This window comes from Pseudomonas sp. TJI-51 (assembly GCF_000190455.2).
GTDB lineage: Bacteria > Pseudomonadota > Gammaproteobacteria > Pseudomonadales > Pseudomonadaceae > Aquipseudomonas > Aquipseudomonas juntendi.
Window position 1 is genome coordinate 1 of sequence record NZ_AEWE02000030.1, and the last position, 57,671, is coordinate 57,671.

The 57,671-nt window shown below is 63.3% G+C and carries 46 protein-coding genes and 3 pseudogenes (1 of these 49 running past the window's edge); 32 read left to right on the forward strand and 17 right to left on the reverse strand.

Annotated features, from left to right (window positions below; all coding sequences use genetic code 11):
• The 4 genes from G1E_RS06730 to G1E_RS06745 form a co-directional block, all read right to left on the reverse strand.
• Window positions 1–2,966, reverse strand: a 2,966-nt coding sequence (locus G1E_RS06730) for a DUF6531 domain-containing protein (RefSeq protein WP_047149722.1), incomplete at its 3' end; no start/stop codon positions are given.
• A 4-nt stretch (window positions 2,967–2,970) separates the two neighbouring features.
• Window positions 2,971–3,438, reverse strand: coding sequence for a DcrB-related protein (locus tag G1E_RS06735; protein ID WP_009686752.1), 468 nt, complete (start codon window positions 3,436–3,438; stop codon window positions 2,971–2,973).
• A gap of 40 nt (window positions 3,439–3,478) precedes the next feature.
• Window positions 3,479–4,069, reverse strand: a complete 591-nt coding sequence (locus G1E_RS06740; RefSeq protein ID WP_009686751.1) for a hypothetical protein — start codon at window positions 4,067–4,069, stop codon at window positions 3,479–3,481.
• An 8-nt stretch (window positions 4,070–4,077) separates the two neighbouring features.
• A complete protein-coding gene (locus G1E_RS06745; protein ID WP_009686750.1) occupies window positions 4,078–5,928 on the reverse strand; it encodes a type VI secretion system tip protein VgrG in 1,851 nt (616 codons plus the stop codon).
• A 268-nt stretch (window positions 5,929–6,196) separates the two neighbouring features.
• Here G1E_RS06745 and G1E_RS06750 point away from each other — a divergent pair, with 268 nt between their 5' ends.
• The 4 genes and pseudogenes from G1E_RS06750 to G1E_RS30150 all read left to right on the forward strand — a co-directional run.
• A complete protein-coding gene (locus G1E_RS06750; RefSeq protein ID WP_009686749.1) occupies window positions 6,197–7,222 on the forward strand; it encodes a hypothetical protein in 1,026 nt (341 codons plus the stop codon).
• 50 nt (window positions 7,223–7,272) lie between these two features.
• The gene (locus G1E_RS06755) at window positions 7,273–7,782 is read left to right on the forward strand and encodes a hypothetical protein (protein ID WP_009686748.1); all 510 of its coding nucleotides are present in this window, start codon (window positions 7,273–7,275) and stop codon (window positions 7,780–7,782) included.
• Between the two features lie 130 nt (window positions 7,783–7,912).
• Window positions 7,913–8,224 carry a hypothetical protein gene (locus G1E_RS06760; protein WP_009686747.1) on the forward strand — a complete coding sequence of 104 codons (312 nt, stop codon included), beginning with the start codon at window positions 7,913–7,915 and terminating at the stop codon, window positions 8,222–8,224.
• A gap of 19 nt (window positions 8,225–8,243) precedes the next feature.
• Window positions 8,244–8,345, forward strand: a pseudogene (locus G1E_RS30150) (hypothetical protein); the annotation flags it as partial.
• A 28-nt stretch (window positions 8,346–8,373) separates the two neighbouring features.
• On the opposite strand, the pseudogene G1E_RS06765 reads toward G1E_RS30150, so the two are convergent.
• Window positions 8,374–9,257 (reverse strand): annotated as a pseudogene (locus G1E_RS06765) (ADP-ribosylglycohydrolase family protein); the annotation flags it as partial.
• Window positions 9,258–9,347: 90 nt separating this feature from the next.
• On the opposite strand from G1E_RS06765, the gene G1E_RS06770 reads away from it, so the two are divergent.
• From G1E_RS06770 to G1E_RS06880, 23 genes and pseudogenes are all read left to right on the forward strand, one after another.
• Window positions 9,348–9,917 carry a hypothetical protein gene (locus G1E_RS06770; RefSeq protein WP_009686745.1) on the forward strand — a complete coding sequence of 190 codons (570 nt, stop codon included), beginning with the start codon at window positions 9,348–9,350 and terminating at the stop codon, window positions 9,915–9,917.
• Between the two features lie 438 nt (window positions 9,918–10,355).
• Window positions 10,356–11,105, forward strand: a complete 750-nt coding sequence (locus G1E_RS06775) for a hypothetical protein (protein WP_033691266.1) — start codon at window positions 10,356–10,358, stop codon at window positions 11,103–11,105.
• Window positions 11,106–11,169: 64 nt separating this feature from the next.
• On the forward strand, window positions 11,170–11,709 hold the full coding sequence (gene tssB / locus G1E_RS06780; RefSeq protein ID WP_012272397.1) for a type VI secretion system contractile sheath small subunit: 540 nt from the start codon (window positions 11,170–11,172) through the stop codon (window positions 11,707–11,709).
• A 14-nt stretch (window positions 11,710–11,723) separates the two neighbouring features.
• Complete coding sequence (gene tssC, locus G1E_RS06785; RefSeq protein ID WP_009686743.1) at window positions 11,724–13,226, forward strand: type VI secretion system contractile sheath large subunit; 1,503 nt, start codon at window positions 11,724–11,726, stop codon at window positions 13,224–13,226.
• A 26-nt stretch (window positions 13,227–13,252) separates the two neighbouring features.
• On the forward strand, window positions 13,253–13,735 hold the full coding sequence (tssE, locus tag G1E_RS06790; RefSeq protein WP_009686742.1) for a type VI secretion system baseplate subunit TssE: 483 nt from the start codon (window positions 13,253–13,255) through the stop codon (window positions 13,733–13,735).
• Complete coding sequence (tssF, locus tag G1E_RS06795) at window positions 13,735–15,555, forward strand: type VI secretion system baseplate subunit TssF (RefSeq protein WP_009686741.1); 1,821 nt, start codon at window positions 13,735–13,737, stop codon at window positions 15,553–15,555. Before tssE ends, tssF begins: the two co-directional genes overlap by 1 nt.
• Window positions 15,519–16,589, forward strand: a complete 1,071-nt coding sequence (gene tssG, locus G1E_RS06800) for a type VI secretion system baseplate subunit TssG (RefSeq protein ID WP_009686740.1) — start codon at window positions 15,519–15,521, stop codon at window positions 16,587–16,589. Before tssF ends, tssG begins: the two co-directional genes overlap by 37 nt.
• Window positions 16,586–19,183, forward strand: coding sequence for a type VI secretion system ATPase TssH (gene tssH / locus G1E_RS06805; RefSeq protein ID WP_009686739.1), 2,598 nt, complete (start codon window positions 16,586–16,588; stop codon window positions 19,181–19,183). The genes tssG and tssH overlap by 4 nt, the downstream gene beginning before the upstream one ends.
• Window positions 19,184–19,208: 25 nt before the next feature.
• Entirely contained in the window at window positions 19,209–19,931 is a 723-nt protein-coding gene (tssJ, locus tag G1E_RS06810; protein ID WP_033691262.1) for a type VI secretion system lipoprotein TssJ, read from the forward strand.
• Entirely contained in the window at window positions 19,928–21,271 is a 1,344-nt protein-coding gene (tssK, locus tag G1E_RS06815; RefSeq protein WP_009686737.1) for a type VI secretion system baseplate subunit TssK, read from the forward strand. Before tssJ ends, tssK begins: the two co-directional genes overlap by 4 nt.
• The gene (gene icmH / locus G1E_RS06820) at window positions 21,268–21,984 is read left to right on the forward strand and encodes a type IVB secretion system protein IcmH/DotU (protein ID WP_009686736.1); all 717 of its coding nucleotides are present in this window, start codon (window positions 21,268–21,270) and stop codon (window positions 21,982–21,984) included. The genes tssK and icmH overlap by 4 nt, the downstream gene beginning before the upstream one ends.
• A gap of 30 nt (window positions 21,985–22,014) precedes the next feature.
• A pseudogene (locus G1E_RS06825) lies at window positions 22,015–25,823 on the forward strand (type VI secretion protein IcmF/TssM N-terminal domain-containing protein).
• Window positions 25,820–26,728, forward strand: coding sequence for a type VI secretion system-associated protein TagF (gene tagF, locus G1E_RS06830; RefSeq protein ID WP_009686733.1), 909 nt, complete (start codon window positions 25,820–25,822; stop codon window positions 26,726–26,728). The pseudogene G1E_RS06825 and the gene tagF overlap by 4 nt, the downstream one beginning before the upstream one ends.
• Window positions 26,725–29,217 carry a type VI secretion system membrane subunit TssM gene (tssM, locus tag G1E_RS06835; RefSeq protein WP_009686732.1) on the forward strand — a complete coding sequence of 831 codons (2,493 nt, stop codon included), beginning with the start codon at window positions 26,725–26,727 and terminating at the stop codon, window positions 29,215–29,217. The genes tagF and tssM overlap by 4 nt, the downstream gene beginning before the upstream one ends.
• 143 nt (window positions 29,218–29,360) lie before the next feature.
• Complete coding sequence (locus tag G1E_RS06840) at window positions 29,361–29,879, forward strand: type VI secretion system tube protein Hcp (protein WP_009686731.1); 519 nt, start codon at window positions 29,361–29,363, stop codon at window positions 29,877–29,879.
• A 94-nt stretch (window positions 29,880–29,973) separates the two neighbouring features.
• A complete protein-coding gene (gene tssA / locus G1E_RS06845; RefSeq protein WP_009686730.1) occupies window positions 29,974–31,071 on the forward strand; it encodes a type VI secretion system protein TssA in 1,098 nt (365 codons plus the stop codon).
• Between the two features lie 57 nt (window positions 31,072–31,128).
• Complete coding sequence (locus G1E_RS06850) at window positions 31,129–33,645, forward strand: excinuclease ABC subunit UvrA (protein WP_009686729.1); 2,517 nt, start codon at window positions 31,129–31,131, stop codon at window positions 33,643–33,645.
• A 100-nt stretch (window positions 33,646–33,745) separates the two neighbouring features.
• The gene (locus G1E_RS06855) at window positions 33,746–34,255 is read left to right on the forward strand and encodes a sigma-70 family RNA polymerase sigma factor (RefSeq protein WP_009686728.1); all 510 of its coding nucleotides are present in this window, start codon (window positions 33,746–33,748) and stop codon (window positions 34,253–34,255) included.
• Window positions 34,252–35,217 carry a FecR domain-containing protein gene (locus G1E_RS06860; protein ID WP_009686727.1) on the forward strand — a complete coding sequence of 322 codons (966 nt, stop codon included), beginning with the start codon at window positions 34,252–34,254 and terminating at the stop codon, window positions 35,215–35,217. The genes G1E_RS06855 and G1E_RS06860 overlap by 4 nt, the downstream gene beginning before the upstream one ends.
• A 112-nt stretch (window positions 35,218–35,329) precedes the next feature.
• Window positions 35,330–37,732: a TonB-dependent receptor gene (locus tag G1E_RS06865; protein WP_009686726.1), complete on the forward strand. Its 2,403-nt coding sequence runs from the start codon at window positions 35,330–35,332 to the stop codon at window positions 37,730–37,732.
• A 213-nt stretch (window positions 37,733–37,945) separates the two neighbouring features.
• Complete coding sequence (locus G1E_RS06870; RefSeq protein ID WP_009686725.1) at window positions 37,946–39,595, forward strand: MFS transporter; 1,650 nt, start codon at window positions 37,946–37,948, stop codon at window positions 39,593–39,595.
• On the forward strand, window positions 39,592–40,725 hold the full coding sequence (locus G1E_RS06875) for an HlyD family secretion protein (RefSeq protein WP_009686724.1): 1,134 nt from the start codon (window positions 39,592–39,594) through the stop codon (window positions 40,723–40,725). Before G1E_RS06870 ends, G1E_RS06875 begins: the two co-directional genes overlap by 4 nt.
• 326 nt (window positions 40,726–41,051) lie before the next feature.
• Window positions 41,052–42,347 carry an MFS transporter gene (locus G1E_RS06880; protein ID WP_009686723.1) on the forward strand — a complete coding sequence of 432 codons (1,296 nt, stop codon included), beginning with the start codon at window positions 41,052–41,054 and terminating at the stop codon, window positions 42,345–42,347.
• Between the two features lie 29 nt (window positions 42,348–42,376).
• Here the strand turns inward: G1E_RS06880 and madM are convergent, their stop codons facing one another.
• The 9 genes from madM to mdcA all read right to left on the reverse strand — a co-directional run bounded on the left by madM (window position 42,377) and on the right by mdcA (window position 49,719).
• The gene (madM, locus tag G1E_RS06885; RefSeq protein ID WP_009686722.1) at window positions 42,377–43,141 is read right to left on the reverse strand and encodes a malonate transporter subunit MadM; all 765 of its coding nucleotides are present in this window, start codon (window positions 43,139–43,141) and stop codon (window positions 42,377–42,379) included.
• A gap of 2 nt (window positions 43,142–43,143) precedes the next feature.
• Window positions 43,144–43,566: a malonate transporter subunit MadL gene (gene madL / locus G1E_RS06890; RefSeq protein WP_009686721.1), complete on the reverse strand. Its 423-nt coding sequence runs from the start codon at window positions 43,564–43,566 to the stop codon at window positions 43,144–43,146.
• Window positions 43,567–43,689: 123 nt separating this feature from the next.
• A complete protein-coding gene (gene mdcH, locus G1E_RS06895; RefSeq protein ID WP_009686720.1) occupies window positions 43,690–44,610 on the reverse strand; it encodes a malonate decarboxylase subunit epsilon in 921 nt (306 codons plus the stop codon).
• The gene (locus G1E_RS06900; protein WP_033691252.1) at window positions 44,607–45,221 is read right to left on the reverse strand and encodes a malonate decarboxylase holo-ACP synthase; all 615 of its coding nucleotides are present in this window, start codon (window positions 45,219–45,221) and stop codon (window positions 44,607–44,609) included. The genes mdcH and G1E_RS06900 overlap by 4 nt, the downstream gene beginning before the upstream one ends.
• A gap of 1 nt (window position 45,222) precedes the next feature.
• Window positions 45,223–46,014 (reverse strand): biotin-independent malonate decarboxylase subunit gamma, encoded by a 792-nt coding sequence (gene mdcE, locus G1E_RS06905; RefSeq protein WP_009686718.1) that lies wholly within the window; start codon window positions 46,012–46,014, stop codon window positions 45,223–45,225.
• Window positions 46,011–46,859: a biotin-independent malonate decarboxylase subunit beta gene (locus G1E_RS06910; RefSeq protein ID WP_009686717.1), complete on the reverse strand. Its 849-nt coding sequence runs from the start codon at window positions 46,857–46,859 to the stop codon at window positions 46,011–46,013. The genes mdcE and G1E_RS06910 overlap by 4 nt, the downstream gene beginning before the upstream one ends.
• Window positions 46,852–47,151, reverse strand: coding sequence for a malonate decarboxylase subunit delta (locus G1E_RS06915; RefSeq protein WP_009686716.1), 300 nt, complete (start codon window positions 47,149–47,151; stop codon window positions 46,852–46,854). The genes G1E_RS06910 and G1E_RS06915 overlap by 8 nt, the downstream gene beginning before the upstream one ends.
• A 1-nt stretch (window position 47,152) precedes the next feature.
• On the reverse strand, window positions 47,153–48,058 hold the full coding sequence (locus G1E_RS06920; protein ID WP_009686715.1) for a triphosphoribosyl-dephospho-CoA synthase: 906 nt from the start codon (window positions 48,056–48,058) through the stop codon (window positions 47,153–47,155).
• Window positions 48,058–49,719, reverse strand: a complete 1,662-nt coding sequence (mdcA, locus tag G1E_RS06925) for a malonate decarboxylase subunit alpha (RefSeq protein WP_009686714.1) — start codon at window positions 49,717–49,719, stop codon at window positions 48,058–48,060. The genes G1E_RS06920 and mdcA overlap by 1 nt, the downstream gene beginning before the upstream one ends.
• A gap of 329 nt (window positions 49,720–50,048) precedes the next feature.
• Between mdcA and G1E_RS06930 the strand changes: the two genes are divergently transcribed.
• Together G1E_RS06930 and G1E_RS06935 are read left to right on the forward strand one after the other, a co-directional pair.
• Window positions 50,049–51,119 carry an enoyl-CoA hydratase/isomerase family protein gene (locus G1E_RS06930; protein ID WP_047149723.1) on the forward strand — a complete coding sequence of 357 codons (1,071 nt, stop codon included), beginning with the start codon at window positions 50,049–50,051 and terminating at the stop codon, window positions 51,117–51,119.
• Between the two features lie 16 nt (window positions 51,120–51,135).
• Entirely contained in the window at window positions 51,136–52,287 is a 1,152-nt protein-coding gene (locus tag G1E_RS06935) for an acyl-CoA dehydrogenase family protein (protein ID WP_009686711.1), read from the forward strand.
• Between the two features lie 39 nt (window positions 52,288–52,326).
• On the opposite strand, the gene G1E_RS06940 is transcribed toward G1E_RS06935, so the two are convergent.
• Complete coding sequence (locus G1E_RS06940; protein ID WP_009686710.1) at window positions 52,327–53,259, reverse strand: LysR family transcriptional regulator; 933 nt, start codon at window positions 53,257–53,259, stop codon at window positions 52,327–52,329.
• Between the two features lie 124 nt (window positions 53,260–53,383).
• Between G1E_RS06940 and G1E_RS06945 the strand changes: the two genes are divergently transcribed.
• Window positions 53,384–53,644, forward strand: coding sequence for a DUF2790 domain-containing protein (locus tag G1E_RS06945; RefSeq protein ID WP_009686708.1), 261 nt, complete (start codon window positions 53,384–53,386; stop codon window positions 53,642–53,644).
• Between the two features lies 1 nt (window position 53,645).
• Here G1E_RS06945 and G1E_RS06950 read toward each other — a convergent pair whose 3' ends face one another.
• Window positions 53,646–54,338, reverse strand: a complete 693-nt coding sequence (locus G1E_RS06950) for a tRNA (adenine(22)-N(1))-methyltransferase TrmK (RefSeq protein ID WP_009686707.1) — start codon at window positions 54,336–54,338, stop codon at window positions 53,646–53,648.
• 136 nt (window positions 54,339–54,474) lie between these two features.
• Between G1E_RS06950 and G1E_RS06955 the strand changes: the two genes are divergently transcribed.
• Together G1E_RS06955 and G1E_RS06960 are read left to right on the forward strand one after the other, a co-directional pair.
• Window positions 54,475–54,855, forward strand: a complete 381-nt coding sequence (locus G1E_RS06955; protein WP_009686706.1) for a RidA family protein — start codon at window positions 54,475–54,477, stop codon at window positions 54,853–54,855.
• 123 nt (window positions 54,856–54,978) lie between these two features.
• Window positions 54,979–56,979 carry a U32 family peptidase gene (locus G1E_RS06960; RefSeq protein ID WP_009686705.1) on the forward strand — a complete coding sequence of 667 codons (2,001 nt, stop codon included), beginning with the start codon at window positions 54,979–54,981 and terminating at the stop codon, window positions 56,977–56,979.
• A gap of 47 nt (window positions 56,980–57,026) precedes the next feature.
• On the opposite strand, the gene G1E_RS06965 is transcribed toward G1E_RS06960, so the two are convergent.
• Window positions 57,027–57,671: the 3' end of a sigma-54 dependent transcriptional regulator gene (locus G1E_RS06965; protein WP_009686704.1), read on the reverse strand. 681 nt of this gene lie beyond the right edge of the window; 645 of the gene's 1,326 nt are visible here — the last part of the coding sequence; its start codon lies beyond the right edge, outside the window; it ends in the stop codon at window positions 57,027–57,029.

Here is a 57,671-nt window from a genome sequence, read left to right on the forward strand (position 1 = left end):
TCGTACTGGTAACGGCGGTGAATCGGGTTGTAGGCATGCACGACCAGCAACGAGGTGTTAATGCCGGTGTTATGCACTTGCGAGAGCTTGTCCGCTGGCAAGGTCGACGCAAACTGCCAGGCCTTGCGCCCCATGGCGTCATAACCGAAGCAACTGGTGAGCTTGCCCTGGGTGCGGTACACCTCGCGGTGCAAATCATCGCGCTCCATGTCGCTGATCACCTGGCCATCCAGGTTCAGTTGGTGCAGGTGCCCACTGCCGTAATACAGATGATTGAGCTTGCGGCCATCCGGCAGGGTCAGCGTGGTCAGGTTGCTAAGTGGGTCGTATTCATAGTCCAGTGCCCCACTTGGGGTCAGTTCCTGGGTCAGTCGCCCCAGCAGGTCGTAGATGTAACCTAGCTTTTCATCGGTGATGCCCAGCTGCTTACCCGCGCTTGTTGGGTGGCGCTGAATGCTCAGTAACCGGTCAGCCTCGTCATACTCGAAATCTTGCCGTGCATCGCGATTGACCTTGGCCATCAAGCGGCCAATGGCGTCACGCTCGAACAGCGTATGGCGCTCCGGACGTTCGCCGCTTTCGCCATAGCCAATTTCGTCCAGGCGCACCAGATGACCACCGGCGTCGTAACTGAAGCGCCGGGTCAGGTTGTCCACCCGCACCTCTTCGCTCAGGCGGTCCGACGCGTCATAGGCAAAGCGGTAGGCCGCGCCGTTCTCGTTGACCAGTGCGGTCAGGCGCAGGGCCTTGTCATACTCGTAGCGGATCCACTCGCCCTTGGCATCCTGGCGACTGCTGGGCAGGCCGCGCGAGGTGCGTTGCAGGTAGGTTGTCTGGCCTTTTCCATCGGTGTGCTTCAGCACCTGGCCAAGAGTATTGTAGGTAAAGGTTTCCGCAGTGCCGTCCGGATGATTGATACGAAGCACTTCACCATCGGGCTTGCGTTCCAGCGTAGTGGTCTGGTTCAACGCATCGGTAACGGCAACCAGGTGCTGGCGTTCGTCGTAGCGGTAGTAGGTGCTTTTGCCCGAACAGTCCTCGAAGCGCTCGACCTGCGCGTAGGCATTCCACCACAGATACTTGGACTTGAAGTTGGCATCGATGATCGTGTGCGGCAGGCCGTCATCGCTGTTGAGATACCGGGTCTTGTTACCCAGCGGGTCAATCTCGGCAACCAGGTTGCCTTTTTCGTCGTAACGCGCCTGCCAGACGCTGCCGTCGGGGAAGCGGGTTTCGGTGATGAGTGGCGTGGTGCGGTAGTGCTTGTAGCTGATCTTGCGACCCAGCGGGTCGGTTTCCTCGATCAGCCGGGAGAATTCGTCGTACTTCAGGGCGAGGCGATTGCCATCAGGCAGCTTGATGCCGACCAGATTGCCGGAGGTGTCGAAGTCCATGCCATAGCATTCACCGCCGAAGTCACGGCTGCCGATGACGCGATTATCCTCGTTGTAACGGATTTCCAGTTCACGGCCCAGCACATCGGTCGCCCAGCTGGTCCGCTGGGCGAAGTCGTATCGGAAGTGATAATGCTCGCCGTCGCTGGTCCAGTGCTCGACGACGCGCGGTTTGCCGTCGTGCGTCTCCCAGCGGTATTCGCAGATCAGGCCCAGAGCGTTACTGTGCCGCGTCATGAGTTTTTCAGCGTAGCCGAACTGGCGTACCGAATCGCCGTTGCGATTGATCACTTCGGTAAGCTGGCCATTGTCGTCGTAACGGTAACGCACCAGCGTTTCAACGGCGCTATCACCGACCACGCGCTTCACATCGGTCAGGCGGCCCAGTGGGTTGTCGTAGTGCAGGTGGACACGCACCGCCCCTGGTGCGGTGATATCCGTCAGGCGGCCATCGGCACTGTAGGTGAAATGCAGATAATGCCCGAGCGCATTTTCCAGGCGCTGCAAAGGCGCGCGCGAATTATCATTTGGCACCTCGCCAAAATAGAAAAATACGTTATCGAGCGTTTGCAGAAGATAGTGCCCGCCCTGGGAGCGCACGAGATGAATACGCTCATGGGGGTTATAGATGCTCTCGCCTGGCTCCAGATCAATGAACGGAACACTGCGACCTTGGTTGTCGGTCAGATAGACGAACCCGCCGCCACGACGCAGGCTTTGTTCCCAGGGCAAAATCCAGCCCTGCCCCAGGGCACTTTCCACGGTGAGGTCACTGGCATAGAAACGAGACCATTCAATAGGCATCAAGCCTGGCAACACGAAGTCCGTTTCATTGGCCAGAAGCTTGCGGCCGTTGGTCATGTCGACCGGGTTGCCTGTGAAGCCACCGATAGCCCGCTCCACCGCAGGGCCGATGATGAAGCGCCCTGCGAGGTAGCTCGCTGCAATGGTCAAGCCTGTCTGCAGCGCACAGGGGCCGGCTGCCTTGAGGCCCGCTTGCAGGCCCAGGCGGTAAACCGCAACGACGTTTCTGCCCATGGATGCGACGATCATCAAAACGTCCACCGTAACGCGCAACCATTCGGGCACTTCTTCGTCAACAGGCAGGTAGCGTGTAGTGCCACCACCTATGAACACATTGTTAGACCCGCCGGCAATCTTCGCCCCGCAGGTGAGCGCGTCACCCTTGCGCGCAGCAGCTACACCATTGATGAACACATTGGACGAGCCTTCCGCTACCAGCACGGTCGCCGGATGCTTGTCACACTTGGCGATACTCTGCTCGGCATGGGCAGCGTTGCGTTTGTTGATGAATACATTGGGAGAGCAACCGTCGAACTCGATCTGCCCCGCTGGCGATTTGAATGATGACCCTATCTTTTCGCCGATCATCGGTACGGCGCTTGCTCCCAGACCAACGATCATGGCCAGCAGGAACCCACCCAATCCACCGGTGCAGATAAAGAAAGCGCCTGCAGCGGCAATTGCCAACCCAATCACCGCCCCAGCAAGAAAACCAGCCAGGGCACCGGTGTGTTCAATCTCGTCACCCCAACGCGCAGCTTCGAACATGAGGTCAGTCCTGAGCGGCGTTATCGGAGGTTTCTGCGGTGCTATGGCGCGGTTCGAAGCTCATCAACAACTGCAACCAACTTTCGTCCTGCTTGCTGCTAAAGTCGGCCTGGCTGGTGGTGGAAAACACCAGAATACGCCCTGGGGCAACCTCGAAAGCAGCCTGACGCTGATACAACGGCCGGCCATCATTCAAGTAATACGCATCGATCTGAACACCTGCGAGCGGCTTACTGGCAGAGAGTTGCGCCGGCTTTTTGCCCAACAGGGTGTAGCCGCGAAGCTTGGCCGCAATCAACTTAACCTGACGATCGATGTACGCTTTCATATCCTCTGCTGGAAGCAGATTGTCGCGCGAAAGTGTGATATTCAGAGGTGCGGGAATGCTGTTCCCCAGTACGAACATGTTGACCGTACGATCTTGGAAACCTTCCGGCAACGTGATAGAACCTTCCTGCAGTTGATAGTCCATTGATTGTAAATTCCATGAAATCGTGATGTGAGTTTGAGTATTACTCGGCTGTCATGCCGGCAAGCATCGCGTCGAATGCGATCAGCCAGTCAGCCAGTTGTGATTTACTCGGGTCGATCACAGTAGAGGCACTGAACCACTCGCGCCCGTTACCGTCCGCTGAAACGATGATCGTGCAAACGGAGCGACCGTGACGGCGCTCTTGGCCAACATTGAACTGGTAGTCAAGGCTGATGGCAGGGTGGCCGGCCAATGCCGTTGAGACCTGGCGCACCAAATCAATCTCTGAATGGCTTTTACGCAGCTCGTTGGTAAACAACTCCACCGCCTTATTGAGTTCAAGCCCTTCAGGTGCACGCCGGCGACGGGCGTCAAATTGCACATGACAACCCGCGAACTCCAGCGTGGTATTGATATCGCGAAAAGCGAAACCCTGTGGCATGAGCAAATTCAAACCTGCAATGCACAAGGCATTGTTCTCTGCATCCATGACCAGCGCGGGTGGCTGCCGCAGGACCTCGACCGCAGCTTCCGCTGCGATGCGCACCTCCTCTGCGTCCTGCCGAGCGAGCGCCTCGGCAGCTTCACTCCTCTGTGAGAGCCTGTCGTAGATATTGCCCTTGATAATCACACTTCGCCCTACTCGTTGATATCGACACGATCACCTTTGACAAAGGTGTTCTTGCCGAGAATGTCGATGCTGTCTGCTTCGATGGTTATTTTGTCTGGCTTGATCGTGATCTTGCTGGTGCCGACCTCGAGCAGGATGCTTTCCATGGCGCTTACCTGAATGAGGTTGTTGTCCACCTTCAGCGTGTAACTACCGTTCGTGACGTTCACCACCGTGTCTTGCTTGATTACCTCATGGTGCGTTCCACCTACCTTGATCACTCGGTTGTTGCCTACCTCATGGCGCTCATCCAGCTCGATCTCGGTATCCATGTTGCGCTCGGCATGCATGATGATCTGCTCGGCGCCGGCCTTGTCCTCGAAGCGGAAGAAGTTGGCGGTACCGCCGTCACCCTTCATCGACCGGGTCAGGAACCCACTCTGGGTCTTATTCGCCGGCAGCGCCCAAGGCGGGGTGTTGGTGCTGTTGTACAGGCTGCCCATGATCAGCGGGCGGTCCGGGTTGCCGTCGAGGAACACCACCACCACTTCGTCGCCGACGCGTGGGATCTGGATGCTGCCGAAGCCGCCGCTGGCGCCGGATTGGGTGACGCGTACCCAGCAGGAGCTCTGATCATTGAACTCACCGTTACGATCCCAGTGGAACTGCAACTTCACCCGCCCCAGTTCATCGGTGTAGATCTCTTCGCCGTGTGGACCGACAACAATGGCAGTCTGGGGGCCGCTGATGCCCGCCCTTGGGGTGCGCAATGCAGGGCGGAACGGGATTTTACGGCGGATGCAGCTGAAGCTGTTGCGGTAGCCCGCTTCGCCATCGTTGGCGTAGTTGTTCTGCCCCCAATGGGTGACGGAAAGCAGCAGAAACTGGCGATCGTCCGGGGCGTCGTTGTCGTGATCGTAATGCTGGCTCAGCTCGAAGTAACGGCCAGGTTCCATGGCACGGCAATTACTCTCGCCATGGAAGGTCTTGCCGTCGACCTCCATCGCCTCCAGCCGACGACGTGCCTTGCGCATGCCTTCATCGGCGTCGGCATAGCCGTAGAGGCCTTCATATTCGAAGACCTCGTACTGGCCAACCTCACCCTGCTGGTTGACGGAGTTCAGTTGCACCAGATGCGGGTTACCGGGTTGCTTGTAGTCGAAGGACTTGAGGGTCAGGCGGGTTGGCTGCATCCGTCGCGCCGACGACCACGCCGTGATCGAGTCGGCGGTTTCGGTGACCGAAGCACTGTGGTAGCGGATCAGCGGCTGGCGCTCCAGCTGCGGCAGCATGCTGCTGTCATCGCTGATGATCATGCGATGGCCTTCCTGGGAGTGCTCGAAGGTGAAGAACAGCCCTTCCTGCTCGAGCAGGCGCAGCACGAAATTCAGGTCCGATTCCTGATACTGCGTGCAGTAGCTGATTGGCTTGAGCGGCTGGCTCAGGCGGAACTCATGCTCGGCCAGGGACAGGTAGTAATCGAAAACTTCCTTGACGATCTGCTCAGTGGTCTTGTCCTGGAAGATGCGTGAGTCGCGGCGACGGCTGAGAATCCAGATCCAAGGCACCAGTTCAGCGGTGTAGTTGGCAATACCGCCATCCGCACCGGTGTGCACGAAGTCCGACACGTGCGCGCTGATGTACCTTGTGGTGCCGTTGGCCAAGGCAATCCCCAACGTGACTTTCTTGCCGATGAGTTTCTTCAGTTCGATGCGAGCGTCTTGCGAAATGAGGTGTGCCTGGAAGCTGAACAACTCCGAAATCGCCTCGCGGCCGCTGAAGCTGAGGAGTTGCAGTTCTTGCTCGGGAGGCAGTGGAGAATCGAAGGTGAACAGGCGCTGATGCTGGGTGAGCATCGACTCGAGGGCATCCGTAATCATATCAATGCATCCTGCATCAAGCTGGAAATCTCACAATGAAAACGCGCTTGGCCGGGAGCTGTCAAATGATGGCAATAAGCCAGGCTGCCTCACCACGAGGACAAAAGCCGCGTGCAACAGGTGGATCATGGGCCTGTATATCAGTGGACACTTTCTTGATTAATCACATCGGAATATGTCCTCCGGTTTGATCTGCTGGAGGTCTGGAGTGTAGGCTCCCTACGCCTAGCCATGAGGCAGTAGATCGCGAATATCAGGGAGAATCGCCATGAGCGTGAGCGAAAGCCAACTCAGCCAGCTCGACCGGGAGATGGACCAGAATCACCGGGAAATGGTGATCATGTCCATTGAGGATTTTCATGCACAGGCCCAGTTTGCTCAGCAGGCACATGGCGCCACGCAATCGCCGCAAGTCTGTACGCGCACACAGGGCGATATGCTGACCGGCACCTGGCACGGCGTGAAATCCACCTACAACGGCCTGCCTCACACCTTCGTCAATACCACCTGGGGTGTGCCCGCGGCCATGGCCGCCTGGGACGCGAAAAACACCGCCAGTTTCATTCGCGACATGAACGGGTTGGGCACAAAAGTACGCTACACAGTGCGCAATGGTAAGCAGTACGTCGTTCTCACCGGCTACCCTGGCCTGCGCAAGACACTCAACGCGCCACGCTATGGCATCCAGAATGCCAAGCTCGTCAGCATGGGCATCGGCAAGTATGGAGTGCGCGGTTCGTCCATCAAAGGATTCAAGCTTTCGTGCTACGTGGCGGTGGCCATTGAAGTCGCAGAATGGATATTTGCCGACGAGCACGTCATGAGTGACCTGTTTGGCGGCGTTGGCGTGGAACTGATCAAGGCCGGTATCGCCTCGGCACTCGGATACGCCGCGGCCCTGGCTGCTGGCGCCCTGTTCACTGCAGCCGCCGCACCAGTCATTGCCGGGGCGCTCGTGGTATTTGCCGTAGGTCTTGGATTGAACGCACTCGACAATCACTTCGGCATCAAGAATGCCGTTAAGGCGGGTTTACGCTATGCCGTGGATCATATCGAGGCCATTCACAAGACAATCACCGAGATCAAGCCGGACGACCTGCGTCGCTACGCTGAGGAAACCGTCGCCAACATCGCAGGCAGGATTGCCGACGAGCTTTACGATGAGGCCAAGTCGTGGGTCATCCGTAAGCTGCGCCCCGACGGGATAGACTTGCCTGCATGGCCAGACGCCCCCAGGCTGCCATCGATGCCCTCATTGCCATCGCTCCCAACGTTCAACCTGCCTAAGTTCTGAGAATGAATACACGCTCCTCACAAATTTCACCCGGGCTTTCCCCCCTCAAGATGAGGCTGCTGGCCGTCGCCATGTTCATCGCATTGCTCCTGGTAGGGGCCGTCTCGCTTTATGCCTATACCAACTACCTGTTCCCGCTGTACGGCAGGCTGCTTCGTGGCGCTCCAGTCGTGGAAACACCGTACCTCGCGTTCGGCCTGCTCATGGCTCCACCGGCACTCGCCATCCTGCTCATTGGCAGCGCGATCTGCGCCTGGACCGGCAAGAAGTTCGACCCACCCCCTGCATCCCGGCTGCACCGCTTCCAGGCGTTGATGTTCGGGATATCGATTAAAACACTGATCTATGTAGTACCTGCGGTGATGGTTCTGACTACGGGGGCTTTGCTGGCCAGGGGTTACACGCCCTGCTCGAAGCTGCTGATATCGGGTTCTGCCTGGCAGTTGTTCTGGGTCAATGATGACCGGGTGTGCTTCAAGCCGGATCACTACATCAACGACAACTGGCCATGCAAGGTTATCGACGGCAAGGACGTTTGCGTCCAGGTCGACGGGCGGTAAGTTGCCTACCTTGGCCAGGCTCAAAGTGAGTACGGCGGGAAACCGAAAAGGTAACAGTTGATAAGCCGCAGCGACCTGGAGACGGGGCGTACAGTGGCGCCCCTCCGGTCTACACACACTCAGGCATTAAATGGACAAAGACACACTGAAAATTACAGCCAGAGCGCTTCGCGAAAAGCTTGAGATTCTCAAGGACCAGAATCCTGACGCCATGACCATGCTCAACCTACTTCGCGACCTTCTGCTGAAATCTGAGAACGGTGACATCCACACACCTTTAGAGGCGCGAGACATCCCTTGTTATCGCTACCTACCTGAAACAAACCTACGAGACGATCATGAGCTTAGCGAGGCTTTTGCCAAATTCTATATGGCGTTAATCAAGGGACAAGAATGGAGTTCATTTAAAAAATTTAAAGCCAGAAGTAACACGCACGAATAGAACCTGACATTGCACCCTTATGGTTTTCATCACGAGGGCGGCGTGCAAGGGATGTGATGCAGATGGCAATCGATTTTACCTTGCAGCGAAGGCGTTCGAGGAAAATGACCCCGAACTGGCTAAAGCGCTGAAGGACGCCTACTACGTCGCTATTCAGGCCTATCGTAGATACGCTCATCGAGCTCATCGCGCGGCGGCGCCAGCTCGAACAGCCGGCTCGCCAACCTACGAATATGCTGCGACCAAGCCACCTTGGCCACCCACTCCGACGGCATGCCCGATACCCCGTAGAGCGCCCCGCAATCTGCCCTGCCGCTGCAGCGACACTATCGGCATCATCGGCAAGGTTGGCAGCCAGCAGTATCGCATCCCTGAAATTGTTGGTATTCCAGACAGCCCAAAGCGCGGCTTCCAAGGTATCGACCACATATCCCGACGAGCGAATGTGTTCGCGAGATTTGTGCGTGTACTCCCCCGCATTGATGATCGTGGGTCTCGGCTGCAGCGGCCGCACCCTGGGTGTCAACGCCTCGACCTTGTCTGCGCCGTTGAGCGCCAGGTGCAACTGGCCAGCGAACAGCTTGCAGCAATCCTGAACTTCGACGGCGCCATGGGTCACGCCGCTTTGGGTGACGCTCTCCCACCAGCTTGCCGAGAGCGAATGACGCCTGTAAATAGCCGTAGGCGCGAGGCGTATCAACGAACCATTGCCTGCGGTCGAGGCCTCGATATTGCCCATCCAGCCAAGCCCTTGGGCCTCCCACCCTTCCAGGGCTCGGCGGGTGACATTGCCGATGTCGAAGCAGCGGTCATTGACGCTGTTTTCGCCGTGCCGCTACCAACGCACCAATGCATCAGCGAAGGTTGCGAAATCGAACTTGCCTTGGCTGGCGTAGGCGTCCGCCAGGCACAGGGCCATACTGGTATCGTCGGTTCACTCACCAGGCGCCAGGCGGAAAGGACCACCGCCGACCATATCGCTGACATGCCCTTGATCACGCCGCTGGAACTCCAAGGTCGTGCCTACCGCATCACATGCACGCTACTGGCAACGACATGCCCAGGCAGGTAGCCATGCCCAAGTGATGGCCGCTAACAACCCACCTCGGAGGTGCTTCTCAGCATGAAATTCAATGACACCTACACAAGCCGCGAGCACCGCTTTGCACTCGGGATAGAATTGGCTTCGCAGCAGTGCTACCTGTCCATCCCAGTCAGCAATACCTTGGTCGATTACGAAGAGTATTACCGCATCGACAAGGCCCGATACGAGGCCTGGCTACAGGAACCTTCGGCAGCGCTGCCCATGGTTGTTCGATGCCGCCGCCGCGAACTGGACCACGCCCTGATGATGCAACCCGGCGCCCAGCGTGGCACGGCTGACCCGTGCATTCGCAACCTGACGGAGATCTCGGCGGTGTTGGCACGAGCAGCAACCTTGCTGCTGCGCGATGGCGGCTACGCAAGCTGGGCCAATACCCTTCTGGGCTACCGTTCACGGCTGCGCAGCGATACCCAGCAGGTGCGCCTGAGCTTGTTCGCGATGCCTCGCGGCATGGGCACGCTCAGCGATGCCGTACTGTATGAAAACGGCGTGCTGTTGGTCGAGGCCACCGATGAATTACATGCATTGCTAGGGTGCTTGTGGGAGTGGGGAATCCAAGGTCGCATCGCCGGCGCAAAGTCGCTGTAGCAACCCATACGGACCCACTTCGACGCGGCATATTCCGTCGCATTGCCATCACGAAAACACGCTGCGATGAAAGACAGGCATGAACGGCGTTGCACTGAAAAATGCGACGCAGATCACTTTTTGAAAAAATATTTTCACGCCCATTTTTACCGCGATCTTTGCACCTACTACCCCTAATTTTGCGGGTCAAAGCCCCATTCCATGTGCTCGAAACCTGCGCGCAATGTCATGACGCCATCATTGCACCACATCACAAAACGGGGAAAAAATCGCCACCCTTGCGGGAACTTCTTTCCCAGCGAGGTGCCCTACTCGGCATTACTGGCAACACGATATTCATGTGCCAGCACTCGAATTTGCCGCAGCTGAGAGGCGCGATATTCAGGTCCACGCCATTGGCGTTTCAGGACGATTTGCAGGCACATGGACGATGCACCGATGACACAGACATTCGATGTCGAAGCACTGATCAAGCTGCGTAGCCAGACGCGGGCGATCTCCGATGCGCTGAAAGCGCAGGCGGCCGATTACCTGGCCACCGTGGCGCCGCTGATCCGTCCGCAAAGCCTCTTTGGCGAATACCTGCAGGGCGCCCAGCGCAGCAGCGGGCGCGAAACCCAAGGGCATTTCCAGGCGCTTATCGAACTCTACGAGCGCATTGGTGCCGCTGCCCCGTTCCAGCTGGTCAGCGAGCTGGAAGTGCCACTGAACCTGCTCAGCACCACCCCCGAACTGTTCCCGCTGGAATACGACAAGGTCCTCGAACAGAGCGGCCAGGTCATCCGCATCACCAGCCCCACGCGCTGGGTGGTGGGCTTCCACGCCTTCGATCTGGCGCAGTTTCGCAACGTCATCAAAGACCCCAACCGCAGCAGCGCCGAGCTGTACCGCTTCGTGGTGCACTACCTGGTGCTGTTCTATTGCCTCAGCAAGTCCCCGGGCCTGGGCCGGCTGTTCGAAGGCCTGCGCTACGGGCTGAGCTTCGAGCGCCTCAAGGGTTTTGGCGACTTGCCTTTCTGCGTCATCAGCGCGCCGGTGCGTTCGGAACTTCCGGACGATTCGGTCATCCGTAGCAGCACGCAGATTGCCGGCAACACCAGCTTCGAAGAGCTGGTGGGCCGCGACAACATTCTGGAAATGAACGACGAGATCCGTCAGCGCCTGCTGCGGACGATCGAAGGACTGTAACGCGCAGGGCCCGGATACGGGCGGCGCAATGATTCGCAGCGAACTGCTTGCACTGGAGAATACGATGGCGAAGAAGGAAAGCACCCAGCACAAACTCGACCGCGTCCGCGCGCCCCGGGTCCATATCACCTACGACGTGGACATCGGCGATGCCATCGAGAAAAAGGAGCTGCCCTTCGTCGTCGGCGTACTGGGCGACTTCTCCGGCAACCCGCTGGAGCCATTGCCCAAGCTCAAGGACCGCAAGTTCGTGTTCATCGACCGCGACAACTTCAACGGCGTGCTCAAGGGCATCAAGCCACGCCTGACCTACCGCGTCGACAACACCCTGGCCAAGAACGGCACCCAGCTGGGCGTCGAGCTGAACTTCAACAGCCTCGAAGACTTCGAGCCGCAAAACGTGGTGAAGCAGGTTGAACCGCTGCGCAAGCTGCTGGAAGTGCGCAATAAGCTGGCAGACCTGCGCAACAAGATGGGCGGCAACGACAAGCTCGAAGAGCTGCTGATGGACGTGCTGCAAAACACCGAGAAGCTCAAGACATTGGGTAAGGAATTCGGCCGTGAGGCTGAAGTGAAAGACCCATCCAGCAGCGACCGCGCCTGAGCAGGAGCCCGAACATGACTGACAAGCAAACCGCACCGCAACAGGCCGGCGACCTGGTCGAGGTAGAAAGCTTCGCCCCACAGGCCTCGCTGCTCGACAGCATCATCTCGCAAAGCCGCGTGGCCCGCTCCGACACCGAGCGCAATCGCACCCGCGACCTGATCGGCGAACTGGTGAACCAGGTGCTCGAGGGTGAGATGACCCCGAGCAAGGACCTGATCGCCGTGCTCGACTCACGTATCGCCGAGATCGATTCGATGCTCTCCGAGCAGATGAACGAGATCATGCACGCCAGCGAATTCCAGCAGTTGGAAGCCTCCTGGCGCGGTCTGAAGTACCAGGTCGACCAGACCGAGACCAGCACCACGCTGAAAATCCACCTGCTCAATGCCTCGAAGAAGGACCTGGTGCGCGACCTGAAGGCCGCCAGCGAATTCGACCAGAGCGCACTGTTCAAGAAAGTCTACGAAGAAGAGTACGGCACCTTCGGTGGCGCGCCTTTCGGCATGTTGATCGGTGACTACGAGTTCAACCGCAACCCCGAAGACATGTACCTGCTGGAGGAGATCTCGCACGTGGCCGCGGCGGCCCATGCACCGTTCATTTCGGCTGCCTCCCCCGAGCTGTTCGGCTGGGACTCGTTCACCGAAATGTCCGGCCCGCGTGACCTGGCGAAGATCTTCGACACCGTCGAGTATGCCAAGTGGAAGTCATTCCGCGCCTCGGAAGATTCCCGCTACGTCGGCCTCACCCTGCCGCATGTGCTCGGTCGCCTGCCGTATGGCCCCGATACCACCCCGGTGGAAGAATTCAACTTCGTCGAAAGCGTCGACGGCCGCGACCACAACAAGTACCTGTGGATGAACGCTGCGTACGCCCTGGGCACCCGCGTTACCGATGCCTTCGCCCGCTACGGCTGGTGCGTGGCCATCCGCGGCGTGGAAGGGGGCGGGCTGGTCGAAGGCCTGCCGACTCATACCTTCAAGACCGACGATGGCGAAATTGCCCTCAAGTGCCCGACCGAAATCGCCATTACCGACCGCCGCGAAAAAGAGCTGTCGGACCTCGGCTTCATCCCGCTGGTGCATTGCAAGGGCACCGACTACGCGGCGTTCTTCGGCACCCAGTCGGCGCAGAAGCAGAAGCAGTACAACACCGACATCGCCAACGCCAACGCACGCCTGTCGGCACAGCTGCAGTACATCTTCGCCACGTCGCGCATCGCCCATTACATGAAGGCGATCATGCGCGACAAAATCGGCAGCTTCGCCTCGCGCATGGACGTGGAGCGCTTCCTCAACCAGTGGCTGGCCAGCTACGTGCTGCTCGACGATACCGCCAGCCAGGAAGCCAAGGCCAAGTTCCCGCTGCGCGAAGCCCGCGCCGAGGTTTTCGAAGTGCCCGGCAAGCCAGGTGTGTACAAAGCCGTGACCTACCTGCGCCCGCACTACCAGCTGGACGAACTGACCGCCTCGCTGCGCCTGGTGGCCGAGTTGCCGCAGGGCGCCCGCGGCTGATCAGCCGCTGTGTACAGGGATGACACATGAGTAACCAAGCCCGGCTGCTGCCCTCGCTGCTCGACCGCCTGCTGGACGACCGCCCTCACCAGTCGGCCGAGCCGGCCGCGCAGCGTACCTGCTCACTGGCCGAATACAAGGCCAGCATCGTGCGCGACCTTGAAGTGCTGGTTAACACGCGCCAGTCGCTGGTCGCCGAAGAGCTCGAGGGTTTCAGTCAGCTTGAGGGCTCCATCCTTGAATACGGCATGCCTGACTTCATAAGCCGCAGCGTACTCGACCCGCACGATCGCCGCCTGATCCAGCAGCAGCTGGAGCGGGCGATCAGCACCGGCGACCGGCGCTTTCGCCGGGTGCGGGTTCAGCTGTTGGCCCAGCAGAACGGCCACCGCATGTTGACCTTCCGGGTAGACGCTGTATTGCGTCTGCAGGATATCAGCCGCCAGGTGTCATTCGACGCCGTGCTGCAGGTCAACACCCAGGAATACAAAGTACAGAACCTCAACTGATGCTCGACGAACTGCTGCCCTACTACGAAAAGGAACTGTCGCACCTGCGCTTCCTCGGCCAGGAGTTTGCCGCGCAGTACCCGAAAATTGCTTCGCGGCTACTCATCGAGGGCGACAACTGCGAAGACCCGCATACCGAGCGCCTGATCGAGGCGTTTTCGTTCCTTTCCGCGCGGGTGCATAAAAAACTCGATGACGAGTTTCCGGAAATCGTCGAGTCCTTCCTTGAGGTGCTGTACCCGCACTACCTGCGCCCAACCCCGTCGATGTCGATCGCCGAGCTGAGCCTGGGCAAGCACGAGAAGGTGACCGAAGCCTACCGCGTGGCGCGCCATACCGAGATGCATGCCAACGCCGTTGAGGGCGTGGTGTGTAAATTCCGCACTTGCTACCCGGTTGAGTTATGGCCGATTGCCGTGCAGAAGGCCACGTTCGCCGAAATGGAGCGCTCCGCTTTCAACGGCCACAGCGCCGACCTGGTCGCCCGCCTGAGCATCGATCTGGCCGCCACCGGCGACGCCCTGTTCGGGCAAATGCAAATCGACCGCCTGCGCTTCTTCCTCGACGGTGAAGCAACGCTGATGCTGCATTTGTACGAGCTGCTGTTCAACAACCTCGCCAAAGCGACCCTGAGCTTCCACGACCAAGGCCGCAGGCGCGAAATCGTGCTGCCAGCAGGTGCCCTGAGCGCTGTAGGTTATGGGCGTGACGAAGGCCTGGTGGACTATTCCGAACGCTCGTTCCTGGGCTACCGGCTGTTGCACGAGTATTTCACCTTCCCAGACAAGTTCATGTTCTTCGACCTCGGCGGGTTCGCTCGCCCCCTGAATGGTCAGGCCGTGGAACAGGTACAGGTCAATTTCTATTTCAGCGACTACGACCTGGGCGACCGCCTGGCGCGGCTGAGCCAGAACATCGGGCGCAACAACTTCAAGCTCAACTGCACGCCAATCATCAACTTGTTCCGGCAACAGGCCGAGCCGATCAAGCTTACCCATACGCGGCACGAGTACCCGGTCACCCCCGACACCCGCCTGCACAATGCCGCAGAAGTGGTGTCGATCGATCGGGTACGGCGCGTGCGCAAACTGGGTGGCATCGACCAGGTCGCCACCTGCCAGGCATTCTTCGAGCCGCGTGGCGAGCAAGACCCGCACACCAGCTTCTGGATCGCCCGCCGGCGCAACCAAGGCGATGCCACAGCCATGAGCATCCGCGTGGTCGACCGCGACCTGGAGCTGATAGACGCCAGCAGCGATACCCTCAGCATCAGCCTTACCTGCAGCAACCGCGATGTGCCGCTGATGCTGCCTTTCGGTGGTGAACGCGGTGATTTCAACATCCCGGCCAACTCGGTGATCAAGGACATCCGCTGCCTGCGCAAGCCCACCGCCACCATGCGTGTGCCACTGGGCAAAGGCCTTATCTGGCGGCTTATTGCGCACCTGTCGCTCAACCACCTGTCGCTGGTAAGCCAGGGCCGCGAAGTACTGCTCGAGTTGCTGTCGCTCTACAACTACCGCAACGTCTCGGCCATTCGTAAACAAATCAACGGCATCAAGGCTATCGCCAGCGAACCGGTGGTTGCGCGTATCGGCCACCCGCGGCCGAACTTCGTGCGCGGTGTGGGTATCACCCTGACGCTGGACGAAAGCCAGTTCACCGGCAGCGGTGTGTTCCTGTTCGGCATGGTGCTGGACCATTTCTTCGGCCAGTACTGTTCGATGAACAGCTTCACCCAACTGACGCTGCGTACCCAACAACGAGAAAAGAGAGTCGTCCAATGGCCAGCACGCACTGGCGATCAGCCCCTGGTCTGATCGATCAGGCCCGAGCCGAGCCGCACCGATTCGAATTTTTTCAATTGGTGCGCCTGCTTCGCCTGCACTACAGCCGCACCGGGCGCATGGACCTGGCAACGCGCCCGCACGAAGACCCGCTGCGTTTTCGCACCCAGCTGTCCCTGGCGTTCCCGGCGAGCGAAGTCAGCGACTTGCATTTCGAACGCGAGGGCAAGGTTTCGCCTGCCGGCCGGCCGTTGTCGGAGGTCCAGGTGACCTTCATGGGCCTGGTAGGGCCGTCTGGTGTGCTGCCACGCCCGTACACCGAGCTGCTGCTGGAGCGGCACGTACAGTATCGCGACGATGCTGCGCATGCGTTCCTCGACATGTTTTCGCACCGCATGACCACGCTGTTCTACGAAGCCTGGCAAAAATACAAGTTTCATATCGAACACGAGCGCAACGGCACATCGCGCTTCGACGGCTACCTGCTCAACATGGTGGGGTTCGGGCCCATGGCCCAGCGGCTCAAGTTCGAGCAGCAGCCCACGGCGCTGCGCCGCGAGCTGTTCAGCTACTTTGCCGGCCTGCTCAGCCAGAAGCCACGCAACGCCCTGAACCTGGAGCGCATGCTCGGCTTCTACTTCGCGCTGCCGATCAAAGTCCGCCAGTTCGCCGGGCGCTGGCTGCGCCTGCAGCCGGAACAATGTACCCAGCTGGGGCGGCGCAATGCCCAGCTGGGCCACAGTGCCGTGGCCGGTAACCGGGTCTGGGACTACCAGTCGTGCATCCGCATCGAGCTCGGCCCGCTTGGCCTGGCCGATTACCAACGGTTCCAGCCCGGCACCGCGTGCTACCGCAAGCTGGTCGAGCTGGTGCGCTTCTACCTGGGTGCCGAGCTGGATTTCGAAATTGCCCCGCGGCTCAAGCCCGAGGCTGTACCACCCGCCCAGCTCGGTCGCACAGGCAACCTTGCCCTGGGCTGGCTGGGCTGGCTCAAACGCCCTGGCCGTGACGCGGAGCCATCGCGTTGCGCCGTCTTCCACATTCCTTACGATGGGGTCGCCTTGTGAACCTGAAGTCTTTGTTCGCCAAGCTCAACGAAACCAGCCGCACGGCGACAGAAAGCGCTGCAGCCCTGTGCCTCTCGGAGCAACACTACGACGTGGAAGTCGAGCACCTGCTGTTGCAGCTGCTCGATGCCGGCGACACTGACCTGGCGCCAATCCTGCGCCACTACGATGTGGTCGCCGAGCGCCTGCAGGCGCAACTGGTAACGGCCCTGGGCACATTCAAGAAAGGCAACACCCGCACCCCGGCGCTGTCGCCACATATCACCCGCATGATCGAACAGGCCTGGCTGCTGGCATCGATCGAGTACGGCGTCGCGCAAGTACGCAGTGCCCATCTGCTGCAAGCCCTGCTGGACGATGCCGAACTGCATCGCGTAGTGGTCGCCTCGGCCCCTGAGCTGGAGAAGATCAACCCAGACGACCTTCGCCTGAACCTTGCCGCCCTGGTCGAGGGCAGCGCCGAATCGCGCCACGCCAGCGCCTTGGCTGGCCCAGCGGCACCGGCCCCTGCCACGGGCAAGGCTGGCGGCAAGACCCCGGCGCTGGACCAATACACGGTCAACCTTACCCAAAGTGCCCGCGAAGGCCGCATCGACCCCGTGCTTGGGCGCGAATTCGAGGTGCGGCAGATGGTCGACATTCTCACGCGCCGCCGGCAGAACAATCCGATCCTCACCGGTGAGGCCGGGGTGGGCAAAACAGCCGTAGTCGAAGGTCTGGCCCTGCGCATTGCCCAAGGCGACGTGCCGGCCGTGCTCAAGGATGTGGCACTGCATACCCTCGACCTGGGGTTGCTGCAGGCGGGCGCCGGGGTCAAAGGTGAGTTCGAGAACCGCCTCAAGGCAGTGATCGAAGAGGTCAAGCGCAGCCTGCACCCGATCATCCTGTTCATCGATGAAGCCCACACCCTGATCGGCTCCGGTGGCCAGGCGGGGCAAAATGACGCCGCCAACCTGCTCAAGCCTGCGCTGGCACGTGGCGAGCTGCGCACCATCGCCGCCACCACCTGGGCCGAGTACAAGAAGTACTTCGAAAAGGACGCAGCCCTCGCCCGCCGCTTCCAGGTGGTCAAGGTCGAAGAGCCGGATGAAGACAAAGCCATCCACATGCTGCGCGGCCTGCTAGGCAAAATGCGCGAACACCACAAGGTGGCGGTCATGGACGAAGCGCTGGTGCAGGCAGTGCGCCTGTCCAACCGCTACATCACCGGCCGCCAGCTACCCGACAAAGCTGTCAGCGTGCTCGACACCGCCTGCGCACGCATCGCCCTGGCGCAAACCTCGCAGCCTGGCGCACTGGAAGACTGCCGTCGGCAGATCGACAACCTGCAAGCTGAAATCAGCGTGCTGGGCGACGAAGCCGGCAAAGGCCACGATCATGCCCGCCGCCTCGGCGAACTGCAGGCTGCCTTGCAAGCCGCGCAGTTGCAGGAGCAGCAACTGAACACCCAGTGGCAACAGGAACTGGCACTGGTCGAACAGCTCAAGGCGCTGAGCGCCGCCAGTGAAGCCGACCCCGCGCAGCTCAATGCCCTGCGCAGCGAACTGGCCCGGGTGCAAGGCGACCAGCCACTGGTGCATGCCTTGGTCGACAGCGGCGCCATCGCCCAGGTCATCAGCGGCTGGACCGGTATTCCGCTAGGCAAGATGCTCCGCGACGAGATCGATACCGTTCAGCGCTTGCCTGAACTGCTGAGCCAGCGCGTACTGGGCCAGGACCATGCCCTGCACGAAATCGGCAAACGCATCAAGATTTCCCGTGCGCGCATGGAAGACCCGAACAAACCGATCGGCGTATTCCTGCTGCTTGGCCCCAGCGGCGTCGGCAAGACCGAAACCGCCCTGGCCCTTGCCGACACCCTGTATGGCGGTGAACGCAACCTGATCACCATCAACATGTCCGAGTACCAGGAAGCGCATACGGTATCGAGCCTCAAAGGCTCACCACCGGGCTATGTCGGCTACGGCGAAGGCGGCGTGCTGACAGAGGCGGTGCGCCGCAAACCGTACAGCGTGGTACTGCTGGACGAGGTGGAAAAGGCTCACCCCGATGTACTTGAACTGTTCTTCCAGGTGTTCGACAAAGGGGTGCTGGACGACGGTGAAGGCCGCGAGATCAATTTCCGCAACACGGTGATCATCCTCACCTCCAACACCGGCACCGAGCACATCATGCACACCTGCCTGAATGCCGAGCAGCAGCCCACCCCCGCAGCCATCATCGAAGGCCTGCGCGGTGAGCTGAACCAGGTATTCAAGCCAGCTTTCCTTGGCCGCCTGAGCATCGTGCCGTTCTACCCGGTGCAGGACCAGGTGCTGGAGCGCATCGTCGCGCTCAAGCTCGAGCGCATCGCCAAGCGCTTCGCGCGCAACCACCAGGCCGAACTGAGCTACGAACCGCCGTTGGTGAAGGCCATCGCCGCACGCTGCACCGAAGTCGATAGCGGTGCGCGCAACATCGACAACATTCTGTCCCAGACCCTGATGCCAGAGCTCGCTCAGCGCGTGCTAGAGCGCATGGCCCAGGGCACGCCCATCGAGCGCCTGGTCATCGAGCTGGGCAGCGATGGCGATTTCGCCTATCGCCTGGCCTGACCCGCACCCGGAGGTTTTTGCCGTCATGTACCACAAGCACACTGCCCTCAAACGCTTGACTGCCCTTGCCCTGCTGTTGGCAATGGCCGGCTGCGGGGTTACCGACCGCATCGGCAAGCGCATGGAAGACAGCTGGGCGGCCGACATGCTGGCCGACAGCGAAAAAGTCATTCTGACCTCTGATGGCGGCAACCAGCTCAACCCGGATGCCGACGGCAAACCGCTGTCGGTGGTGATGCGCGTGTACCAGCTGACCGACCTCGAGCGCTTCGCCGCCAGCGATGCCGAAACCCTGTGGGCTACCCCGCAGAAAGCCCTGGGCAACACCCTGGTGGAGGCACGCGAGATCACCCTGCTACCGGGCATTGGCCAGATCGACCAATGGCCGCTGGCCAAGAGCGCCCGGTATGTCGGCGTGGCAGCGTTTTTCCGCGACGAGCAGGATGCCCGCTGGAAAGTCGCCTTCGACGCCGACTCGCTGCGCAAGGACGGGATCTGGTTCTCATCGGACGGCCTGCGCGTGCTGGTGGACAAGACCGAGATCCATGCCATGCGCGGTGTGGACGTATTGAACAAGCCGCCGACCGCCGAGCAGCAGGCCGCCGCCGAGCGCGCCAGGCAAGCCGCGCCTGGCCTCACCGACAAGGTGCAGGACGCCGCGCTCGACAAGGCCAGCGATATGGCTGGCAAATCAGCACAAAACGCCGTCGACAATTCCTTCAACTCTTTCGTGGATAGCGTCAAATGAGCAAGCAGAGCCGGGTGATGTGGTCGGAAGGCATGTTCCTGCTGCCCCAGCACTTTCAGTATCAGGACGAGTTTCACCAACATCAGTTGGCCGAAGCGACCCTGCGCAGCACCCCCTTCCATTGGGGTGTACAGGCGCTGCAAGTGGACGAGGACGCCCTGAGCAACGGTTCGCTGCAACTCAAGCGCCTTAAGCTGGTATTCCCCGATGGCAGCCTGTACGACGCGCCGCAGCACGACCCACTGCCGGCCGCGCGTGACCTCAAAGACCTGCTCAAGGCCAACGACCTCAAGGTGTACGCTGCCCTGAAGCTGCCTGAGCCGTTCGGCCTCAATTACGTCGAAGACGGCCAGGAACACAAGGCAGCGCGGCGCTATCGTAAACAGTTCGACACCCTGCCCGACCTCAACGAAGGCGAACTGGAGAACGAGATCACCAGCCTGCGCCTGAACGTCGTGCTGCTGGTCGACGGCGATAGCCTCGATGGCTATAGCTACTGCCCACTGGCCAAGCTGACCCGCAACAGCATGGGCGGTTTCAATCTGGACCCGCATTTCGTCCACCCTACCCTGCACCTGGGTTGCCACGAAACCCTGGCCGGCATTGGCAAGCGCCTGCTCGGCGCCTTGCAGGCCAAAAGCAAGGCACTGTCTGGCCGGCGCCGCGAACGCGCCGACCAGATCGCCGAGTTCGGCTCCAGCGATGTCACCTTGTTCTGGCTGCTGAACACCGTCAACCGGGCGCACCCGCAACTGGCCCACCTGCTGGCCCACCCACGCCTGCACCCAGAGCGCCTGTACCTGTTCCTTGCCGACCTTGCCGGTGGCCTGCTGACCTTCACCCTCGACACTCAACTGGCCGACATCCCCGAGTACGACCACCACGACCCCGCCGCATCGCTGGTCAAGTTGGACGAGATGATCAGGGTGATGCTGGACAACGTCGTGCCCAACCAGTGCATCGTCATCAACCTCACCCAGACCAAACCGTCGTATTGGCAAGGGCAGTTGCACGACCCGCGCCTGGTCGAGGCCGACTTCTACGTGTCGGTCCATGCCGACATGCCCGGTGCCAGCTTGCTGGAACTGGTGCCGCGGGCCTTCAAGATCGGCTCGCCCGAAGACATCGAGGTGGTGGTCAACAGTGCCATGCCCGGCGTTACCCTCAACCACGCCGCGCGGCTCCCCAACGCGATCCCGGTGCGCCTGGACAACCAGTACTTCGCCATCGAGCCGCATGGCCAGGTGTATGAGCGAATGATGAACGCCCAGACCATCTGCTTCTACGCGCCCAGCGCCTTTACCAACCTCAAGCTTGAACTGATGGCGGTGCTCAAATGACCGAAGCCGTACTGCAACAGGGCGCTACCATGCCCACCCCTGCCAAACCGTCGCTCAAGGACCTGGTGCAAGACTTCATCAGCATGGCGCTGATCGTGCGCCGTGGCCGCCAGGTCACTTCGGTGCAGGCCTTCGAAGGAAGTGTCGAACGCTTCTTCGCCAACCTTGAACGTGACGCCCGTGCCGCCAACTACAGCGCCGAACAGGTCAAGGACACCCAGTACGCGCTTTGCGCCTTCCTGGATGAAAGCGTGTTGCGCGCTGGCGACAACGCGTTGCGCCAGCACTTCGAGCTGCAACCCTTGCAGTTCCGCTATTTCGGCGTGCACCTGGCGGGTGAAGGCTTTTTCGAAAAGGTCGAGGCTCTGCGGGGCGATGTCAAACAGAACCTCGATGTGCTCGAGGTTTATCACCTGTGCCTGGCGCTTGGCTTCGAGGGCAAGTTCAGCCTTGGCCAGAAAGACCAGCTGCGTTACCTGGCCAACACCCTCGGCCAGGACATCGCCCGCTACCGCAAGGCACCCAAGGCCTTGTCACCGGACTGGGCACTGCCGGACCAGGTGTCGCAGATGCTGCGCCACGAAGTGCCGCTGTGGGTGTACCTGGCGCTGATCGCGCTGGTTTGCGTCGCCGTGTACCTGACCCTTGACTGGTTGCTGGACAAGGACGTCGCCGCCCTCTCCGAACAAATCCGCCAGCTGTTCAGTGCCTGAGTGCACCTCAGGTAGCCGAGTCAGGAAGACATGAAAACATTACTGCGCCTCTTGAATAGTTTCTGGGTTCTGCTGCTACTGCTGTGGCTGGGGAGCCTGTTGGTCTGTTGGCTGGTGTCGCCGCTGCTGCCGTGGCTGCAGCAGCACCTGCCCGAAGCCCTGGCCATCATCAGCGCCTGCTTCCTGCTGGCCGTCGTGCTGCGCCAGTACCAGCGTATTCGTGCCGAGCACAACCTGGAGAACCTGCTGCAGATCGAAGTCGACCGCTCGTGGAATGCCACCGGCGAGTTCCGTGACCAGCAGGTACTGCGCGAGCGCCTCAAGCATGCCATCAGCATGCTGCGCACCGACCGCTCCGCCGGCGGCGGTGGCAAATCGGCGCTGTCCGACCTGCCCTGGTACCTGGTGGTCGGCATGTCGGCGGCAGGCAAGACTTCGCTGCTGACCCACTCCGGCCTGTCAGCCAGTATCGCCACCGCCAACGACAGCGAAAGTGGCACCCAGCACTGCGACTGGTATTTCAGCCCCGACGCGGTGATGATCGACACCGCCGGCCGTTACCTGCGTGACGACCAGTCGGCAAGCGAGTTTTCGGCTTTCCTGCGCATGCTGCGCAAGCAGCGCGGCAAGGCAGCGATCAATGGCCTGGTGCTCGTGGTCAGCCTGCCCGAACTGCTGGCCGCCAACAGCGAAGAGCGTGATGCCCTGGCAGCGCAGCTGGTAGCCCGGGTGGAAGAATACGCCCAGTGCCTCGACACCAACCCACCGCTCTACCTGATGCTCAGCAAGACCGACCAGTTGCCGGGCTTCAGCCAGGCTTTTGATGGCCTGGACCTGCACCAACGCCAGCAACCGCTGGGCATGACCTTCGCGTTGTCGGAAATCCGCAACCAAGGCCTGCAGGCGGTGCTGCAGGCGCGCCTGGGCAACCTGCACAGCCACATTCGCCAGCACGTCGACGCACAAGTGATCGCCTTGGGCGCTGCAGCCGACAGCACGCTGCTGAACTTCCAGCAATACTTCGCCGCGCTGGGCGGTGTGCTCGAGCAGTTCCTCGGGCACTTCACCCACGGCCAGCGCAGCGGCGCCCCACTGATGCTGCGCGGCCTGTACTTCACCAGCGCCCTGCAGACCGGGCAACAACTGGGGCACGTGTACGAAGACGCCATCGCCGACGAATTCGCCTTGCAGGCGGCCGAGGATGGCCAGGCCGAACAGGCTGGCACGGCAGCGGGCAACCGCAGCTACTTCATTACCGACACCTTCCGCCGGGTCATTTTCCCCGACCGTGACCTCAGCCTGTATCACTCGCGCCAAGGCCGCCAAGCGGGGCTCAGCCCGCTGCTGCTGGGCCTGGCCGTTGCCGCCGGCGTGCTGCTTGTCAGCTGGCAGGCAGTGTCGTTCGTCAACAACCGCCAATGGCTGGACAATCTGCGCCTGCAGCTGGCCCAGATAGGCCAGGCCGAAGACAGCCAGCAGCAGTTGGCCGCGGGCAAAGGCCTGCAAGTGCTGCGCGAGCAGATGGCCACTGTCGAGTCGCATCGCACACAAGGCGTGCCGCTGCGCCTCAGCGCCGGCCTGTACCACGGTGAGGCGGTTGACCAGGTGACCCGCAGCGCGTATCTGGCGCAATTGCGCAGCCAGGCCCTGGAACCGATCGCCCGTAGCCTGCAAGTGCAAATGCGCGCGTTCAATACCTTCGCCGCGGGTATCAACCAGTCACTGGAGTTCACNNCTCCCCCCCGGCCCCGCCGAAAAAACGCAACGCCAAGCCATTGGCCCCAGCGGTTGCAGCCAAAGCGCAGGCCGCGCTGGCCAACACCCGCGCAGGCGCCCATGCGGCCAAGGTCAACCTGGCCACAGCCAGCGATGCCGCCGAGCTGTCCGCGACCACCGGTGGTCTGTCGTTGTCCGAAGAGATGCTGGGGCGCCTCGACGAGCAGCAAGTCGCCTCGATCATCGACGCCTACAACACGCTCAAACTGTACCTGCTGCTGACGGCACCCGACGCCCACCCAGACCCGGCCTTCATTGCCGCAAGCCTGCCACAGGCCTGGGCCGCGGCGGCCGGCGAAGGCACCCCCGCCAGCGCCGACGTGATCGCCGCAAACACTCCGCTGTATGTGCAGTTGCTGGAGCAGGGCCAGGCGCCTTCACTGCCACGCAACGACCAACTGATCAACGAAACCCGGCAGAACCTCAAGTCGTTCATGATTTCCAGTTCGCTGGTCGATCGCGAATACCTGCGCCTGCAACTCGAATCCAGCCGCCAATTCCCGGCACTGAGCCTCAACGACCTTGTGCCTCAACCTGGGCGCGCACTGCTGTACGGGTCGGCCGGGGTACCTGCGATCTATACCCGCCAAGGCTGGGATACGTTCGTCAAGCCTGAACTGATCAAGCTGGTATCGAGCAACTTGCGCAACGAGTCCGACTGGGTACTGGACGGCGACGGCGGCGATGCCCTGGTGCAGAAGGCCAACTTCGTGCGCGAATTCATGAGCCGCTACAAGCGCGATTACACCCAAGCCTGGTACAAGATGGTCAGTAGCGTGGGCGTGCGCCACTTCGCCGACCTGGCATCGGCGACCCAGCAGTTGGGGCTTTTGAGCGACGTTCAGCACTCTCCCGTAAAGAACCTGCTGCAGGCTGTGAACGACAATACCCAGTGGGACCTGCCGGTCAAACGCGAAGTACCGTCGGCCGGCACTGGTCGTGATGACGGTTTCTGGAGCAAGGTTACCGGGCTGTTCGACGCCAACGACAGCCTGCCTGCCAACGTAGCCCCGGCCCTGCCGGCGGTGGACGACGGCAGCCTCGCCAAGCGCTTCGAACCGGTTGCCCGGGTATTCGCCCAGAACAACGCCGAAGGCGCCGACAGCACCATCATGGACCGCTACCTGGCGGCGCTGCGCAAGCTCAAGGTCCGCATGAACAACATCCAGCGGTCGCAGGATGTCGGCAAAAGCAGCAAGCAGCTGATCAGCGAAACCCTGGAAGGCCAGCCAAGCGAGGTCACCACGGTACGCAATTACGTGGAAACCAGCGTCGACACCAGCCAGGACAGCCTGTCGCGTTCGCTGCAAGGCTTGTTCAACCTGCCGATCCAGTACGCCTGGGCGACCTTGCGTGACCCGGCCGGCCAGCAGATCGCCAAAGCCTGGGCACAGCAGATCGCCAAGCCCTGGCAGCAGGTCATGGCGCACCGCTACCCGATTGCCGGTGGTAGCCGCAACGAAGCCTCGGTCAAAGACCTGCAACGTTTCGTAGACCCGGACTCGGGGCTGCTGCCAGCCTTCAAACGCAACGAAATCGGCAACCTCGCCGGCGGCGAAGGTCTGGGCGTAGGTGATGGCAAGGCACCGGCGTTGGTCAACCCTGGCATGCTCAACAGCATCGACCGGGCCAGTTCGGTAGGCCAGGTGATCGCCAGCCTGTCAGACCGCGACAACGGCTTTGAAATCATGCTGGAGCCCTCGGCCAACTTCACCGACATCGTGTTCACCCTCGATGGGCAGGAACAGCACTACCGCAACGGCCGCAGCAGCTGGAGCCGCTTCGCCTGGCCAGGCACCAGCAACGCCCCGGGCGCTCGCCTGGATGTGGTAACGCTCAGTGGCGCACGGGTAACGGTGTTCGACTTCCCCGGGCGTTGGGGCCTGCTGCGCATGAACGAAAGCGCCCGCGTCGACGACCTCGACGGCATCCAGCAGCGCTTCAGCTGGAACACCGCCAATGGCCGAGTGAGCCTGGTGGTGCGCAACTTCGGTGGGGTAAAACTGACCGACCTGAGCCAGGTCAAGGCCCTAAGCGCACTCAACGACAGGAGTGCCCAATGATCGGCTGCTTCGGCAAACTGCCATCGAGCGCAGACTTCGTCAGCCTGCATGGCGCGGCGGAGGAAGTCTGCGAATTCGACAGTTGGCTGCAGACCTCGCTGGCGGCCATGCGCCACCGCGAAGACTGGCAGGCACTGTTCGATGGGTTGCCGATGTGCTTCTTCACGTACCGCGCACGCAATGGCAACTGGCTGCTGGGCGGGCTGTTGAGCTCGCGTGACGCCAGTAACCGGCGCTATCCGTTCTTCATCTACCAACTGCTCAAGGGCAAGGAAGGCATGGCCCTGGGCAACCCATTCACCTTGGGCGAGCTGTTCTGCGCACAGATAAAGCCTTTGCTGCACCAGGCCGTGCAAGGTGCCGACGGCTCCCGTTTGTTCGAACAGGTCAAGGCCTTGCGCCCCCTGCAAGCCCAGGACCTGGACCTGTTCCGCCGGGTGCACGCCAAGTTCCTGCGTGACTTCAGCTTCACCGATATCGCGCGTGCACTGCACGGCTCCTGGCCAGGTTTCGACAGCGCCGCCGCTTTGACACGGCTGCGCGCCTGCCGGCCGGCGCTGCACAGTGACTTCGAGGGTGGCATTGAGTTGCCCCTCCCCGCTGAGCGCGGTTTGAAAAACCCTACAGCCGATCTGTGGCTGACTTGGCTGTGCCACATGAACGGGCAGCCAGATACGCCAGCCGTGAGCCTGCTGGCGGACGATTTCATGCACCCGCGCCTGTTCTGCTTCCCGTCACGCCACGCCAGCAGTGCCTATCGCCTGCTCTGCGGCTGTGCCGAGGCCCAGCAGCATCTGGCGCTACTGGGCCCTGCGGCATCGGCCCGCGGCCAACACGACTTCGATCTACCCCTTGAACGCGTTATCGAGCAATTCGTCGATGCGCTGGATGCGACGCCTGTATGAACAAGATCAAGTACTACTGCCTGCGTTACCAACCCTATCTGCTGGGGGTGGCGTTTTTCCTGGTGATCTTCCTGGTATGGGCGATCGGCAGCGCGTTGGGCTTCGCTTCGCTGCACAGCCTGTTGGCTGGCATCGGGGCTTTCCTGCTGCTGTCGGCGGGCTACGTCCTGCTGCTGTACCGTGGCGCCGGCCAGCATCACAACCTCGAAGGCTTGCTGCGCGACGACGCCGACCAGGCTGTACTCAATGCCACGCCGGCCGACCGCGAGGAGGTCAGCCTGTTGCGCGAGCGCCTGCTGCAGGGCATCGAGCGCCTGCACAAGAACACGCCACGCGGCACCTCTGCCAAAGACGCCCTGTACGCGCTGCCCTGGTACCTGGTGATCGGCCAGCCCGCCGCTGGCAAGAGCACCATGATCCTGCAGTCCGGCCTCAACTTCCCTTACGCCGAGCGCGAAGGTGCACGCGTCGCAGGGTTGGGTGGCACGCGCAACTGTGACTGGTTCTTCAGCTCTGAAGCGGTGCTGCTGGACACTGCCGGGCGCTACATGAACAGCCCGGAAGAGGCCGGCAAGTGGCGTGGCTTCCTGCAGTTGCTGCGCCAGCACCGGCAACGCCGCCCGCTCAACGGTCTGATCGTCAGTGTCAGCATCGCCGACGTTGTGCACGGCTCCGCCGAAGACCAGCAGCGGGTGGCCAAGCGTTTGCGCGAACGCATCCAGGAAAGCTGCGCCTTGCTGGAAGTGCGCCTGCCGATCTACCTGGTATTCACCAAGTGCGACCTGATACCCGGCTTCACCCCCTTCTATCGCCAGCTGGATGAGGCCGCGCGCGGCGAAGTGATGGGCAAGACCTTCGCGCACAAAGGCTACGAACAGGCGGACTGGGGCCAGCGTTTTGGCCAGGCGATGGACGACTTGACCCGCTACTGGCAGCAGGTTGCCAGCCAGCAACTGGTGCAGCAGGACATTCAGGTAACGCGGCAAAACGACGCCGCTTACCGCTTCCCGCTGGAGCTGGCCGCAATCAAGCCACGGCTGCAGGCGTTCGTCGACAGCCTGCTGCGGGCCAACCCCTACCAGAATGCCGAAATGCTGCGTGGCTTCTACTTCACTGCCGCCTTGCAGGCCGATGAAGCGCTGTGGGGCAGCCATGGCCAGCATGTTGCCGAGCGTTTTGCCCTGGAACACGGCGAGGGGGCGGTCAGCGCAGGCAGCCAGCCTGCGCCGCTGTTCATCAACAGCCTGTTCCGCAAGGTCATCATCCCCGACCAGCACCTGGTGGCGCTGTACACCAGCAACCACCGCGAGCGCCGGCGCAAGGCCGCCTGGGTGGCCTGTGCCAGCCTCGCCGGGTTGGTGCTGTGCAGCCTGTGGGGCTGGTCGTACCTGAACAACCGTGCGGTGCTGGGTAGCATCGCGAGCGAGCTGGCCGAGGCCAAGCGCCAGGACCAGGCTGCCGCTGGCCAGTACGCCGCCTGGCGCAGCCTGGACCGCCTGCGCTTCTGGGCCGCCCATTACTACCGGCAGCACCGTGAGCAGGGTGTACCGTTCAGCCTGCGTCTGGGCCTGTACCAGGGCCATCAGGTTGAGCCGCTGCTGCGCGACCGTTACTTCACCACCCTGCAGCAGGTGATGCTCAAGCCCACCGCAGACAACCTCACCCGCACGCTCTACCTGCTGACCACGCTCAAGGTCTACCAACGCAATACCCGCGAATTGCAACCGGTGAGCGGCGTGGACAGTGTGGAGGCCGAAGCCCTGCCACATGACAACCGCGCCCAGTCGATCGCCGATTTCGGCAAGGCGACACTGGACACCTACGTGATGCTTTCGCCCGCCCAGCGGGAGAAGGCCGACCCGGCGTTTCTCAAGGCGCACCTGCCCGACTACTGGTACCCGGCCATCGCTCGGCACACCGGCCACAGCCTGTCCGAGGCCAACCAGGGCAAGGGCGACCAGGACTACCTGTACGCCAGCCGGCAGATCACCTTCTATGCCGACCAGATCCGCGAAACGGATGTGCCGCGCATTCTCGACAACGCCTTCCTGATTTCTAGCTCGCGCAACTACATCGACAGCCTGCGTGCCCAGTCGCTACGCGCGATCGAGACCATCACGCTGGAATCGGACACCTTGTTCGCCTTTGGCCGGGCAGATTTCCAGAGCCTGAAAAGCGAGGGCCAGAACCAGCTCAGTGCCATCGCCAGCAAACTGTTGAACACGCCCAATATCGGCAAGATCGTCATCTCCGGCCACGCCGACCAGCTCGGTGACAGCCAGAGCAACCTGCAGGTATCGAAACAACGGGCGCAAACCATTCGGACTTATCTGGTCGGCAAGGGCGTCCCGGCCGAACTGGTGGTGGCCCAGGGCGAAGGCAGCCGTAAACCGTTGGTCAACTGTGACATGCAACAGGCACGGGCCCAGTTGATCAAATGCCTGGAGCCCAACCGCCGGGTAGAAATCGAAGTGCGCGGGCTCAACTGAGCGCGCGCCGCACCAACCGGCCACCCGGGCTCACAGGAGGAGCACCGGGTGGCGGCACGCTACCTCTGCCGCCCTGTCGGCGAGGTGAAAAACCAAGGGTCGCATGAGCAACCCTTTACCAGTTGTTAATGGAGAGTTTCACAATGGCATTTGACGCGTATATCCAAATCGACGGCATCCCAGGCGAAGTACTGGACGAAAAGCACAAGGACTGGATCGAAGTGCTGGGCTACGAGTACGGCGCCACCCAGGCGACCTCGGCGACTGCCAGCTCCTCGGGCGGCGCGTCGTCCGAGCGTGTTGCCCTGAGCGACTTCAAAATCCGCAAATCGGTCGACAAGGCATCGGCCAAACTGTTCGAGCACTGCTGCACCGGCAAACACATTGCCAAGCTGAAGCTCAACGTCAACCGCGCCGGTGGTGACAAGGTCACCTACCTGACCATCGACATGGAAGAAGTCGTGGTGTCGTCGGTCAAGTTCGTTGCCGGTGGCAACCAGGCCGGTGAAGACAAGGCGGTCAGCGACCTGCCGATCGAAGAAATCACCTTCAACTTCGCCCGCATCAAAACCACCTACACCCAGCAGAACCGTACCGACGGCCAGGCCGGCGGCAACATCGTCGGTGGCTGGGACCGCACCGCGAACAAAGTCTTCGCCTGATTACCTGCATGCCCAGGGCCGCTTCAGCGGCCCATCCTTCACAGTGTGCCAGCCAGCCTGGCACGCTGTTCACTAGCCAGAACCTGAGTGCTTTATGCCTGACATTCTCAATGACCTCTCGCTGGCCGCACTGGTCGCACCCATCGAAGGTGGCAGTGGCGAAGACTTGAGCTTCTCTGCGTTGTTCGACCAGATCAAGGAGGCGCGCCGGGCCGACCCGGACTACCTGACCCAGGGCGACTGGCAAACCGATTTGAAAACCGCCGACTGGGAGCAGGTGATCAACTTGTCTGCCCAGGGGCTAGCCCAACACAGCAAGGACCTGATGCTGGCAGCCTGGCTCAGCGAAGGCCTGGCCCAGCGCGCGCACTTCGAAGGCATCACCTTCGGCCTGGAACTGACTGAACAGTTGCTGCAGGCGTTCTGGGAAAACTTGTACCCAACCCTCGAAGAGGGCCTTGACGAGCGGGCGGCCCGGTTGTCCTGGCTCAAGAGCACACTCACCGACATCGCCGGTGGCTTGCCCATCACCCAAGGGCAGAATTTTGGCGTGTTGCGTTACGACGAATCACGTCTTGTGGAAAACCTGGCCCTGCGCGACACCAAGGCCATGCAGACCGCATTGAACGAAGGCAAGATCAACGCCGAGATATTCCAGCGCTCGGTGGCGCTGTCCGACACCGAATACCTGCGCAACAAGGCGCTGCAGATCAGTGACAGCCTGCAAGCCTGCAAACGCCTGCAGGCCACTGCGGAGCAACTGTTCGGCCACGAGGCACCGAGCTTTGCCAGTCTCGCCGACATGCTGACCCGGGCCAGCCAGCTGGCTGAAAAACTGCTGAAAGACCGTGGTGTCGAGCTGCAGCCGCCAGCCCCCGTGGTCGACGAACCCGAAGCCAGCGTCGCCCCCGTCGAACAGGCAGGTGAAGCCATGAACACTCCCGCCCAGCCCACTGCGCCTGCGCCCATGCGTACCACCCCGCTGACCCGGGACGAAGCCTTCAGCATGCTGGCCGGCATCGCTCAGTTTTTCAAACAGACTGAACCGCAAAGCCCGGTGCCGTATCTGATAGAACGTGCCATCAAGTGGGGCAACATGCCGCTGGAAGGCTGGCTGAGCGATGTGATCAAAGACAGCAATGTGGTGGACAACATTCGCGACGTACTTGGCACCCGCGAACCGAAACCCTGACCCACGTCAGCGACTATGCTGCTACCGTGAGCTTCCCGTACCGCCAAGGAAAGCGCCATGCCGCCACGTTCCACTCCCCCCACCGGTTTCGTTCGTGTCCGTGGTGCCCGCGAGCACAACCTGAAAAACATCGACGTGGATATTCCGCGCGATGCGCTGGTGGTGTTCACCGGGGTGTCCGGCTCGGGGAAATCCTCACTGGCGTTCTCCACCCTGTACGCCGAAGCCCAGCGCCGCTATTTCGAATCGGTGGCACCCTACGCGCGGCGCCTGATCGACCAGGTGGGTGTGCCGGATGTGGATGCCATCGAAGGCCTGCCCCCGGCAGTTGCCTTGCAACAGCAACGGGGCACGCCAAGCGCCCGTTCTTCGGTAGGCAGCGTGACCACATTGTCCAGCTCCATCCGCATGCTCTATTCACGCGCGGGGCAGTACCCGGCAGGTCAGGCCATGCTGTACGCCGAGGACTTTTCGCCGAACACCCCGCAGGGTGCCTGCCCGCAGTGCCACGGCCTGGGGCGCGTCTATGAGGTGAGCGAGGCGACCATGGTGCCCGACCCGTCACTGACCATCCGCGAACGCGCGATCGCGGCCTGGCCAATGGCCTGGCAAGGGCAGAACCTGCGCGACATCCTGGTCACGTTGGGGTATGACGTGGACATACCCTGGCGCGACCTGCCCCAGGCCCAGCGCGACTGGATCCTGTTCACTGAAGAAACGCCCACCGCACCGGTCTATGCCGGCCTGACCCCGGCGCAAACCCGCCAGGCCCTCAAGCGCAAGCTGGAGCCCAGCTACCAGGGCACTTTCACGGGTGCCCGGCGCTATGTCATGCATACCTTCATGCATTCGCAAAGTGCACAGATGCGCAAGCGCGTCGCCCGGTACATGCGCCCCAGCGCCTGCCCGCTGTGCCACGGCAAACGCCTGAAGCGTGAAGCGCTGGGCGTGACCTTTGCCGGGCTGGACATCGCCGAGCTGTCGCAGTTGCCGCTGCAAGCGCTGGCCGAGGTGCTGCGCAAGGTCGCGGCAGCGGGCTACCTGGAGCCACAGCAAAGCCAGCTGACCCTGGAAAAGCGCCTGGCCGCGCAGCGCATCGCCCATGAGCTGCTGGAGCGCATCGACACCCTGCTCGAACTGGGCCTGGGCTACCTGGCCCTGGAGCGCAGCACGCCCACCTTGTCATCGGGCGAACTGCAACGTCTGCGCCTGGCCACCCAGCTGAATTCGCAGCTTTTCGGCGTGATCTACGTACTCGACGAACCCTCGGCCGGGCTGCACCCGGCCGACAGTGAAGCGCTGTTCCAGGCACTGCAACGGCTGAAGCAGGCGGGCAACTCGGTGTATGTGGTGGAGCACGACCTGGACACCATGCGCCGGGCCGACTGGCTGGTGGATGTAGGCCCCGCCGCCGGCGAGCACGGGGGTAGCATCCTGTACAGCGGGCCCCCGGCGGGGCTGGCCAAGGTCGAGCAGTCCTGCACCCGCGCCTACCTGTTCGGCGCCCAGGCCCAGGCCCCGCGTGCGCCACGCCAGCCCCGTGGCTGGCTGAAGCTGGAAGGCATCAGCCGCAACAACCTCGACAACCTCAGCGCAGCATTTGCGCTGGGCTGCTTCACGGCGGTAACGGGTATTTCCGGTTCGGGCAAGTCGAGCCTGGTCAGCCAGGCCCTGCTGGAGCTGGTGGGCGCGCACCTGGGCCATGCCGGGCAAGGCGACGAGCCTGAAGAGCAGAGCCTGGAAGACGAACCGCAACAGACCAGCAGCGGCCATGTCAGCGCCGGGCTCGAGGCTATCAAGCGCCTGGTGCAGGTAGACCAGAAGCCGATCGGGCGCACGCCGCGCTCCAACCTGGCGACCTACACCGGGTTGTTCGACCATGTGCGCAAGCTGTTTGCCGCCACCGAACAAGCCAAGGCGCAAGGCTTCGACGCCGGCCGCTTTTCCTTCAACGTCGCCAAGGGCCGCTGCGCCAATTGCGAAGGCGAGGGTTTCGTCAGCGTCGAGTTGCTGTTCATGCCCAGCGTGTACGCACCCTGCCCGACCTGCCACGGTGCGCGCTACAACCCCGAAACCCTGGCGGTCAGCTGGCAAGGCATGAACATTGCGCAAGTGCTGCAACTGACCGTCGACCAGGCCCTGCAGGTGTTTGCCGAACAGCCTCCGGCCCGGCGGTGCCTGCAGGTGCTGCAAGACATCGGCCTGGGTTACCTGCGCCTGGGCCAGCCGGCCACCGAGCTGTCCGGGGGGGAGGCGCAACGCATCAAGCTGGCGACCGAACTGCAACGCCTGGCCCGGGGCGCGACCCTGTACGTGCTGGATGAGCCGACCAATGGCCTGCACCCGCAAGACATCGACCGGCTGCTGCTGCAACTGAACCGCTTGGTCGAGGCTGGGCACAGCGTGGTGGTGGTGGAACATGACATGCGGGTGGTGGCGCAGAGTGACTGGGTGATCGATATTGGGCCAGGTGCCGGGGCTGCCGGGGGCAAGGTGGTGGTCAGCGGCACGCCGCAAGTGGTGGCCAACTGCAAGGAAAGCCGCACGGCGGCGTTTCTGGCCAAGGCATTGTAAGGGCCTGTACCCGCACTTTTGTACATTGCCAGTTCTGCAACCCGGGGCATAGAATGCGATCAATTCCTAATTGCACCTATTTCCCGGAAACCCGCGCCCCATGCCGCCCGCCGACCCCACCCTCAACCTGCAGGTTCAGACGCTGTACACCGAGCACCACGGCTGGCTGCAGGGCTGGCTGGGGCGCAGGCTGGGTAATGCCTGCGATGCGGCCGATCTGGCCCATGACACCTTCCTGCGCCTGCTCAGCCGTCAGGGCAACAGCTATTTCGGCGGTGAGCCTCGGGCATTGCTGACGCACATTGCCAAGGGCCTGGTGATAGACCGCTGGCGTCGCCAGGATGTCGAACGGGCGTATCTGCAGGCCATCGCGCATCTGCCCGAACCAGAAGTGCCGTCGGCCGAGACCCGCTGGATGATCCTCGAAACGCTGTACCGCATCGATGCCATGCTGCGCGAGTTGCCGGCGCGGGTTCGCCACGTATTCCTGCTGTCGCAACTGGACGGGCTGACCTACGCGCAAATCGCCGAACAACTGCAGGTTTCGCTGGTGACCATCAAGCGCGACATGCGCACCGCCTTCCTCGCCTGCCTGAGCATGGACGAATGAGGCCACCTATCGACCCACTGATCCTCGGCGAGGCCGCCGACTGGCTGGTGCAGCTGCAGTCGGGCGCAGCCACCGACGATGACCATCGCGCTGTCCAGGCCTGGTGCCAGCGCAGTAGCCAGCATGCCCTGGCCTGGCAGCGCGCCGAGGCCATCCTCGGTGAGTTTCGCCGCCTGCCTGCGCCGGTTACCGGGGAAACCTTGCGCCGGCTCAGCCGCCAGGGTGCGGTCAGCCGCCGCCAGGCCCTGCAGCGTCTGGGGATGTGGCTGCTGGCGGCACCAGCAGCCTGGATGGCCTGGCGCGAGGCACCCTGGCAGCAATGGGCCGCCGATGCCCGCACGGCGGTTGGCGAACAACGCTCACTGACACTGGCCGACGGCAGCCACGTACTGTTGAACACCCACACAGCCATCGATATCCGCTTCGATGCCCGGCAACGCCGTATCGCCTTGCTGGCAGGGGAAGTGCTCGTGACCAGCGCCAACGACCCGGCAACCCCGCCGCGCCCGCTGGTGGTGACCACCCCGCAGGGGCATGCGCGGGCGCTGGGCTCGCGCTTCAGCGTACGTATCGACGGCGCACTGACCCGGGTAGCGGTGTTGCAGGGCACCGTCGCCAACCGCCCGCTGCACGCCGCCGCCAGCGTGCAGCTCAAGGCGGGCGAGCGCACCGCGTTCGATGCCGACCGTGTACTGCCCGCCACCCCGCTGGAAAAAGGCGACCTGGCCTGGGAACACGGCATGCTGCTGGCGCGCGACATGCGCCTGGCCGACCTGTTGCAGGAGCTGGGCCGCTACCGCCCGGGCGTGCTGCGCTGCCACCCGGCGGTGCGCGGCCTGAAAGTGTCTGGCGCCTTTCCGGTGACCGATACCGATGCCAGCCTGCGGCTGCTGGCCGACACCTTGCCGGTAACTGTCCAGGGCCTGACTCGCTATTGGGTGACGGTCGAGCCCCTGAGCTGACCCGGGCTCAGCGCACACGGGAATCAACGACAGGCTTTTTGATACCTTTTCCGGCGTCGTCCGGTGATCAGTGCAGAACCTCCCTTTTCTGCACCTACAGGACCCTCGCCCAATGCCCCATTTGCCTTTCAAGGCACTGAGCCTTGCCATCGCCATGGCCGCCCTGGCACCAGCGGCGATCGCTGCCGACGCCACCACCCGCGACTATCACCTGGCCGCTGGCCCGCTGGCCGATGTGCTGGCACGCTTCGCCGCCAATGCCGGGGTGCCCTTGTCATTCGACCCGGCGCTGCTTCAGGGCAGGCAAAGCCAGGGCCTGCAGGGCAGTTTCAGTGTGCCGGAGGGTTTTGCTCGCCTGCTGGCCGGCAGTGGCTACAGCCTGATCAGCACCGGCAGCGGGGGCTACACCCTGGCGCCGACAGTGGACCTGGGCAGTGCCCTGGAGCTGGGCGCCACCACCATCAACAGCAACCTGGCCGCCAGCGGCGATACCTGGCAAGGCGGCCAGGTGGCGCGTAGCGCACGCCTGGGTGTGCTTGGGGAACAGCCGACCAGCGATGTACCGTTCAGCGTCACCAGCTACACCGCCAAGACCATTGCCGATCAACAGGCGCGTACCCTGGGTGATGTGTTGCTCAATGACGCGGCAGTGCGCCAGTCGGCAGGCTTTGGCAATTTCTCGCAGGTGTTCACCATCCGCGGGCTGCCACTGAGCACTGACGACATCAGCTACAACGGCCTGTACGGCGTGCTACCGCGGCAGATCATCACCACCGAAGCACTCGAGCGCGTCGAGGTGTTCAAAGGCCCGAACGCCTTTCTGAACGGCGTCGCCCCCCAGGGCAGCGGTATTGGCGGTGCGGTCAACCTGGTTCCCAAGCGTGCCGCAGACACGCCAACCCGCCACGTCAGCCTCGATTATGCCACCGGCGCCAATGTCGGCGGCCACCTGGACCTGGGCCAACGGTTTGGTGAAGACAACCGCTTCGGCGCCCGTATCAACCTGGCCCAGCATGACGGCGGCACGGGTGTGCACGACGAAGCGCAGCACGCCACCTTGGTAGCTGTAGCCTTGGACTACCGGGGCGAACGCCTGCGCCTGTCCACCGACCTGGGTTACCAGAAAGAACGCATCAACCAGGGCCGGGCGGTGATCTACCCAACCGGCAGCAAAGTGCCCCATGCCCCCTCGGCGCGCGACAATTACGCCCAACCGTGGACCTGGTCACAGCTGGAAGACACCTACGGCATGCTCAACGCCGAATACGACCTCAACGACAACTGGGTGCTTTATGCCGGTGCCGGGGCCAAGCACACTCGCGAAAACGGCGAATACTCCTCGTTGTACGTCAGCGACGCCAACGGCACTGCGCGGGGTGGCTACCTCTATTCACCACACGATGAAGACAACAAGAGCGCCATGGCCGGCATCAATGGCCAGTTCGCCACGGGGGCGGTCAGCCATCGGCTCAACGTCGGGCTTTCGGGCATGTGGGGCGAACAACGTTCGGCTTACGCCGCAGTTGCTGCTGCAAACCGCTATGCCACCGACCTGTACCACCCGGTCAAGGTGCCGCGCCCGACCAATACGTATACGGGCAGTGACCTGCACGACCCGCGTATCGTGGGCAAGAACCGGGTCAAGAGCGTGGCGATGTCCGACACCCTTGGCTTTGTGGATGACCGTGTGCTGCTGACCCTGGGCGTGCGCCGGCAATCGATCGGTGTCGACGGCTGGTCTACCGCTAGCGGTGAGCGCAACGCCAACTATGACGAGTCGGTGACCACGCCGGTCTATGGCCTGGTGCTCAAGCCGTGGGAGCATGTGTCGTTCTACGCCAACCGCATCGAGGGGCTGGCACAAGGCCCCACTGCCCCGTCGAGCGTGACCAATGCCAATGAAGTGTTCCCGCCCAGGCGCAGCAAGCAGGTCGAGGCCGGGGTCAAGCTGGACTGGGACAGCTTTGGTGCAACGCTTGGCCTGTACCGCATCGAGCAGCCCAACAGCACCACGTTCCGCAGCGCCGGTGCCGAGCGCGACACCTTCAGCATGGACGGCGAGCAGGTCAACAAAGGGGTGGAATTGAATGTGTTCGGCGAGCCGGTGCACGGCTTGCGCCTGCTGACCGGTGCAGTGTTCATGCACACCGAGCTCAAGAACACTGCCAATGGCGCCAACGACGGCAACCGTGCGCCGGGCGTGCCGCGCTTCCAGTACAACCTGGGCGCGGACTGGGACGTTCCAGGCATCGCCGGCGCGGCATTGAATGCGCGGGTGTTGCGTACCGGCGGCCAGTACGTCAATGCCAGCAACAGCCTGAACATCCCGGCCTGGACCCGGGTCGACCTCGGCGCACGTTACCGTTTCAAGGTGGATGAGCAGTGGGTGACCTTGCGGGCCAACCTGGAGAACGTCGCCAACAAGGCCTATTGGGCGTCGGCCTCGACCACCAACAACTACCTGACCCAAGGCACACCACGGGTGCTGCGCTTGTCCGCCAGCGTAGACTTCTGACGCCCCCGTCAGCCAGCAGCCCCGGCCCTTTAGCGGGTAAACCCGCTCCCTTGTGGGAGCGGGCGTGCCCGCGAACACCGGCGCAGCCGGTGCCAGCCACCGCGTCGGGTTCGGTGCCACCCGCGAATACGGTGCTACCGGCAACGCACAATATGCTCAAAACCAAAGCCTGCACCTAGCAGCACCAAGCGCCGCTCAAGTACAGTCTGCCCCATGGACAAATACGCCCCACACGCGTGGCTACCCCACGAAAAACCCACCCTGCCAGGCTCCCCTTCCACGCCTTTGCATTCGCCAGCCAAACGCCTGGCGTATGGCGTGGTCGGCCTGCTGGTAGCCATTACCGGTGGCTTGGGCAACGCGCTGGTCACCGCCAACCTGATGTTCCTGCAAGGCGCGCTAGGTGCAACCACGGCGGAAATGGCCTGGCTGCCAGCGGCCTACGTGATGACCAACGTGTCCATGAACCTGCTGTTGGTGAAATTCCGCCAACAATTCGGCTTGCGCGCCTTCACCGAGGTGTTCCTGGTCCTATACGTCCTGGTCACCTTCGCCCACCTGCTGGTCAACGACCTCAACTCGGCCATCGCCGTCCGCGCGGCCCACGGCATGGTGGGGGCGGCGCTCAGCTCGCTGGGGCTGTACTATATGATCCAGGCCTTCCCCGCCCAGTGGCGGTTGAAGGCCATGGTACTGGGCCTGGGCGCTTCGCAGCTGGCATTACCCCTGGCGCGGATCTTTTCCGAAGACTTGCTGCAGATAGCCGAATGGCGCGGGCTGTACCTGTTCGAGCTCGGGCTGGCCCTGGCGGCACTGGGCTGTGTCCTGCTGCTCAAGCTACCGCCCGGTGACCGCTTCAAAACCTTCGAGCCACTGGATTTCTTGACCTTCACCCTGATGGCCAGCGGTACCGCCCTGCTTTGTGCCGTGCTGTCGCTGGGGCGCATCGACTGGTGGCTGGAGGCCCCATGGCTCGGCGTGGCGCTGGCGGCATCGATTGCGCTGATGCTCAGCGGCCTGGCCATCGAACACAACCGCCGCAACCCGTTGCTGATGACCCGCTGGCTTGGCAGTGGCGCCATCATCCGTCTGGCCCTGTGCGTGGTGCTGATCCGCATGGTCACCTCGGAGCAATCCACAGGCGCGGTAGGCTTCCTGCAGGCCTTGAACATGAGCAGCGAGCAGATGCGCAGCCTGTACTGGATCATGCTGCTGGGTGCCTTGGCGGGCCTGGCCAGCAGTGCCCTGACCATAAATCCCAACCACCTGATCATCCCGCTGTTCGTGTCCTTGCTGGCCATGGCCGTCGGTGCATTCATCGACAGCGGTTCCAGCAACCTCACGCGCCCGGCACAAATGTACTTCAGCCAGTTTCTGCTGGCCTTTGGCAGTACCTTCTTCCTGGGGCCGTCGATGGCCCTGGGTATCAGCCATGTGCGCGCCAACCCCCGTAACCTGGTCAGCTTTTCGGTGCTGTTCGGCATCTGCAACAACGTCGGCGGCCTGGTTGGCGCGGCACTGCTCGGCACCTTCCAGACCTGGCGGGAAAAGTTCCACTCCAGCCACCTGATGGACCACCTGAGTTATTTGGAACCACTGGTCAATGCCCGCGTACAAAGCGGTGCAGCAGCCTACAGTGGCATCCTCGCCGACCCGGCCGTGCGCACCGAAGCCGGCATGCGCCTGCTGGCCACGGCCGCCAGCCGCGAAGCCAATGTCATGGCCTACAACGATGTGTTCGTACTGATCGGCAGCATCGCCATACTGACCATGATCTGGATCTGCATCCGTAGCACCTGGCTCTGGTACTCGAAACGCCAGGCCACCACCACCGACTCCACCCCCGGCGTGCCCACCCGATGACCGACGACACCCGTACCACGACCACCACCGCCATCGCCGAAACCCCGGAAGGCGCCACGCCCCCCAGCGAGCCGGGTAGCCCGGTACGCACGCGGCGGGTGCGGTTGCTGTCCTCGATCTGCTTTGCCGCCGTGGCCCTGGCAGGTGTTCTGCTGGTGCTGTATGCCTGGCGCCTGCCGCCCTTCAGCAGTGCCATCGAAAGCACCGAAAACGCCCTGGTGCGCGGGCAGGTCACCCTGATAGGCCCCCAGCTCAGTGGTTACATCGTCGACGTGCCCGTGCACGACTTCCAGTTCGTCAAGGCCGGCGACCTGCTGGTGCAACTGGACGACCGTATCTACAAGCAGCGCCTGGCCCAGGCCCTCGCCCAGTTGCAGCAGCAACAGGCAGCCCTGGCCAACAACCTGCAACAGCGCAAGAGCGCCGAAGCCACCATTGCCCAGCGCCAGGCCGCCATTGGCGATGCCCAGGCCCAGGCGGCCAAAGCCAAGGCCGACCTGCGCCGCAATCAGGCGCTGGTCAGCGACGGCTCGGTTTCCCGCAGCGAACTGGACGTGACCCGCGCCAACGAGGCAGCTGCCGTCGCCAGCCTGGCCCAGGCCAAGGCCGCGCTGGAAATCGCCCGCCAGGACCGGGAGACCGTGGTGGTCAACCGGGCTGCGCTCGAAGCGGCTGTGGAAAACGCCAAGGCCGCCGTGGAGCTGGCGCGCATCGACCTCGACAACACCCGGGTTACCGCCCCGCGTGACGGCCAACTGGGGCAGATCGGCACGCGCCTGGGTGCTTATGTCAATTCAGGTGCACAGTTGATGGCGCTGGTGCCCGACACCCTGTGGGTCATCGCCAACATGAAGGAAACCCAGATGGCCAATGTGCGCATCGGCCAACCCGTGAGCTTTACCGTGGACGCGCTGAACCACCTGAAGCTGTACGGGCACGTGCAGCAGATTTCGCCGGCCACCGGTTCGGAGTTCGCCTTGCTGCAGGCCGACAATGCCACCGGCAACTTCGTCAAGATCGCCCAGCGGATACCCGTACGGATCACCGTGGATGCCGACCAGCCACCCGCCCGGCAGTTGCGGCCGGGGATGTCGGTGGTGGTCAGTATCGATACCCGGGTGCAGCCTTAGCTGCCGGGCGCAGTTGCCTGGCTGCCTGCGGCGTCTCGTCGCAGGGCCAGGCCCCTTGGGCAAACCCTCGCAACCCCGTAGAATCGCGCTTCCTTTTCGCCCGTCGCCGTCAACGGTGGCAACCAGCAGCAATGACAGAGTCCGTGCCTGAACACATGCTCACCATGTGAAATAGGCTCAACCCTCCCCGCCCGGCCCCATCCCCTACGGCCCAGCGGTTGAGTCTTGCCCAGGTCGCATCCGTGCAGCTACTCGCCCCTTGCGGGGTCGAGCCGGTGTGCGCGTCCGAAAAGGCGCTCATTCCGCTCATCCAACCAGAGGTACCTATGTCTCCGCGTTTGCTGGCCATGGCGCTGGCGCCCCTGCTCGGGCTGTTCATCATCGCCCTGGGCAACGGCTTCATGTCTTCCCTCACCACCCTGCGCCTGGGCGCTGCCGGTGAGTCTGCCACCACCATTGGCATCGTTTCGTCGACCTACTTCATCGGCCTCACACTGGGCGCCATCTTCAACGACCGGCTGATCCTGCGCATCGGCCACATTCGCGCCTATACCAGCTTCGCCTCGCTGATTGCCGTGACCATCTTGCTGCAGGGCTTGTTCTACGACGTGACCTGGTGGTCGGTGCTGCGCCTGATCAACGGCTGGGCCGCCGTGGGCGTGTTCCTGGTGATCGAAAGCTGGCTGCTGCTGGCCGGCGACGCGAAAATCCGCGGCCGCCTGCTGGCGCTGTACATGATCGCCTTCTATGGCGCCGGGGTCATCGCCCAGGCCGGCCTGGGGGAAATCACCCAGTTGGGCGATACCGCGCCGTTCATGCTGGCCGGCGTGCTCGCCGCGCTGTCGGTGCTGCCCATCGTGATCCTGCCGCGGGTATCGCCCTTGCTGGAGCAGGTCGAACCCCTCAAGCCCCGGCAGTTGCTGGGCGTGGCCCCTTCGGGCCTGGTGGGTTGTTTCGGCTCGGGCGTCGCCATCGCCGGCATCTATGCCCTGCTGCCGCTGTACCTGCAACGCATCGGCCTGGAGGTGGGCGAAGTCGGCAACATGATGGCCTGGGTCATCCTTGGCGCCATGCTGTTGCAGTACCCGGTCGGGCGCTGGTCGGACCGCAAAGACCGCCTGGACGTACTGCTGGCGCTGGCCGCCTTGTGCGTTGTGCTGTCACTGGTCACGGTCTTCCTGCCCTCGGACTCGTTCCTGCTGCCGGCCATGCTGTTCCTGTTGGGCGGAGGCGTGTTCACCCTGTACCCGGTCGCGGTCAGCCATGCCGCCGACCGCGCACCGTCCGATGCGCTGGTGCCGATGATCCAGGGTTTGCTGCTGATCAACTCACTGGGCTCGGCCATGGCACCGGTGGCCATTTCGCCGATGATGACCGAGTTTGGCGAGGCCGGACTGTTCTGGGCGTTTGCCGTGGTCAACCTGGCGATGCTGTGCTTCTTCATGTGGCGCCGTGGCAAGCGCCCGGCGGCAGAACACCCGGCGCCCTTCGCCGCCTCGACCACGTTCTCGCCCACCGGTGCCGAACTGCGGGTAACCGAAGACCTGATGCATGCCGCGCAAGAGCATCCGCCGCTGGAGCCAGCCGACCCTGCACCGGCTGCCCAGAGCCAGGCCCACTGAGCCAACGGGCTGCCATGCAGCCCGGTTGTCTACCCCACCAACCCTCGCACACAGAAGTACAGGATCGACGGCCCCATCAGGCACCCCAAGCCGGTATGGAACGTGGCGGTCAGTGCCCCATAAGGCACCAGCCGCCGGTCCGTCGCCGCCAACCCGGCGGTCACACCCGACACAGTCCCCGCCAAACCGCCGAACACCATTGCCGAGCGTGGGTTGTCCAGCGCCAGCAAACGGGCCGATACCGGGGTGAATACCATCACCAGAATCGCCTTGATCAAACCGGTGGCGATCGACAGGGCCATCACGTCCGAACTGGCACCCAGCGCGGCGCCGGTCACCGGGCCGACGATGTACGTCACGGCGCCGGCACCAATGGTGGTCATGCTCACCGCGTCGCGGTAACCGAAGGCGTACGCCACGCCCGCCCCGACAATGAACGGCAAGACCGTGCCGAGCAGCAGCGCCACCGCGCCGATCATCCCGGCACGGCGAGCCTCGGTGGCCTGCACCTCGAACGCCGTGGCAACGATGGCGAAGTCGCGCAGCATGGCCCCGCCCATCAGGCCGATACCGGAAAACAGCGCCATGTCGGCCAGGCCTTTCTGGCCGCCTGTGAGGGTACCGCCCACCCAGGCCAACACCAGCCCGATGACAATGGCGATGGCCGAGCCGTGCACGCGGCCGAAGGTCAGGTACCTGGACAACAACACCGACAGCCACATGATGCCGCCCACCACCGCGAAGGCAGTGATCAGGCCGTTATGTTCCAGGGCATTATCAATGATCGGCCACATGTTCAGCGCCCCCCTGCAGGGGCAGCATGCCCATTGGCCTGGGGTGGCGCCTCGACCGCGGGGAGCGGTTCGCCGCGGTGGCTGCGGCTGATCAGTGCAATGGTCGCACCGCACACCAGCACCGCACCTATCGCAGCCAGCAGCGCCACCGGCCCGCCGTGCAGGGCAGTGACCACGTTCTGTTGCGCCGCCATGGCCACCACGACCGGAATGTACATGGCCCCCCAGAAGCCCACACCGAACTCGCACTCCTTGCTCATGCCACCGTGACGGTGCATGTAAAGGCGTGCGCAGATCAGCAGGATCATGGCGATGCCGACCCCGCCTACATTGGATTTGACGCCCAGCAGTACGCCCAGGAAGTCGCCGACGATAACCCCAGCCAGCGTACAGACCGCCAGCAGTGCCACACCATAGATGATCATTGTTGTTGTCCTCAGGTAGTGTCGAAGTTGCTTGTTGTTGTTCTTCGCCATCGGTAAACCCGCAAGCGCCGCACCGGCTTCATTAACGGGCGTAGCCCGTGCCAGCCGGCGCGCTGCCCGCCATCATCGCCGGTCCGCCACCTCCTGGCGCAGCAGCGCATCCAGGCTGTCCCATCGGGTGCCTTCCACCGCCAGCACCCTGCCCTGTTCGAACACTGGCCGGGCCAGGCCGCTGAGCGTGCTGCCAGGCGGCATTTCCAGGTGCAGGCGCACGCCGCGTTCATAGGCATTGCGCAACGCTGCCCGCCAGTCCACCCGGCGCGCCATGTTGCCGGCCAGATCGTCGCGCAGGCGCTGCGGGTCGAAGATCACCCGTGCGCTGCTGCCACTGAGGTAAGTGATACGTGGCCGCTGCAGTTCGACCGTAGCGAAGGCCGCAGCCAGCTCCGCTGCCGGGCCAGCCAGCAACGGGCAATGCGATGGCACGCTGACTGCCAGCCGGCGCGCGATGCCCCTGCCCAGGCCGCGCGCGCGGGCCGCCACCGCCGCCATCGCTGTTTCGCTGCCGGCAATGACGATCTGCTGCTCGCTGTTGAGGTTGGCGACATACACTTCGCCACCCACCTCGCCCAGCAAGCGCTCGACACTGGCCAGCTCCAGGCCACTGAGCGCAGTCATGCCATAGCCGCGCGGATAGGCCCGTTGCATCAGTTCGCCGCGCAGGGCAACCAGGCGCACAGCGTCGGCAAAGGCCAAAGCACCGGCCACCACTGCCGCCGGGTAGGCGCCGACCGACAAGCCCGCCACGCAATCCGGCCCTGGGCTGCGCTGCATCAACCAGCGCGCCCAGGCCACGCCACTGAGCAGCAGGCACAGCTGCACGGCGCGGGTCGACTGCAGGGCGTGCTCGCTGTCCAACGCCAGTGCGTTCTGGCCAAGGGCATCGCTGGCCTCTTCCAGCACCGGCCCGCTGCCTTCGGGCAGGCGCTGCAACATGCCGACCTGCTGGGCACCCTGGCCCGGGAACGCGAACAGAGTGCTCATGCGGCACGCTCCCGTACAGCCCACGGGTCTTCGCACAGGCATGGCCCCACGGGCGACTTGAGCAACACGCGCTGGGCGAAACCGGCCCACTCGCGCAACGCCACAGCGCCGCCCGGGGTTTCCAACTGCGCATCGATACGGCATGGCGCGCCGTCCAGCATCGCCAACAGCGTGCGGGCCTGTATACGCGCCAGCGGTTGCGGCGTGCGTACCAGTATGTCCAGGTCGCTGTCGGCGTGCAGCACGTCGATACCCGTTGCAATCTGGTAACCCACGCCACCTGTCGGCCCCCAGGCCAGGCCGCAGGCATCGAGCATTGGCGCTACCCAGGCCAGGGCCTGCAATGCTGGCCAGGCGCGCTGTGTTGGCCGCTGCAAGGCTTCGGGGGCCTTCTGGCGTTGGATGTCGCCAACCCGCATCAACGCTGCCAGGCGCTGCGCCCGCCCTTGGCCACGTACGCCCACGGCGACCCAGCCGGCGTCACACACCGCGCGGCGCACGACCACCGGCTGGCCGCCGGCCAACACTTCCCGTGCCCACAGCGGCGCGTCGGCCGGCAGGGCCGAAGTGGGCATGCCCCACAGCAGGTCATGGGGGCGTGGCGCGTTCACCTCAGGCACCCTGCCATTGGCGGCGCAGTTGCTCACGCACTTGCCGCGAGGCACTGCGGTGTTCGCCCGCCAGCCGCGACGACAGGTCGGTCGAGCTGCCAATATCCCGGACCGCGTCGGCAAGGCAGGCACGCACCCGGGCAATGTCGGCGCTGCCAGGCGCTTCGGCGTTGGCCACCGTCAACCGACGCCACAGCAGGCCCAGTGACGCATAGCTGGCCAGGTCATAGGCCATGGGCGGCACCTCGGCGGCCAACGCTTCCAGTTGCTCGACACTGCGCAGGGTAATCCGCGCGGCTGCCGCCTTGCCCATGGCATGCACCATTACCCCGGCGTCGTCCAGGGCGATCAGGCGCTGGGCCTGGTAGCCGTGGGCAAGAAAAGCGCCAGACATGGCCTTGCCGACCAGCAGCCCGATGACCGGGTGGCCGGCCAGCCGGGCCTGGGCATAAGCCTGCACAGCGCCAGCCAAGGCCTGATGGATACCCAAGGCCTCCTCACGGCGACCGTAGGCCTGGCTGGGCACATCGATTACCGCGACAATTGCGCGCTTGTGCCCCTGGCGGTCAGCGTCGACCGCGTCGCTCACGGCCTTGGCCAGGCCCCAACCCTCCAGCAGACCGACTTCGCCCCCGCGGGCCCGGGGGAACGGATTGGCGGGGTCCGGTACCACGGCGATAAAGCGCGCCAGGCGGTTGTCCAGTTCGCCATCGATAACCTGCAACGACGCCGGGTAGCCCGGCAAGGGTTGGCCGCCTGCCAGGCCCGGCAGCCAGTTCAGGGCACGGTTCATTGGGCTTCTCCTTGGTAAAGGGCACGCACGGCGGCAGCGTCCAGTTGCGGGCAGTCGGCGCCCAGCCGGGCCAGGCGCTCGAGGAACCAGGCGTGTTGCCGGGCGCGGTCAGCGCCAGGCGAGTCGAGCAATTGCAGCAGACAGTCGCGCAGCGCCTGGATGTCATCGGCCACATAGCCATCGACCAGCCCGCTGGCATGGCGCTGTTCGCCGCCGCTCAGGCTCCAGATGAACGGCCGGTCCTTGGCGTCATACTCGGCAATGCCGGCTTCCTGTTCGATGACCTGCGGCCCGTTGAGGCCCAGGCGGGCCTCGCGGGTGACCAGTAAATGGCTGCACAAGCCAGCGGCGATCGACATGCCCCCGAAGCACCCCACGGAACCGGCAATCACCCCGATCACCGGCTGCCAGGCCCGCAGTTCGACGATCGCCGCCTGGATTTCGGCAATCGCTGCCAGGCCAAGGTTGGCTTCCTGCAACCGCACACCGCCGGTTTCCAGCAGCAGCACTGCACACGTGGGGATGCCATTGCGGTTGTCTTCGATGGCCAGCTCCAACGCCCCGGCAATCTTGGCGCCGCCCACCTCGCCCATGCTGCCGCCCTGGAAGCCGCCCTCGATAGCGGCGACCACCGCACTGCGCCCGTTCAGCGTGCCTTTGGCGATGACCACGCCGTCGTCAGCCTGCGGCACGATGCCCTGCAAGGGCAGCCAAGGCGACATCAGCCGGTCGAAGGGGCCGAGCAGCTCGCGGAAACTGCCCGGGTCGAGCACGGCGCGGGCGCGCTGCCGGGCACCCAGTTCTACGAAGCTGCGGCTGCGCAGCAAGCGTGCGGTGTCAGTCATGGGCGATCTCCTCGAAGCCTTGTTCCAGGCGCAGGCGGACCACCCCCGGGGTGGCGCCGAAGTCATGAATGTCGATGTTCACGGCCGGCCAGGCGCGGCCCTCGAACAGGCGCTGGAACAGTTGCGCCCAGCGCGCGGCGCTGCCATCGACCGAAGTCACCACCTGGATCTGCAGGTGGCCGGCGGTGCCGGGTTCGATCAGTACTTCAAGGTCGCCGGAGCTGACACAGCCCACCAGCGTGCGGCCACGCCCCGGTTCGGCGGCGGGGAAATCGAAGGTCAGGGTTTCCATGTCACAGGCTCCCGGCTTTGTCGAGGAACAGGCAGGCGGCCAGTAGATCGGCGGCGCCGCCCGGTGAGGCGTTCAGTTGCAGCAGTTGCTGGTCCAGCGTACGCAGGTAGCGGCGCCCGGCCAGGGTGGCACTGCCCCCGGCACCCAGTACCGCGCGGGCGCCCTGCTGCACGGCGGCCAGCCCTGCAGGGCCGCTGCGCCACAGCACACAGGTATCGCTGAGCACGGCCATGATGGCGAGCAAGGCATCGAGCCGGGCGTTGGCCTCACTGGCACCGCTGGCACGGCTGCGTTGCAGGTGTGGCAAGCCGTGGCCGATAACCGCAGGGAAGCCTTGTTGCGCCTGTTCGCGGGCACCGCTGCTGCCATAGCGCTGGCGCACCTGCAGGCCATGGCTGTGCTGCTGCGGCATGGCCGGGTCGTCGAACAGGGCGATGCGCCCGGCCCGCGCGGCCACCGTGCTGGCGCTGGCATCGGGGTCGAGGGCCTTGGCGGCGACCAGCAGGCCCAGGGCCCAGATAGCGCCGCGGTGGGTGTTGACCCCATGGGTCGCGGCCAGCATCGCGGCTTCGCCTTCACGGCCGAGCTGGCCCAAGCTGGCGCGCAGGGGTTGGCCGATGGTGCCAATGGTTTGCGCGGCTGCGGCCATGTTGCGCAGGCAGGGCCACAGGGCCAGGGCCGAGGCGTGCATCAGGGCCAGGGTCATGTCGGTGTGAGCGCCGTTGCTGCGGCGGTCGACCAGGCCGGGTTTGGGGGACAGCTCGGCTTCGTCGATCAGGGCTTCCACGGCCAGGTCGGCCAGGTGGTCTGGCAGTTGAATCCGGGTTGTGTGGGCTGGCCTCTTCGCGGGTAAACCCGCGCCCACAGGGACCGTAACAGGTTCAAGGCGCAAGTCGCGTGCTTTCATCACCAGCTCCTGAACCGTGCCGGCGGGTTGTACAGGCCGCCGGACCATTCAACCAGGTCGGCAACGCTGCGCGCTGCCAGCAGCTCGCGGCTGGCGTCAGTGCGGCGGATGCCCAGGTCTTCGGGCAATGCGACCAGGCCTTGCTGGCGCAGGCGCGCAGTGTCTTTCGGGTCATGCCGCAGGCCGATGGCGGTAACCCCGGCCACAGCGGCAATCATCTGCTGGCGCTCTTCCAGGCTGCGGGCCTTGTACAGGTAGGCAATGCCCTCTTCGGTCAACAGGTGGGTAACGTCGTCACCGTAGATCATCACCGGGGCCAGCGGCATGCCGGCCTTTTTCGCCACGGCCACCGCATCCAGGGTTTCCACGAAGGTCGGTTTGCCGCCTTCCTGGTAGGTTTCGACCATCTGCACCACCAGCTTGCGGCCGCGCTCCAGCAGGGTTTGCGGCACGGTCATGTCGAGCCAGGCCGGCGTTGCATGGCGCCGGCCCCGGGGGTCGTGGCCCATGTTCGGCGCCCCGCCAAAGCCGGCCAGGCGACCGCGGGTGACTGTCGACGAATGGCCATCGCCGTCTACCTGCAGGGTCGCGCCAATGAACAGGTCCACGGCGTACTGCCCGGCCAGCTGGCACATCATGCGGTTGGAGCGCAGCGAACCGTCACGGCCGGTGAAGAACACATCGGGCCGCTGGGCGATGTAGTCCTCCATGCCCAGCTCGGTGCCAAAGCAATGCACGCTTTGCACCCAGCCGCTTTCGATAGCCGGGATCAGCGTAGGGTGAGGGTTGAGGGTCCAGTTGCGGCAGATCTTGCCCTTGAGCCCCAGCGACTCGCCGTAGGTGGGCAGGATCAGCTCGATGGCAGCGGTATTGAAGCCGATACCATGGTTCAACGACTGCACCTGGTGTTTTTCGTAGATGCCGCGAATGGCCATCATCGCCATCAGCACATGCACCGGCTTGATGTGACGTGGGTCGCGGGTGAACAGTGGTTCGATGTAGAAAGGCTGGTCGGCAACCACCACGAAATCGACCCATGACGCCGGGATATCGACGCGCGGAAGGTCGTCCACACGGTCGACCAGCTGGTTGACCTGGGCGATGACGATACCGTCGCTGAACGCGGCCGGCTCCACCAGCGCTGGGGTGTCTTCGGTGCTGGGCCCGGTGTACAGGTTGCCTTCACGGTCGGCCATGAAGCCTGCCACCAGGGTCACGTTGGGGATCAGGTCGACCAGCAGCCGCGAGTACAGCTCGATATAGGTGTGGATCGCGCCGACTTCGAGCAAGCCGTCTTCAAGCAACTGGCCAATGCGCAGGCTTTGTGGCCCGGCGAAGGAAAAATCCAGCTTGCGGGCGATGCCGCGCTCGAACAAGTCCAGGTGTTCTGCACGGCTGACGCTGGGCATGATCATGTGCAGGTCGTGCAGGCGCTCAGGGTCGACCTTGGCCAGCGAACGCGAGAGGAAGTCGGCCTGCTTCTGGTTGTTGCCTTCCAGCACCACCCGGTCGCCGGGGGCCAGCAACAGCTCCAGTGCTTCGACGATACGCTCGCTGGGCAGCACCGCACCGTCGGCAAGGTGGCGGACCTGATCGAGGCGGCGTTGCTTTTCGGCACGCCGTCGCGACCATTGCGGCGGTGGGTTCTGTGTTGTTGTCATGGTGACTCCACGGGTTCGCTGTCGTGGGGTCACCTTAGGTCGGGGGCCAGCCGGGCATCAATCAAGCTCGGCGCTGGATCGTTACGCTAAGGTTAATGATCGGTGTTCTGGTGGACCAAAACACCAAGAGCATCGGCGCCCGCCCACCGAGCCAGCCCGGTAAACCTCAAACCTTGCTAGAGTGGCAACACTGCCAGGCACGCAAAAATGCAGATTCCCCCTGCAGATTTGTCGATTGTACAAGGCAAATTCGCATGCAAGGATCGCCAGATCCTCCAGCGGAATCCAGACTTCACTTGGAAAATCAATAACAAAGCAGGGAGAAGGCAATGACTGCGCACGCTTACACCTCGGCCACCGACCATGTTCTGGCCGAGGTCCGCAACCAGGTCGGCCACCTGACACTGAACCGCCCCGCCGGCCTCAATGCCCTTACCCTGGACATGGTCCGTAGCCTGCGCCACCACCTGGAACAGTGGGCCCGGGACCCGCACGTACGGGCGGTGGTGCTGCGCGGTGCAGGCCCCAAGGGTTTTTGCGCCGGTGGCGATATCCGTTCGCTGCACGACAGCTTCAAGGCCGGCGATACGCTGCATGAGACCTTTTTCGTCGAGGAGTATGCCCTCGACCTGGCCATCCACCGTTACCGCAAACCGGTGCTGGTGCTGATGGACGGCTTCACCCTCGGCGGTGGCATGGGCCTGGCTCAGGGCTGTGACCTGCGCGTGGTGACCGAGCGCAGCCGCCTGGGTATGCCTGAAGTCGGCATTGGCTATTTTCCCGACGTGGGCGGCAGTTATTTTCTGTCGCGCCTCCCTGGCGAGCTGGGCATCTACCTGGGTGTGAGCGGCGCACAGGTGCAGGCCGCCGATGCGCTGTACTGCGGCCTGGCCGACTGGTACCTGGCCAGCGACCAGCTCGCCGCCCTGGATCAAGGCCTGGACCAGCTGAGTTTCGGCGACCACCCGCTCAAGGACCTGCAGGGCCTGCTGGCCAGGCTCGGTAGCCAGGTGCTGGAGGATGCCCCGCTGGAAAAACTGCGCCCGGTCATCGACCACTTCTTCGCCCTGCCCGACCTGCCGGCCATCGTCGAGCAATTGCGCACAGTCAGCATTGGCGACAGCCACGCCTGGGCCACGGCCACCGCCGATCAGCTGGAAAGCCGCTCACCGCTGGCCATGGCGGTTACGCTGGAGATGCTGCGCCGGGGCCGCCAACGGGACCTGGAGGCGTGCTTTGCCATGGAGCTGCACCTGGACCGCCAGTGGTTCCAGCATGGCGATATCATCGAAGGCGTACGCGCCCTGATCATCGACAAGGACAAGCAACCGCGCTGGAACCCACCCACCCTGGCTGCACTGCAACGCCAGCGGGTCGACCAATTCTTCGAAGGCCTGTGAGCCCGGGAGTACACCGATGCAAGACCTGGAACTGAGCGAAGAACAGATCATGATCCGCGACATGGCGCGCGATTTTGCCCGTGGCGAAATCGCCCCGCACGCCCAGGCCTGGGAAAAGGCCGGCTGGATCGACGACGACGTGGTACGCAAGATGGGCGAACTGGGCCTGCTGGGCATGGTCGTGCCCGAAGATTTTGGCGGCAGCTACACCGACTACGTCGCCTATGCCCTGGCGGTAGAGGAAATTTCCGCCGGTTGTGGCGCCACCGGGGCGATGATGAGCATTCACAACTCCGTGGGTTGCGGCCCGCTGCTGGCATATGGCACGGCCGACCAACAGCAGCAATGGCTGCCACGCCTGGCCACGGGTGAAGTGATCGGCTGCTTCTGCCTGACCGAGCCGCAGGCCGGCTCCGAGGCGCATAACCTGCGGACCCGCGCAGAGTTGATAGACGGCCAATGGGTAATCAATGGCGCCAAGCAGTTCGTCAGCAATGCCCGGCGTGCCGGCCTGGCGATCGTGTTTGCGGTAACCGACCCGGACCTGGGCAAAAAGGGCCTGTCGGCCTTTCTGGTGCCCGCCGACAACCCGGGCTTCAAAGTCGACCGCAGCGAACACAAGATGGGCATCCGCGCCTCTGATACCTGCGCGGTCACGTTCGACAACTGCCGTGTACCGGCCGCCAACCTGCTGGGCGAGCGCGGCAAGGGCCTGGCCATCGCCTTGTCCAACCTTGAAGGGGGCCGTATCGGTATCGCCGCGCAAGCGCTGGGCATCGCCCGTGCGGCGTTCGAAGCAGCGCTGGGTTATTCACGGGACCGTGTGCAATTCGGCAAGCCGATCAACGAGCACCAGAGCATCGCCAACCTGTTGGCCGACATGCAGGTGCAGGTCAACGCCGCGCGGCTGCTGATTTTGCATGCTGCGCGCCTGCGCAGCGCCGGCAGGCCGTGCCTGTCAGAGGCATCCCAGGCCAAGCTATTCGCCTCGGAAATGGCCGAACGGGTATGCTCGATGGCGATCCAGGTACATGGCGGCTACGGCTACCTGGAAGACTACCCGGTAGAGCGTTACTACCGCGATGCCCGGATCACCCAGATCTACGAAGGCTCGAGCGAAATCCAGCGCATGCTGATTGCGCGGGAGCTGAAGCACTACACGCTTTAGTAGGTCGACGACCGAGCCCTGGCGCCAGGCTCTGCCTACCTAGCGCCAGTAGCGAGCGTCGTCCACCAGCTCGGCGTGCCTTTCGAACAGCGCTGGCAACTGCTCCTTGAGGTAGTCGATCCAGGTACGCACCTTGGCATCCAGGTAGTGCCGTGACGGGTAAATTGCATACAGCGCACTCTCGCGCAGCCGATACGGCGCCAACAGGCGGCACAGCCGCCCCTGCCCGATCGCCTGGCTGGCGGTGTAGAACGGCAACAGGCCTATGCCCATGCCCAACTCGCTGGCCACCAGCATGGCATCGGCAACATTGGTGGAGAAACCGTCCTTCGGTACGATCACACACTGGTCGACCCCCTGCGGGAACACCCAGTCACCTTCGTACATGGGGTACGACATGCGCAGGCAACGATGGCCGTGCAAGTCTTCGGGGCTTTCCGGTACGCCATTGGCTTCCAGGTAGGCCGGGGCCGCGCAGGGGATACTGAAGATATTGCCCAGCGGCACGGCGATCAGCTGCGAATCGGGCAACGCGCCGTCCACGGTAATCACCACATCATGCCCTTCGGCCAGCGGGTCGGGGTTGCGCTGTGACAGGGTCAGCTCGATCACCACCTCCGGGCACAACGCGTTGTAGCCGGCCACCAGCGGCATCAGCAACAGCCCCAGGCCATGGGGACAGTGCAGGCGTAACCGCCCACGCGGCGTCAGGTGCGCACCACGGGCCTCGCCCACCGCTTCTTCGGTCAGCAGCATGATCTGCCGCGCCCGCTCGAGAAACCGCTCGCCGGCCTCGCTCATGCGCAAGCGCCGGGTGGTGCGGTGCAACAGGCGGGTCTGCAACTGGTTTTCCAGCTCCGCCACGATGCGCGAAACCTGTGCCGCAGAGATGTCCAGGGCGTTGGCGGCCGCCGCGAAGCTGCCGCATTCCACCACACGGGCGAAGGTACGCATGGCATGGAGCATGTCCATGAAAGTGAGCTCCTTACTGGGTGTTATTGTTACGTTAAAGGCAGGAATCTATCACGACTTAGCCCATTTATTGTGTAAGGCCTTTGAATACATCATTAGTCATACATTGTAAAAGGAGCCAGCCATGAAACCCTCCCTCGCTATAATCGCCATTTCCGCTGCCTTGGCTTCGTGCGCAGCCCTCGCCGCCACGGGCAACGATCAGCCAGCCAGTAGCAACTATGCATACGGCATGCACCTGGATGTGGCCAAAGTGATTTCCATCACCCCGCCCAGCAACGTCGGCGACTGCCAGATCGGCACCGCTCACATGGTGTACCTCGACCACCATGACCAGAAGCACGAAATCAGTTACCGCGAGATGAGCAACTGCCCGCAACAGTGACTCAGGCCAGCAACTGCGTTATCCAGCCTACCTGCTGGTTGAAGTCGTCTATCTTCGCCTGCGGCACAGCGCCCCGGGCCCGCTGGAAATTGGCCAGGGTGTGCTGCTTCTGGCGCAGCATGCGCTGCCATTTACCCAGGAACGCCGCGCTTTTTTCCTGCATCAGCAACGGCCCGAAGTACAGCTGTTGAGCGGTGTACACCGCCCTCCCCGGCTCGGCGACGATGATCTCGTAGTCGAAGCGGTTTTCCCGCAGCAGTTCCTCGTGGACGATCCGGTAGCCATTGCCGGCCAGCCACTGGCGTAGTTCGCGCTCACCGCCGTTGGGCTGCATTACCAGGCGGGTGACGCCGGCCAGGCGCTGCGGGCCTGCCTGCAGGATGGCGCACATGGTGTCGCCGCCCATGCCGCACAGGCTGATCACCGTGATACGGTCCTGTGGCTCGATGGCCGCCAAGCCATCGGCCAGGCGCACGGCCACAGAGGCCTCCAGGCCGTTGCGGCTCACCGTGCGTTGGGCCGAGGCGAACGGCACCTGCGCCACCTCACCGGCCACCCCGGCCTCGATCACCCCGCGCAACATCAACGCCACCGGCAGGAAGCCATGGTCCGAGCCAATGTCGGCCAGGCGCGCGCCCTGCGGCACATAGGCAGCCACGCGCTCCAGGCGCCGGGACAAAGTCTGTTCGTTCAACATAAACCTCTGGTCTGGCAATCGGCCGCGATTCTGCCGGTGAACGCCGCGCTTTACAAACGCCGGGGTGCGCTCGACCGGTGCGTTGCGCTCGCGTAGGCTTGCCGTTTCCTTCCGTTGCAAGGCAAACCACACCATGGCTCAAGCAGACATCATCTATACCCCCGACCCGGACACCGACTCGATTTCTTCCGACGTCGCCGAGTACAACGGCGTGCTGGTCACTACCCAGATCCCGACCCGTGCCGACGGCAGCCTGGAGCTGGGTGACATCGTCGCGCAAAGCGAGTGCACCCTGCAGGCCTTGAAAGTGGCGCTGGAAAAAGCCGGCAGCGGCATGGACCGCGTGCTGCACCTGACCATCTACCTGACCGACATGGCCGACCGCGCGGCATTCAACGAGGTGTACCAGCGCTTCTTCAGCAAGCCCTGGCCGGTGCGTGCCGCCGTTGGGGTGGCCGCCTTGGCGTTCGACGGCATGCGCGTCGAAGTGACGGCGATGGCCGCCAAGCGCTGACCGACCGTCGTTGCCGCCCCCTCGCACCCTGGCTGCACACCTTCGGGCAGCCCAAGGGTGCCGCCAGCCCGTTTCGCCGCTACAATGCGCGCCTAACCCGTGACAGCCCGAAAATACAACGACATGTCCCTTCCAAAGAACCAGCTGGAACTGCTCAGCCCTGCGCGTGACGTGGCCATCGCCCGTGAGGCGATCCTGCACGGCGCTGATGCCATCTACATCGGCGGCCCAAGCTTCGGCGCGCGCCACAATGCCTGCAACGAAGTCAGCGACATTGCCGAACTGGTCGAGTTCGCCCATCGGTACCATGCGCGCGTGTTCACCACCATTAACACCATCCTCCACGACAACGAGCTGGAGCCGGCGCGCAAGCTGATCCACCAGTTGCATGACGCCGGTGTCGATGCACTGATCGTGCAGGACCTGGGGGTGATGGAGCTGGACATCCCGCCGATCGAGCTGCACGCCAGCACCCAGACCGACATTCGCACCCTGGAGCGGGCGAAATTCCTCGACCAGGCCGGTTTCTCGCAACTGGTGCTGGCCCGCGAGCTGAATTTGCAGCAAATCCGCAGCATCGCCGCCGAAACCGACGCGGCCATCGAGTTCTTCATCCATGGTGCACTGTGCGTGGCATTTTCCGGCCAGTGCAACATCTCCCACGCGCAAACCGGGCGCAGCGCCAACCGTGGCGACTGCTCGCAGGCCTGCCGCCTGCCCTATACCCTCAAGGACGACCAGGGCCGCGTGGTCGCGTTCGAGAAACACCTGCTGTCGATGAAAGACAACAACCAGACCGCCAACCTGGCCGACCTGGTCGATGCCGGCGTGCGCTCGTTCAAGATCGAAGGGCGTTACAAGGACATGGGCTATGTGAAGAACATCACGGCCCACTACCGCAAGGAACTGGACGCCATCCTGGAAGGCCGCCCGCACTATGCCCGCGCTTCCAGCGGGCGCACCGAGCACTTCTTCCTGCCCGACCCGGACAAGACCTTCCACCGCGGCAGCACCGACTACTTCGTCACCGACCGCAAGGTCGATATCGGCGCGTTCGACTCGCCAACCTTCACCGGCCTGCCGGTGGGCGTGGTGGAAAAGGTCGGCAAGCGCGACCTGCACGTGGTGACCGACGTGCCGTTGACCAACGGCGACGGCCTGAATGTGCTGGTCAAACGCGAAGTGCTGGGTTTTCGCGCCAACATCGCCGAGCCCCGCGGCGAGTTTGAAGAAGACGGCCAAACACGCTACCGCTACCGCGTCGAGCCCAATGAAATGCCCGAAGGGCTGCACAAGCTGCGCCCCAACCACCCGTTGTCGCGCAACCTGGACCACAACTGGCAACAGGCCTTGCAGCGCACGTCCTCCGAACGCCGGGTGGGCGTGGAGTGGCACGCGGTGCTGCGCGAGCAACGCCTGCTGCTGACCCTGAGCAGCGAGGAAGGGGTCAGTGTGCAGGTAGCCCTGGAGGGCCCGTTCGGCGTCGCCAACAAGCCCCAGCAGGCACTGGAGCAACTGCACGACCTGCTCGGCCAGCTGGGTACCACTATGTACCACGCCGACCGTATCGAGCTGGACGCCCCGCAGGCGTACTTCATCCCCAACTCGCAGCTCAAGTCCCTGCGCCGCGAGGCCATCGAGGCACTGACCGCCGCGCGGGTACAGGCCCACCCACGCGGCGCGCGCAAGGCCGAGACCACGCCGCCGCCGGTGTACCCCGAGTCGCACCTGTCGTTCCTGGCCAACGTGTACAACCAGAAGGCTCGCGACTTCTACCACCGCCATGGCGTGCAACTGATCGACGCCGCCTACGAGGCCCATGAAGAGCACGGCGAGGTGCCGGTGATGATCACCAAGCACTGCCTGCGTTTCAGCTTCAACCTGTGCCCCAAGCAGGCCAAGGGTGTCACCGGCGTACGCACCAAGGTCGCGCCCATGCAGCTGATTCAGGGCGACGAGGTACTGACGCTGAAATTCGACTGCAAGCCGTGCGAGATGCATGTGATTGGCAAGATGAAGAGCCATATCATCGACCTGCCGACACCGGGCAGCGCGGTTGCACAAGTGGTTGGGCACATCAGCCCCGAAGACCTGCTCAAGACCATCCCGCGCGGGCCGCATTGAGGGGTTCGGCCCTGGGTGATGTTCGCCCAGGTGCCGTGGTGTAACGCTCAGCGTATCTGGTGCTTGTGCAACAAGCGGTAGAACGTCGGCCGCGAAACACCCAGCACCTTGGCAGCCATGCTCAGGTTGTCACTGTGCCGGTTGAGCACATCGCACAAGGCCTGGCGCTCGGCGCGGTGCTTGTATTCTTCCAGGGTGCCTAACGGCTGCTGCTCCTGGTCGTGCAACTGCAAGCCCAGGTCCTGCGCCTCGATCTGCCGCCCTTCGGCCAGCACCAGCCCGCGGCGTACGCGGTTGGCCAGCTCGCGAACGTTCCCCGGCCAGTCATGGTGGCCCATGGCTGCCAAGGCGTGTTCACTGAAGGAGCGCGGCCGGCGCCCGGTTTCCAGGCTGTAGAAATGGGCAAAATGGTTGGCCAGCATGGACAAGTCGCCGTGCCGGTCGCGCAGCGGTGCTGTCACCACCTGCAATACGTTCAGGCGGTAATACAGGTCTTCGCGAAAACGCCCCTGCTCAATGGCCCGTTCCAGGTCCACGTGGGTCGCCGCCAACACCCGCACATCCACCGGTATTGGCTGGCTGCCGCCTACGCGCTCGATGTGCTTCTCCTGCAAAAAGCGCAGCAGGTTGGCCTGCAGTTCCAGCGGCAAGTCGCCAATTTCGTCCAGGAACAAGGTGCCGCCGTGGGCCGC

What these genes read in the sequence shown, in the direction of transcription:
- tagF (WP_009686733.1), top strand. Translation starts at nt 25,820, where the DNA reads ATGATCGGCTGCTTCGGCAAACTGCCATCGAGCGCAGACTTCGTCAGC.
- G1E_RS06930 (WP_047149723.1), top strand. Translation starts at nt 50,049, where the DNA reads ATGACTGCGCACGCTTACACCTCGGCCACCGACCATGTTCTGGCCGAG.
- G1E_RS06945 (WP_009686708.1), top strand. Translation starts at nt 53,384, where the DNA reads ATGAAACCCTCCCTCGCTATAATCGCCATTTCCGCTGCCTTGGCTTCG.
- G1E_RS06770 (WP_009686745.1), top strand. Translation starts at nt 9,348, where the DNA reads ATGAAATTCAATGACACCTACACAAGCCGCGAGCACCGCTTTGCACTC.
- tssM (WP_009686732.1), top strand. Translation starts at nt 26,725, where the DNA reads ATGAACAAGATCAAGTACTACTGCCTGCGTTACCAACCCTATCTGCTG.
- tssA (WP_009686730.1), top strand. Translation starts at nt 29,974, where the DNA reads ATGCCTGACATTCTCAATGACCTCTCGCTGGCCGCACTGGTCGCACCC.
- G1E_RS06910 (WP_009686717.1), bottom strand. Translation starts at nt 46,859, where the DNA reads ATGACTGACACCGCACGCTTGCTGCGCAGCCGCAGCTTCGTAGAACTG.
- G1E_RS06860 (WP_009686727.1), top strand. Translation starts at nt 34,252, where the DNA reads ATGAGGCCACCTATCGACCCACTGATCCTCGGCGAGGCCGCCGACTGG.
- G1E_RS06865 (WP_009686726.1), top strand. Translation starts at nt 35,330, where the DNA reads ATGCCCCATTTGCCTTTCAAGGCACTGAGCCTTGCCATCGCCATGGCC.
- tssG (WP_009686740.1), top strand. Translation starts at nt 15,519, where the DNA reads ATGGCCAGCACGCACTGGCGATCAGCCCCTGGTCTGATCGATCAGGCC.
- tssC (WP_009686743.1), top strand. Translation starts at nt 11,724, where the DNA reads ATGACTGACAAGCAAACCGCACCGCAACAGGCCGGCGACCTGGTCGAG.
- tssF (WP_009686741.1), top strand. Translation starts at nt 13,735, where the DNA reads ATGCTCGACGAACTGCTGCCCTACTACGAAAAGGAACTGTCGCACCTG.
- G1E_RS06870 (WP_009686725.1), top strand. Translation starts at nt 37,946, where the DNA reads ATGGACAAATACGCCCCACACGCGTGGCTACCCCACGAAAAACCCACC.
- madM (WP_009686722.1), bottom strand. Translation starts at nt 43,141, where the DNA reads ATGTGGCCGATCATTGATAATGCCCTGGAACATAACGGCCTGATCACT.
- tssB (WP_012272397.1), top strand. Translation starts at nt 11,170, where the DNA reads ATGGCGAAGAAGGAAAGCACCCAGCACAAACTCGACCGCGTCCGCGCG.
- G1E_RS06850 (WP_009686729.1), top strand. Translation starts at nt 31,129, where the DNA reads ATGCCGCCACGTTCCACTCCCCCCACCGGTTTCGTTCGTGTCCGTGGT.
- G1E_RS06755 (WP_009686748.1), top strand. Translation starts at nt 7,273, where the DNA reads ATGAGGCTGCTGGCCGTCGCCATGTTCATCGCATTGCTCCTGGTAGGG.
- G1E_RS06880 (WP_009686723.1), top strand. Translation starts at nt 41,052, where the DNA reads ATGTCTCCGCGTTTGCTGGCCATGGCGCTGGCGCCCCTGCTCGGGCTG.
- G1E_RS06840 (WP_009686731.1), top strand. Translation starts at nt 29,361, where the DNA reads ATGGCATTTGACGCGTATATCCAAATCGACGGCATCCCAGGCGAAGTA.
- G1E_RS06875 (WP_009686724.1), top strand. Translation starts at nt 39,592, where the DNA reads ATGACCGACGACACCCGTACCACGACCACCACCGCCATCGCCGAAACC.
- G1E_RS06940 (WP_009686710.1), bottom strand. Translation starts at nt 53,259, where the DNA reads ATGGACATGCTCCATGCCATGCGTACCTTCGCCCGTGTGGTGGAATGC.
- G1E_RS06735 (WP_009686752.1), bottom strand. Translation starts at nt 3,438, where the DNA reads ATGGACTATCAACTGCAGGAAGGTTCTATCACGTTGCCGGAAGGTTTC.
- tssE (WP_009686742.1), top strand. Translation starts at nt 13,253, where the DNA reads ATGAGTAACCAAGCCCGGCTGCTGCCCTCGCTGCTCGACCGCCTGCTG.
- G1E_RS06775 (WP_033691266.1), top strand. Translation starts at nt 10,356, where the DNA reads ATGACACAGACATTCGATGTCGAAGCACTGATCAAGCTGCGTAGCCAG.
- icmH (WP_009686736.1), top strand. Translation starts at nt 21,268, where the DNA reads ATGACCGAAGCCGTACTGCAACAGGGCGCTACCATGCCCACCCCTGCC.
- tssK (WP_009686737.1), top strand. Translation starts at nt 19,928, where the DNA reads ATGAGCAAGCAGAGCCGGGTGATGTGGTCGGAAGGCATGTTCCTGCTG.
- G1E_RS06750 (WP_009686749.1), top strand. Translation starts at nt 6,197, where the DNA reads ATGAGCGTGAGCGAAAGCCAACTCAGCCAGCTCGACCGGGAGATGGAC.
- G1E_RS06855 (WP_009686728.1), top strand. Translation starts at nt 33,746, where the DNA reads ATGCCGCCCGCCGACCCCACCCTCAACCTGCAGGTTCAGACGCTGTAC.
- G1E_RS06935 (WP_009686711.1), top strand. Translation starts at nt 51,136, where the DNA reads ATGCAAGACCTGGAACTGAGCGAAGAACAGATCATGATCCGCGACATG.
- mdcE (WP_009686718.1), bottom strand. Translation starts at nt 46,014, where the DNA reads ATGAACCGTGCCCTGAACTGGCTGCCGGGCCTGGCAGGCGGCCAACCC.
- G1E_RS06760 (WP_009686747.1), top strand. Translation starts at nt 7,913, where the DNA reads ATGGACAAAGACACACTGAAAATTACAGCCAGAGCGCTTCGCGAAAAG.
- G1E_RS06920 (WP_009686715.1), bottom strand. Translation starts at nt 48,058, where the DNA reads ATGAAAGCACGCGACTTGCGCCTTGAACCTGTTACGGTCCCTGTGGGC.
- madL (WP_009686721.1), bottom strand. Translation starts at nt 43,566, where the DNA reads ATGATCATCTATGGTGTGGCACTGCTGGCGGTCTGTACGCTGGCTGGG.
- G1E_RS06955 (WP_009686706.1), top strand. Translation starts at nt 54,475, where the DNA reads ATGGCTCAAGCAGACATCATCTATACCCCCGACCCGGACACCGACTCG.
- G1E_RS06960 (WP_009686705.1), top strand. Translation starts at nt 54,979, where the DNA reads ATGTCCCTTCCAAAGAACCAGCTGGAACTGCTCAGCCCTGCGCGTGAC.
- G1E_RS06745 (WP_009686750.1), bottom strand. Translation starts at nt 5,928, where the DNA reads ATGATTACGGATGCCCTCGAGTCGATGCTCACCCAGCATCAGCGCCTG.
- mdcA (WP_009686714.1), bottom strand. Translation starts at nt 49,719, where the DNA reads ATGACAACAACACAGAACCCACCGCCGCAATGGTCGCGACGGCGTGCC.
- tssJ (WP_033691262.1), top strand. Translation starts at nt 19,209, where the DNA reads ATGTACCACAAGCACACTGCCCTCAAACGCTTGACTGCCCTTGCCCTG.
- G1E_RS06915 (WP_009686716.1), bottom strand. Translation starts at nt 47,151, where the DNA reads ATGGAAACCCTGACCTTCGATTTCCCCGCCGCCGAACCGGGGCGTGGC.
- mdcH (WP_009686720.1), bottom strand. Translation starts at nt 44,610, where the DNA reads ATGAGCACTCTGTTCGCGTTCCCGGGCCAGGGTGCCCAGCAGGTCGGC.